Origin of the sequence: Paenibacillus sp. 1011MAR3C5, assembly GCF_003591485.1 — a bacterium.
Taxonomy (GTDB): domain Bacteria; phylum Bacillota; class Bacilli; order Paenibacillales; family Paenibacillaceae; genus Pristimantibacillus.
This window is the reverse complement of sequence record NZ_QZCF01000015.1, coordinates 1-57671: the sequence shown is the minus strand read 5'-3', so window position 1 is coordinate 57671 and position 57671 is coordinate 1. Positions and strand designations below refer to the sequence as shown.

54 protein-coding genes, 1 tRNA gene and 1 other RNA gene (1 of these 56 running past the window's edge) are annotated in these 57671 nt (G+C 49.5%); 50 read left to right on the top strand and 6 right to left on the bottom strand.

Annotation, left to right across the window (positions count from 1 at the left end; all coding sequences use genetic code 11):
- The 23 genes from D3P07_RS26330 to D3P07_RS26220 all read left to right on the top strand — a co-directional run.
- Window positions 1–181: the 3' end of a PucR family transcriptional regulator gene (locus D3P07_RS26330; RefSeq protein ID WP_119803956.1), read on the top strand. Its footprint begins 959 nt before the window's first position; only the last 181 of its 1140 coding nucleotides appear in the window; its start codon lies off the left edge, out of view; its stop codon occupies window positions 179–181.
- Window positions 182–270: 89 nt separating this feature from the next.
- A complete protein-coding gene (locus D3P07_RS26325) occupies window positions 271–1392 on the top strand; it encodes an ABC transporter ATP-binding protein (RefSeq protein ID WP_119803954.1) in 1122 nt (373 codons plus the stop codon).
- Window positions 1393–1531: 139 nt separating this feature from the next.
- Window positions 1532–2092, top strand: a complete 561-nt coding sequence (locus D3P07_RS26320; protein WP_119803952.1) for a sigma-70 family RNA polymerase sigma factor — start codon at window positions 1532–1534, stop codon at window positions 2090–2092.
- Complete coding sequence (locus D3P07_RS26315; RefSeq protein ID WP_119803950.1) at window positions 2055–3539, top strand: DUF4179 domain-containing protein; 1485 nt, start codon at window positions 2055–2057, stop codon at window positions 3537–3539. Before D3P07_RS26320 ends, D3P07_RS26315 begins: the two co-directional genes overlap by 38 nt.
- Before the next feature lie 126 nt (window positions 3540–3665).
- A complete protein-coding gene (hprK, locus tag D3P07_RS26310; protein WP_119803948.1) occupies window positions 3666–4604 on the top strand; it encodes an HPr(Ser) kinase/phosphatase in 939 nt (312 codons plus the stop codon).
- 59 nt (window positions 4605–4663) lie between these two features.
- Window positions 4664–5668 carry a prolipoprotein diacylglyceryl transferase gene (gene lgt, locus D3P07_RS26305; protein ID WP_119803946.1) on the top strand — a complete coding sequence of 335 codons (1005 nt, stop codon included), beginning with the start codon at window positions 4664–4666 and terminating at the stop codon, window positions 5666–5668.
- A 66-nt stretch (window positions 5669–5734) separates the two neighbouring features.
- Complete coding sequence (gene ppaX / locus D3P07_RS26300; protein WP_119803944.1) at window positions 5735–6403, top strand: pyrophosphatase PpaX; 669 nt, start codon at window positions 5735–5737, stop codon at window positions 6401–6403.
- On the top strand, window positions 6390–6878 hold the full coding sequence (locus D3P07_RS26295) for an acyltransferase (protein ID WP_182914520.1): 489 nt from the start codon (window positions 6390–6392) through the stop codon (window positions 6876–6878). The genes ppaX and D3P07_RS26295 overlap by 14 nt, the downstream gene beginning before the upstream one ends.
- 349 nt (window positions 6879–7227) lie before the next feature.
- The gene (locus D3P07_RS26290) at window positions 7228–8454 is read left to right on the top strand and encodes an ATP phosphoribosyltransferase regulatory subunit (protein WP_119803941.1); all 1227 of its coding nucleotides are present in this window, start codon (window positions 7228–7230) and stop codon (window positions 8452–8454) included.
- Complete coding sequence (gene hisG / locus D3P07_RS26285; RefSeq protein WP_119803939.1) at window positions 8451–9095, top strand: ATP phosphoribosyltransferase; 645 nt, start codon at window positions 8451–8453, stop codon at window positions 9093–9095. Before D3P07_RS26290 ends, hisG begins: the two co-directional genes overlap by 4 nt.
- A 49-nt stretch (window positions 9096–9144) precedes the next feature.
- Entirely contained in the window at window positions 9145–10437 is a 1293-nt protein-coding gene (gene hisD / locus D3P07_RS26280; protein ID WP_119803937.1) for a histidinol dehydrogenase, read from the top strand.
- 92 nt (window positions 10438–10529) lie between these two features.
- Window positions 10530–11129, top strand: coding sequence for an imidazoleglycerol-phosphate dehydratase HisB (hisB, locus tag D3P07_RS26275; protein WP_119803935.1), 600 nt, complete (start codon window positions 10530–10532; stop codon window positions 11127–11129).
- A 1-nt stretch (window position 11130) separates the two neighbouring features.
- Entirely contained in the window at window positions 11131–11763 is a 633-nt protein-coding gene (gene hisH, locus D3P07_RS26270; protein ID WP_119803933.1) for an imidazole glycerol phosphate synthase subunit HisH, read from the top strand.
- Window positions 11764–11784: 21 nt separating this feature from the next.
- Window positions 11785–12543, top strand: coding sequence for an imidazole glycerol phosphate synthase subunit HisF (gene hisF / locus D3P07_RS26265; protein WP_119803931.1), 759 nt, complete (start codon window positions 11785–11787; stop codon window positions 12541–12543).
- Window positions 12543–13220 carry a bifunctional phosphoribosyl-AMP cyclohydrolase/phosphoribosyl-ATP diphosphatase HisIE gene (gene hisIE / locus D3P07_RS26260; protein WP_119803929.1) on the top strand — a complete coding sequence of 226 codons (678 nt, stop codon included), beginning with the start codon at window positions 12543–12545 and terminating at the stop codon, window positions 13218–13220. The genes hisF and hisIE overlap by 1 nt, the downstream gene beginning before the upstream one ends.
- Before the next feature lie 133 nt (window positions 13221–13353).
- A complete protein-coding gene (locus tag D3P07_RS26255; protein WP_119803927.1) occupies window positions 13354–14304 on the top strand; it encodes a ribose-phosphate diphosphokinase in 951 nt (316 codons plus the stop codon).
- 1131 nt (window positions 14305–15435) lie between these two features.
- Complete coding sequence (locus D3P07_RS26250) at window positions 15436–17193, top strand: tetratricopeptide repeat protein (protein WP_119803925.1); 1758 nt, start codon at window positions 15436–15438, stop codon at window positions 17191–17193.
- Window positions 17194–17214: 21 nt separating this feature from the next.
- Window positions 17215–18162 carry a thioredoxin-disulfide reductase gene (gene trxB / locus D3P07_RS26245; RefSeq protein ID WP_119803923.1) on the top strand — a complete coding sequence of 316 codons (948 nt, stop codon included), beginning with the start codon at window positions 17215–17217 and terminating at the stop codon, window positions 18160–18162.
- A 334-nt stretch (window positions 18163–18496) separates the two neighbouring features.
- Window positions 18497–19447, top strand: coding sequence for an ROK family glucokinase (locus D3P07_RS26240; RefSeq protein WP_119803921.1), 951 nt, complete (start codon window positions 18497–18499; stop codon window positions 19445–19447).
- A gap of 12 nt (window positions 19448–19459) precedes the next feature.
- On the top strand, window positions 19460–20347 hold the full coding sequence (gene rapZ / locus D3P07_RS26235; protein WP_119803919.1) for an RNase adapter RapZ: 888 nt from the start codon (window positions 19460–19462) through the stop codon (window positions 20345–20347).
- Window positions 20348–20361: 14 nt separating this feature from the next.
- Window positions 20362–21348 (top strand): gluconeogenesis factor YvcK family protein, encoded by a 987-nt coding sequence (locus D3P07_RS26230; RefSeq protein WP_119803917.1) that lies wholly within the window; start codon window positions 20362–20364, stop codon window positions 21346–21348.
- A 6-nt stretch (window positions 21349–21354) separates the two neighbouring features.
- Complete coding sequence (gene whiA / locus D3P07_RS26225; RefSeq protein ID WP_119803915.1) at window positions 21355–22296, top strand: DNA-binding protein WhiA; 942 nt, start codon at window positions 21355–21357, stop codon at window positions 22294–22296.
- 103 nt (window positions 22297–22399) lie between these two features.
- Window positions 22400–22669, top strand: a complete 270-nt coding sequence (locus D3P07_RS26220) for an HPr family phosphocarrier protein (RefSeq protein WP_116047300.1) — start codon at window positions 22400–22402, stop codon at window positions 22667–22669.
- A gap of 249 nt (window positions 22670–22918) precedes the next feature.
- Here D3P07_RS26220 and D3P07_RS26215 read toward each other — a convergent pair whose 3' ends face one another.
- Window positions 22919–23833, bottom strand: a complete 915-nt coding sequence (locus D3P07_RS26215; protein ID WP_119803913.1) for an L-lactate dehydrogenase — start codon at window positions 23831–23833, stop codon at window positions 22919–22921.
- Window positions 23834–23848: 15 nt separating this feature from the next.
- Window positions 23849–24628, bottom strand: a complete 780-nt coding sequence (locus D3P07_RS26210) for a formate/nitrite transporter family protein (RefSeq protein ID WP_119803911.1) — start codon at window positions 24626–24628, stop codon at window positions 23849–23851.
- A gap of 486 nt (window positions 24629–25114) precedes the next feature.
- Between D3P07_RS26210 and D3P07_RS26205 the strand changes: the two genes are divergently transcribed.
- Complete coding sequence (locus tag D3P07_RS26205; protein WP_147384576.1) at window positions 25115–25420, top strand: hypothetical protein; 306 nt, start codon at window positions 25115–25117, stop codon at window positions 25418–25420.
- A 113-nt stretch (window positions 25421–25533) separates the two neighbouring features.
- On the opposite strand, the gene clpP is transcribed toward D3P07_RS26205, so the two are convergent.
- Window positions 25534–26115: an ATP-dependent Clp endopeptidase proteolytic subunit ClpP gene (gene clpP, locus D3P07_RS26200; protein ID WP_119803907.1), complete on the bottom strand. Its 582-nt coding sequence runs from the start codon at window positions 26113–26115 to the stop codon at window positions 25534–25536.
- 126 nt (window positions 26116–26241) lie between these two features.
- Window positions 26242–26439, bottom strand: a complete 198-nt coding sequence (locus D3P07_RS26195; protein ID WP_119803905.1) for a hypothetical protein — start codon at window positions 26437–26439, stop codon at window positions 26242–26244.
- Window positions 26440–26642: 203 nt separating this feature from the next.
- Here D3P07_RS26195 and D3P07_RS26190 point away from each other — a divergent pair, with 203 nt between their 5' ends.
- Both D3P07_RS26190 and D3P07_RS26185 read left to right on the top strand, forming a co-directional pair.
- Window positions 26643–27011: a hypothetical protein gene (locus tag D3P07_RS26190; protein WP_119803903.1), complete on the top strand. Its 369-nt coding sequence runs from the start codon at window positions 26643–26645 to the stop codon at window positions 27009–27011.
- Between the two features lie 105 nt (window positions 27012–27116).
- On the top strand, window positions 27117–27956 hold the full coding sequence (locus tag D3P07_RS26185; RefSeq protein WP_259391694.1) for a hypothetical protein: 840 nt from the start codon (window positions 27117–27119) through the stop codon (window positions 27954–27956).
- Between the two features lie 53 nt (window positions 27957–28009).
- Here D3P07_RS26185 and D3P07_RS26180 read toward each other — a convergent pair whose 3' ends face one another.
- The gene (locus tag D3P07_RS26180; RefSeq protein WP_147384575.1) at window positions 28010–28303 is read right to left on the bottom strand and encodes a hypothetical protein; all 294 of its coding nucleotides are present in this window, start codon (window positions 28301–28303) and stop codon (window positions 28010–28012) included.
- A 163-nt stretch (window positions 28304–28466) separates the two neighbouring features.
- Window positions 28467–28541, bottom strand: a tRNA-Arg gene (locus D3P07_RS26175).
- Between the two features lie 247 nt (window positions 28542–28788).
- Here D3P07_RS26175 and D3P07_RS26170 point away from each other — a divergent pair.
- The 24 genes from D3P07_RS26170 to D3P07_RS26050 all read left to right on the top strand — a co-directional run.
- On the top strand, window positions 28789–29841 hold the full coding sequence (locus D3P07_RS26170; protein WP_119803899.1) for a sugar-binding transcriptional regulator: 1053 nt from the start codon (window positions 28789–28791) through the stop codon (window positions 29839–29841).
- Between the two features lie 109 nt (window positions 29842–29950).
- Window positions 29951–30955 (top strand): type I glyceraldehyde-3-phosphate dehydrogenase, encoded by a 1005-nt coding sequence (gene gap, locus D3P07_RS26165; protein ID WP_119803897.1) that lies wholly within the window; start codon window positions 29951–29953, stop codon window positions 30953–30955.
- A gap of 182 nt (window positions 30956–31137) precedes the next feature.
- Window positions 31138–32322, top strand: coding sequence for a phosphoglycerate kinase (locus D3P07_RS26160; protein ID WP_119803895.1), 1185 nt, complete (start codon window positions 31138–31140; stop codon window positions 32320–32322).
- A gap of 33 nt (window positions 32323–32355) precedes the next feature.
- Window positions 32356–33111 carry a triose-phosphate isomerase gene (tpiA, locus tag D3P07_RS26155; protein WP_119803892.1) on the top strand — a complete coding sequence of 252 codons (756 nt, stop codon included), beginning with the start codon at window positions 32356–32358 and terminating at the stop codon, window positions 33109–33111.
- 1 nt (window position 33112) lies between these two features.
- Window positions 33113–34651: a 2,3-bisphosphoglycerate-independent phosphoglycerate mutase gene (gpmI, locus tag D3P07_RS26150; protein WP_119803890.1), complete on the top strand. Its 1539-nt coding sequence runs from the start codon at window positions 33113–33115 to the stop codon at window positions 34649–34651.
- A 64-nt stretch (window positions 34652–34715) separates the two neighbouring features.
- Window positions 34716–36008: a phosphopyruvate hydratase gene (eno, locus tag D3P07_RS26145; RefSeq protein ID WP_119803888.1), complete on the top strand. Its 1293-nt coding sequence runs from the start codon at window positions 34716–34718 to the stop codon at window positions 36006–36008.
- Window positions 36009–36375: 367 nt separating this feature from the next.
- On the top strand, window positions 36376–37068 hold the full coding sequence (locus tag D3P07_RS26140) for a copper homeostasis protein CutC (protein ID WP_119803886.1): 693 nt from the start codon (window positions 36376–36378) through the stop codon (window positions 37066–37068).
- Window positions 37069–37196: 128 nt separating this feature from the next.
- Entirely contained in the window at window positions 37197–37964 is a 768-nt protein-coding gene (locus D3P07_RS26135; RefSeq protein WP_182914519.1) for a sugar phosphate isomerase/epimerase family protein, read from the top strand.
- Window positions 37965–38060: 96 nt separating this feature from the next.
- Window positions 38061–38297: a preprotein translocase subunit SecG gene (secG, locus tag D3P07_RS26130; protein WP_119803882.1), complete on the top strand. Its 237-nt coding sequence runs from the start codon at window positions 38061–38063 to the stop codon at window positions 38295–38297.
- 110 nt (window positions 38298–38407) lie between these two features.
- Entirely contained in the window at window positions 38408–39145 is a 738-nt protein-coding gene (locus D3P07_RS26125) for an ABC transporter ATP-binding protein (protein WP_119803880.1), read from the top strand.
- A gap of 13 nt (window positions 39146–39158) precedes the next feature.
- The gene (locus D3P07_RS26120; protein WP_119803878.1) at window positions 39159–40421 is read left to right on the top strand and encodes an ABC transporter permease; all 1263 of its coding nucleotides are present in this window, start codon (window positions 39159–39161) and stop codon (window positions 40419–40421) included.
- Between the two features lie 139 nt (window positions 40422–40560).
- On the top strand, window positions 40561–43389 hold the full coding sequence (gene rnr, locus D3P07_RS26115) for a ribonuclease R (RefSeq protein ID WP_119803977.1): 2829 nt from the start codon (window positions 40561–40563) through the stop codon (window positions 43387–43389).
- 321 nt (window positions 43390–43710) lie between these two features.
- Entirely contained in the window at window positions 43711–43911 is a 201-nt protein-coding gene (locus D3P07_RS26110; protein ID WP_012772186.1) for a cold-shock protein, read from the top strand.
- Between the two features lie 219 nt (window positions 43912–44130).
- Window positions 44131–44613 (top strand): SsrA-binding protein SmpB, encoded by a 483-nt coding sequence (gene smpB / locus D3P07_RS26105; protein WP_119803876.1) that lies wholly within the window; start codon window positions 44131–44133, stop codon window positions 44611–44613.
- Window positions 44614–44851: 238 nt separating this feature from the next.
- Window positions 44852–45217, top strand: a transfer-messenger RNA (tmRNA) gene (gene ssrA / locus D3P07_RS26100).
- Between the two features lie 408 nt (window positions 45218–45625).
- Complete coding sequence (locus D3P07_RS26095; RefSeq protein WP_119803874.1) at window positions 45626–45829, top strand: hypothetical protein; 204 nt, start codon at window positions 45626–45628, stop codon at window positions 45827–45829.
- 670 nt (window positions 45830–46499) lie between these two features.
- Window positions 46500–47672, top strand: a complete 1173-nt coding sequence (locus D3P07_RS26085) for a DNA cytosine methyltransferase (protein WP_119803870.1) — start codon at window positions 46500–46502, stop codon at window positions 47670–47672.
- Window positions 47672–48406 (top strand): Eco29kI family restriction endonuclease, encoded by a 735-nt coding sequence (locus D3P07_RS26080; RefSeq protein ID WP_259391695.1) that lies wholly within the window; start codon window positions 47672–47674, stop codon window positions 48404–48406. Before D3P07_RS26085 ends, D3P07_RS26080 begins: the two co-directional genes overlap by 1 nt.
- Window positions 48407–48606: 200 nt before the next feature.
- Entirely contained in the window at window positions 48607–50304 is a 1698-nt protein-coding gene (locus D3P07_RS26075) for an ATP-binding protein (RefSeq protein ID WP_119803866.1), read from the top strand.
- Window positions 50305–50405: 101 nt separating this feature from the next.
- A complete protein-coding gene (locus tag D3P07_RS26070; protein ID WP_119803864.1) occupies window positions 50406–51473 on the top strand; it encodes a hypothetical protein in 1068 nt (355 codons plus the stop codon).
- Window positions 51474–52125: 652 nt separating this feature from the next.
- Window positions 52126–53181: an N-acetyltransferase gene (locus D3P07_RS26065; protein WP_119803862.1), complete on the top strand. Its 1056-nt coding sequence runs from the start codon at window positions 52126–52128 to the stop codon at window positions 53179–53181.
- On the top strand, window positions 53159–53533 hold the full coding sequence (locus tag D3P07_RS26060; RefSeq protein ID WP_119803860.1) for an ASCH domain-containing protein: 375 nt from the start codon (window positions 53159–53161) through the stop codon (window positions 53531–53533). Before D3P07_RS26065 ends, D3P07_RS26060 begins: the two co-directional genes overlap by 23 nt.
- 20 nt (window positions 53534–53553) lie before the next feature.
- Window positions 53554–54081 (top strand): ATP-binding protein, encoded by a 528-nt coding sequence (locus D3P07_RS26055; protein WP_119803858.1) that lies wholly within the window; start codon window positions 53554–53556, stop codon window positions 54079–54081.
- An 886-nt stretch (window positions 54082–54967) separates the two neighbouring features.
- Window positions 54968–57671: beta strand repeat-containing protein (locus tag D3P07_RS26050; protein ID WP_397334625.1), on the top strand; the 2704-nt coding region annotated here is incomplete at its 3' end.

Below are 57671 nucleotides of genomic sequence, written 5' to 3'. Positions count from 1 at the left end.
CTTCTTCTCCCTCGATTGCAATGTCAGCGAGACGGCCAAGAAGCTGTATATTCACCGCAATACGCTCCTCTACCGGCTGGACAAGCTGAAGCAGGAGACAGGACTGGACGTACGGCAGTTTCGGGATGCCGTTCTCGTGAAGATTATTTTGCTATTGTACAAAGTTACGAAAAGGAATTAAATTTTTTGTAAGGTATGTGCATAGTCATCTGTCTCCCTGTGGGATAAGATAGATGCATATCGAAATTCTTTTTTAGGGGGAAATTGATCATGGCAGGCGTACGCTTAGAAGGCATTTACAAAAAATATCCGGGTTCGGACAAAGCATCTGTAACCGATGTAAACCTAGACATCCAGGACAAAGAATTCCTCGTATTGGTCGGACCATCCGGTTGCGGTAAATCGACGACTCTTCGTATGATCGCAGGTCTTGAAGAAATCTCGGAAGGTAAATTGTTCATCGGCGACCGTCTTGTGAACGACGTAGCTCCTAAAGATCGCGACATCGCGATGGTATTCCAATCCTATGCCCTGTATCCGCACATGAACGTGTACCAAAACATGGCATTCGGTCTTAAACTTCGTAAATTCAAAAAAGCAGACATCGACAAACGCGTTCGTGAAGCTGCTAAAATTCTTGATATCGAGCATTTGCTTGACCGTAAGCCAAAAGCACTTTCCGGTGGTCAGCGTCAGCGCGTTGCCTTGGGCCGTGCGATCGTCCGCGAACCTCAAGTATTCTTGATGGACGAACCGCTTTCCAACCTTGATGCTAAACTTCGCGGCCAAATGCGCGCGGAAATCAGCAAACTGACTAAGCGTCTGGAAACAACAACAATCTACGTAACGCATGACCAGATCGAAGCCATGACAATGGGCGATCGTATCGTCGTTATGAAAGACGGCTTCATTCAACAAACAGATTCTCCGGAGCAACTGTACAACAATCCGAAGAACATCTTCGTAGCAGGTTTCATCGGCGCTCCATCGATGAACTTCATTGTAGGCACACTGTCCGAGCAAGGCGGCGCTGTACGCTTCAAAGCGGCTGGCGTTGACGTTTCTGTACCAGAAGGCAAAGCGGCTACGCTTCGTTCCAAAGGCTACATCGGCAAAGAAGTCATCATGGGCGTACGTCCTGAGGACATTCATGAAGAGCCTGTATTCCTGGAAGCATCCCCTAACTCGATCGTGAACGCGAACGTTGAGGTTGCTGAGAACCTTGGTCACGAAATGTACCTGTACCTGAACGGTATCGGTTCCGACACGGTTATCGCACGCGTTGACGGCCGTTCCGCAATCCGCGACGGCGCAAGCGTGAAGCTGGCTCTGGACATGAACAAGGTTCACCTGTTCGACAAAGAGACAGAACTGAACATTTTCGAGAACTAATAGCTGATTATAACAAGGAGTCTCCGGTTCATTCCGGAGGCTCTTTTTTATTTTATTTTTTCAATATAGGAAAACCGTTTGCGGAGTTGAACGGTCTAATACATACAAAGATGGCAGCAAGGCAGGGCGGGGGGAAGCAATGGGGCATGATGAACACAATGACGCGGATCTGCGCAAAGACGATGAAGCGTTGCTGGAGCGAATAGAGAGGGAGAAGGGCAAAATGTACGGAATTGCCTATGCCTATATGCGCAACGAAGCGGATGCGCTGGAAGCCGTGCAGGAGACGGTATGCCGCGTCTGGATGAAGCGGCGAAGCCTCCGGGAGCCGAGATATTTCGCAACATGGATGATACGAATCTTAATCCATGTCTGTATGGATGAGCGGAAGAAACGGAAGCGGGAGCAGCCGTCTCCCAATGAAAGATTAGAACGGGCGGCTGATTCGGACCGAACGATCGAGCGCATCGGGATGGCAGAACAGATTGCGAAGCTGCCGCCGCGATATCGTATGGTCGTCGTGCTGAAATATTATCGGGATATGACCGTAATGGAAATAGCCAAGTTGCTCGAAAAGCCGGACGGTACAATTCGTACTTGGCTGCACAAGGCACTGAAGCAATTGCGGCGCGAGATGGAGCAGGGAAAGGAGGGCGTCGATCATGAGCGAGTCGTGGAAGAAGGCTGGGGAAGAAGATAAGGTTAATCCACAAGACGGAGACAAGAAAGAGAGTGCAGGACAATTCGATGAATTGGAGGGGAAACCTGAGTTTGCTGAACTGCTGGACAATCTAAGAGGCGACCGCAAACGGGTAGATAGGCAGATTCAACTGGATCATGAGTCTGAATTGGAATATCGATTAGACCAGGCATTGCGCAATGGGCATGCTAATGGACGCAGGCGCAGCGTAACGAATCGAAGAAAAAGAATCAGCTTGCAAATGGGAGTTGCGGCTGTCTGTCTCATGCTCATGCTGACGGCCTTTGTCCGCATCTCGCCAGCCTTTGCCGCTATCGTTAAGGAGATTCCCGGTTTTGGACGATTTGTGGAATTGGTATCCTATGATCGCTCCTTAATGACCGCATTGGACCATGAATACTTCCAGCTTGTGAACCAATCCGATGAGAGGAACGGCTATACCTTTACCGTGAATGGCGTTCTCGCCGATTCGCAGCGGATCGTACTTCTGTATACAGCGGAGGGACCGGGCATTACGGAAGAGAATATGACTTTTCTGCCGTACAAACTGAAGGATGGGAGCGGGGAAGATCTTCAGGCGATGTCTGCAAGCTCCCATTTCTTCCGGGATGCGACGGAAAAAAAGGGTGTCGTACAAGACTATTTGGATATTCGAGTTACGTCTGGTGAGGCGATACCGAAAGTGCTGAGCGTCATGATGCAACTGGGGGATGAATGGCTCGAAGTGAACGTGCCGATCGACCATGAGAAATTTGCAGATCTGGAAGAGACATTTAAGGTGGATGAGACGTTTGAAGTAGCGGGGCAGCGGATTACGATTACGGAGGTAAGCATTACGCCGCTTCAGGTAACTGTAGACTTCAAGAGTCCTTCATCGAATAGCAAGCAGCTTATAGACCTGATTGATCTAAGGCTCGTGGATGAGCGTGGAAGAAGCTACACCTCGCAAACAGGTATAGGAGATTTGGACACGACATTAAGAAAACATTTTCAAGTTGGTTCTTTCAACAAGGCCAAATCGCTGACGATGGTCGCAAAAGGGGTATTGATGTCGGACCGCAATCTCAAAGTTGTGATCGACACCGAAAAAGAGTTGATGATCAGCGCACCCGACGAAAGATTATCGTTATCAGAAGTTGTAAAGTGGGATGATGCGATTGATTTCAATTTTGAAATGCTGCAGGATGAAATTCCTGGAGGCGGTATGAGAGCCTATAGCCTATTCAAATTTGACGGAACGTTCCGCGATGCCTCAGGTCAGGTTTATCCATTGAAATATGGGGATAGCCGGAATAACAACTTTACAGGAATACGAGCCAGCAACGATACGATAATAGGCATGTACTATTACCATATCCCGAATGAAGACTATGTCCAGCCGTTAACCTTTGACGTCTACCAATATCAAGGTTATGTTCTGCAAGACATATCAGTCCCAATCAAATAAAGCAGGGGCGCCGCGCGGCGGGAAACGTTGCGTTCGGCGTCTTTTTGCATTACGATGAAGACATTGGGAAAATTGATGTACATACGGACAGATCAAGCTTGCGCGCAGATGAAGGGGGTCCATACCGTGCCGAAAAAAGTGAAAGTATCAGAGCTCGTCCGGCAGTTCCAGCTGGAGATTGTAGCAGGCGAGGACGGACTTAAACGCAATATTACTGTAGATGACTTATACCGTCCGGGACTGGAGATGGCAGGCTACTTCCATTACTTCCCGAGCGAGCGGGTACAGCTGCTTGGACGTACCGAAATATCATTCCTCAACATGCTGGACAGCGAGGAGAGGAAGAACCGCATGGTTCGCCTGTGTAACGAGGACACGCCGTGTATTATTCTGACTCGCGGACTCGAAGCGCCTAAGGAGCTTATCGAGCAGTCGAATGCGATGCAGGTGCCTGTGCTGCGCAGCAATACGGCTACGACGATTCTCTCCAGCCGCATTACGGACTTCCTGGAGCATAAGCTGGCGCCGACCGCTACCATTCACGGCGTTCTGGTCGACGTATACGGCGTCGGGATGCTGATTACGGGAGGCAGCGGAATCGGCAAGAGCGAGACGGCTCTGGAACTGGTGAAGCGGAGCCACCGTCTGGTAGCGGACGATGCCGTCGAGATCCGCCAGACATCCGATGGGCAGCTGCACGGGACAGCGCCGGAGCTTATCCGTCACTTGCTGGAAATCCGCGGTTTGGGCATCATCAACGTTATGACGCTGTTCGGTGCGGGGGCTGTCCGCACGCAGAAGCGGATCGGTCTTGTCATCAAGCTGGAGAACTGGCAGCAGGATAAGCAATACGACCGTCTTGGTCTGGATGAAGAAGTGACGCGCATCATTGATACGGATATACCGCTCGTGACCATTCCGGTTCGTCCGGGGCGGAACTTGGCTGTTATTATCGAAGTGGCCGCCATGAACTTCCGATTGAAGCGGATGGGTTATAATGCTGCTCTGCAATTCACGAACAAACTCACCGAGACGATTGCTGACGATATGGATGATTACGATTGAGCATGCACACAACATCGCACACATAGCCAATATATGAAATGAGGGAGTAGATCAAACCAATGGATACGTTCGCGATTAATCCGGTGCTATTCGAAATCGGCGGTTTGTCGATTAGATGGTACGGACTTATTTTGGGATTAGGTGCGCTAGCGGGTCTTATGCTCGCTGTGCAGGAAGGCAAGCGATTCGGCATCAAGCCGGATTTTTTCATGGACTTGCTGTTGCTTGGAGCGCCATCAGCTATCATTGCTGCACGTATTTATTACGTGGCGTTCACGTGGGATCAATACAAAGATCGGCCGCTGGATATTTTCAAAATATGGGAAGGCGGCATCGCAATCTACGGCGCGATAATCGGCGCGTTTATCTGCGGCATTATCTATGCAAGATATAAAGGATATCGGTTCCTCAGAATTGCCGACATTACAGTGCCATCGATCTTGGTGGGACAAATGATTGGACGCTGGGGCAACTTCATGAACCAGGAAGCATACGGGGGACCTGTAAGTGAAGAGTTCCTTCGCAATACGCTGCATATCCCGTCCTTTATCGTCAATCATATGTTTATTGTAGATTCGGCTATTCCGGAAGGCGCCTTCCGTCATCCGGCGTTTCTGTATGAATCGCTCTGGAGCTTGGTGGGACTGGCTATTCTGTTCGTCCTTCGCCGACAGAAGTTCCTGCGCGTCGGCGAACTGACGGCCGCTTACTTCATCTGGTACTCCATCGGCAGGTTCTTTATTGAAGCGCTGCGTATCGACAGCCTGGCGTTTATGGGGCCGAACTGGTTGGTATCACTGATCAACGGTCTATGGTCGCCAATTAGCGGAGTGTTCGATCAAGGGTATCTGGACCCGGCCTACGGCAATATTCGCATCTCGCAATTGCTGGCTCTGCTGCTCATTATCGCAGCGGTCATCTTCATTATTGTACGGCGCATAACGGGTCAAGCGGATGTACGCTATGCCGATCCGATTGTGACCACGAAGCCGGAGCGCAACGGCTTAACGGCAGATGGGCAAGATATCGCCACGGCTTCCAAAGCGGGCGAAGACAAGAAGTAATCGTAGACTTGAATGTCATTATAGCGGGAAGTCAGTCAGCTTTGTGAATTTAGGAGGCCGTACAGCATGAATCAAATTCGCACGATGTTATTCGATCTGGATGGTACGATTCTGGATACGAATGAGCTTATTATCCGTTCTTTCCTGGAGTCGTTGAAGGGCTATGTGCCAGAGGACTTCTGCCGGGATCACATCATCCCGAGCATGGGACTGACGCTGGCTGACCAGATGAAGCTGTTCTCGGGACTGGAAGATGTGGAGCATCTCGTGAAGGCGTATCGCGAAGTCAACCTGAGGCTGCATGACGATTTGGTACGGACGTTCGAATACGTGAACGAAGTGCTGGAGAATCTTCATCGGGAGGGCGTACAGATCGGCGTAGTGACGACCAAGATGAGGCTTACGACGGAGAGAGGCCTCAAGTTCGTCGGCATATACGATTATATTGATGCCATTGTGACGATCGATGATGTGACGCATGCCAAGCCGCATCCGGAGCCGGTCTTGAAGGCGATGAAGTTGCTCGGAGCCGATCCAGCGACGACTATTATGGTAGGAGACAGCACGGTCGACATTCAGTCTGCGGTCGCCGCCGGAGCGATCGGCGTTGGTGTCGCATGGTCGCTTAAGGGAGGCCAGATTCTGCGGGATGCCGGCGCAACGTATGTCATTGACGATATGCGGGAGCTGTATGCTTTCGCGGGATCGGAGCTGGGGACGCTTGAGAGACGTTGAACGCTACCCCGTTGAAGGACCCAATGCCTTATGGCAGGTCTATTCGACAGTAAGCAGAATGAAGGCGGTACGGAACTTTATCTTTATTCAACTGGCGAGATATTGTCCTGTGCTGCCTTGGAAGAATTGGATCTACCGCCGTGTGCTGGGGATGCAGGTCGGGAAGCATACAGCATTCGCTCTGATGGTGATGGTGGACGTCTTCTTCCCGGAACGGATAACGGTAGGGAATAATTCGATTATCGGCTATAATACAACGATATTGACGCATGAATATTTGATCAAGGAATATCGTCTCGGCTACGTACATATCGGCGACCATGTCATGATTGGCGCGAACACGACTATTCTTCCCGGTGTTACGATCGGGGATCATGCCGTTGTCGCCGCCGGGTCGGTAGTTCATAAGGATGTGCCCGCACATGCTTTTGTCGGCGGCAATCCGATGAGGCTAATTGAGCGTCGATTGGATTGATGTGGCTTACGCAAGAGCGTTCTCCAATCAGGAGAGCAAGAACCGGGCTGTCCATAGGTAGAGATGATAGACTCACAGCAACGGGGATGTCCTTCATGCAGAGCGAATAGTGCGCAGGCGCTTATCGTGAATGCGGGAGGATGTCCTTTTTTATGAGGAAATAAGCTGATACTGCTATTCATAGGGAGGCGTTCTGCCGATACAAGGAGAAGCTGGGTTGTTAGGCTGGCAAGGGGCTGTGACAGCTTGACGGGAGAGCGTTAATCATGCTACGATAACCACTAATATCTTTATTTTGGTAGTATGGTAACACTTTAAATCACTAAAGTATTAATGAAGGAGAACGGTTATGTCTAAACCAAAGATGTTCGAGAAGCCGACCGGTGCCAAGGACTATCTGCCGGAAGCGGTTCGCAAGCTGCGTCATATCGAGCGCGAAGTGCTGGCCTGCATGCGCGGCTGGGGCTATGAACAAATCATTACGCCAACGATGGAATATTACGATACGGTGGGGGCGGCAAGCTCCACATCCGACCATAAATTATACAAGCTGCTCAATAACCGTGGTACGACGCTGGTCCTCCGCTCCGATATGACGTCCCCTATTGCGCGGGTCGTCTCTTCGCTGCTTAAGGAATCCGATTTCCCGCTGCGTTTGTCCTATCATTCTAATGTATTCCGTTCGATTGAAGAGGAAGCCGGACGGGAGGTTGAGTTTTTCCAGACGGGCGTTGAGCTGGTTGGTGATTCGTCTGCAGAAGCGGATGCTGAAGTTGTCGCGCTGGCGATTGCGTCGCTGAAGGCGGCAGGGGTAGAGCGCTTCAAGATTGCGATCGGCCATGTCGGCTTCCTGAACGGTCTGCTTGGCGAAGCGCTGCCGGGCCGCACAGAGGAGCAGGAGCTGCTGAAGTCATGCCTGCTGGGGCGTGATTATGTCGGTTATCGCGACCAACTGCGGAAGCTGTCGCTGGAAGAGCCGGTGCGCGCTGAGCTGGAAGGGATATTGCGGCTGCGCGGCGGCGGAGAAGTATGCGACCAGGCGCTGGAGCTATGCACGGACGAGACGGCGAGAGAGTCGATTAGCCATCTGTGCGAGATTTGGGATGCACTCAAGGCATACGGCGTCAGCGAGCATGTCTTGATTGATCTAACGATGATCGGCGACTTCTCGTATTACACGGGCATGACCTTTGAAGGATATGCTGCCGATCTGGGGTTTCCTGTCGTCAGCGGCGGCCGTTATGATAATCTGCTGGCACAATTCGGACGTCCAGCAGGTGCAACCGGCTTTGCTCTGAAGACGACGAGAGTGCTTGAGCTTCTGGGCGCGGAAAGCGATGAAGAAGAAGAACGTGCGTTAATCGTATACGATGCTGCCGGACGCGACGAAGCGCTGGCAGAGGCGCAGCAGCTGCGCGCAGAAGGCGGGCTGGTTGTGACGGAGAGAGCCGATACGCTACCGGATGAGCTGCATAAGGCCGCTCAGTCTGGAAGCTTCCAATATAAAGGGCTTCGCTATACGACTCTGAGAACGTATATGGCTGGCCCAGGAACGAAAGGAGGCAGCGCAACATGAGCAGCGAAAAAGACATATTGAAGGTTGCGATGCCGAAGGGCAGAATATACAAGCAAGCGCTGAAGCTGTTCCGTGAAGCGGGCATTCCGATTCCGGGCGACTTTGACGATACTCGCAAGCTGATTATTGAACAGCCTGAAGCGAAGATGGAATTTATTATGGCGAAGCCGGTTGATGTACCGACCTTTGTCGAATATGGCGTCGCGGACATTGGCATTGTAGGCAAGGACGTTCTAATGGAAGAAGACAAGGATGTCTACGAGCTTCTTGATCTGGGCATCGCGAAGTGCCGAATGTCGGTCATCGGTCTGCCAGACTGGAAACCGACGATCCAGCCGCGTGTAGCGACCAAGTATCCGAGTGTCGCATCTGCCTACTTCCGTGAGCAGGGTCAGCAGGTTGAAGTTATTAAGCTTAACGGCTCGATCGAGCTTGCGCCTCTGATCGGGCTGGCCGATCGTATCGTCGATATGGTCGAGACGGGCCAGACGCTGCGGGAGAACGGCCTTGTGGAGATGGAGACGATCTTCGGCATTACGAGCCGACTGATTGCCAATCGCGTGAGCTACCGGATGAAGAACGATAGCATCCAGAGCCTGTGCGACCGGCTGCAAGATACGATTGCAACGAAGTCATTCTAGATATAGCAAGATGCGCGGCAGCAGAGCGCAGGGAGAGGAGTGTTGAAACATGCGCATTATGCGTGCGGAGCAATTTGGATTGAAGCGCGAGGTGGAGTACGGCACGCCGGAGCAGAATGAAAGTGCTTTGCGGATTGTAGCAGACGTGAAGGCGGAAGGCGACGCTGCCTTGCTGCGCTATACGGAGCAGCATGACAGGGTGAAGCTGGATGCAGCTTCGCTTCGTGTGACACAGGAGGAGATTGATGCGGCTTATGATCGTGTCGATGCTGCTTTCCTGACGGCATTGCGCGAAGCGGCAGCCAATATCCGAAAGTTCCATGAGAAGCAATTGCGCAACTCATGGATGGATCTTCAGCCTGACGGTACAATGCTGGGACAAATCATGCGTCCCTTGAAGCGTGTTGGCGTATATGTGCCAGGCGGCAAAGCGGCGTACCCTTCATCCGTACTGATGAACGTGATTCCGGCTCAAGTAGCGGGCGTACCCGAAATCGTAATGGTAACGCCCCCAGCTACAGGTGGGAAGGAAGGAATTGATCCCTATATTCTGGTCGCCGCGGCTGAAGCGGGCGTGAAGGAGCTGTACCGCGTTGGAGGGGCGCAAGCGATTGCGGCGCTTGCTTACGGTACAGACACGATTGCTCCAGTAGATAAGATTTGCGGTCCCGGCAATATCTACGTGGCGCTGGCGAAGCGCGCCGTATTCGGCGCGGTCGATATTGACAGCATCGCGGGGCCGAGCGAGATCGTCGTATTGGCGGATGAGTCTGCCGACCCGGTCTATATCGCAGCTGACCTGCTGTCCCAGGCGGAGCATGATGAGATGGCTTCTTCGATCCTGGTTACATCTTCTGAGAAGCTGGCACAAGCCGTCTCCGGTGAAGTGGAGCGCCAGCTGTCGACGCTGCCGAGACAAGACATCGCCAGAAGCTCGATCGACCAGTATGGTGCGGTCTTGCTGGTCGATTCAATCGAAGCGGGCATCGATGTCGTGAACCAGCTCGCTCCCGAGCATCTGGAGGTGCTGACGGAGGAGCCGATGAGACTGCTAGGGATGATCGAGAATGCAGGAGCGATCTTCCTCGGTCCTTACAGCTCGGAGCCGGTAGGCGACTACTTCGCGGGACCGAATCACATCATTCCGACCAACGGAACGGCTCGTTTCTCCTCGCCTGTGAATGTGGATGACTTTATGAAGAAATCCAGCTTGATCTACTATAGCAAGGAAGCTCTGATGAAAAACGGTGAAAACATTATGACACTGGCCCGTCATGAAGGACTCGAAGGCCATGCCAGAGCGATCCAGGTTCGTCTGGATAAGGAGAATGGCTCGAAGTAGAGTGGACCCCGAGAAACGGGCAGCAGAGTGCGGCTAGTCTTTTTGTAAGAAGCTAATAAATGAAGGAAACATAGATGGAGGTAGGAGTTACGATGACAGAACAAGCGATGCGCGAAGCTTCGGTAGCGCGGAAGACGAATGAAACGGATATTACGCTCAAATTTGCGGTAGACGGCACAGGACAATCTCAGCTAGAGACGGATGTTCCGTTCCTGAACCATATGCTTGACCTGTTCGCCAAGCACGGACAATTCGACTTGACAGTCGATGCGAAGGGCGACATCGATATCGATGATCACCATACGGTAGAGGATATCGGTATATGCCTCGGCCAGACGCTTCGCGAGGCGCTGGGCGACAAGCGCGGCATCAAGCGTTATGCCAGCGTGTTCGTGCCGATGGATGAGGCACTTGCACAGGTTGTGATCGACGTGAGCAACCGGCCGCACTTTGAATACAGGGCGCAATATCCTTCTTCCCAAGTAGGCAGCTTCTCCACCGAGCTTGTTCATGAGTTCCTGTGGAAGCTGGCTCTGGAAGCGCGCATTACGCTGCATGTTATTGTGCACTACGGCCAAAATACGCATCATATGATCGAAGCCGTATTCAAGGCTCTGGGACGAGCGCTTGACGAGGCGACCAGCATTGATCCTCGCGTACAAGGAGTGCCTTCGACGAAGGGAGTACTGTAGGATGATCGCGATTATCGATTACGGGATGGGCAATCTCCACAGCGTCAGCAAAGCCGTGGAACGTCTCGGTTATGAAGCGGTTATAACGGCCGATCCGCAGCAAATTGTGGAGGCGGACGGCGCGATTTTGCCGGGCGTTGGCGCTTTTGGCGACGCGATGCAGAACTTGCGCAACACCGGACTGGACGAAGTCGTGAAGTTTTACGCGACATCGGGCAAGCCGATCCTTGGCATTTGTCTCGGCATGCAATTGCTGTTCAGTGAGAGCGAGGAGTACGGCCAGAATGAAGGGCTAGGCTTGCTGCCAGGCCAAGTTATCCGGTTCAACGGCAGCTTCAAAATTCCGCATATGGGCTGGAACAAGCTGAGCTTCCGGCAAGGGGACTCTCCTTTATTCCGTGGGCTTGAGGAAGGGCATGTCTATTTCGTCCATTCCTTCCATGCGAAGCCGGGCCTCGCGTCCGACCTGCTGGCCACGACGGATTATTATGGTCCGGTCACTGCTATCGTAGGGCGCGGCAGCGTATACGGCATGCAGTTCCACCCGGAGAAAAGCGGGGATCTGGGCATGGCGCTGCTAGGCAACTTCCTGGCTTTGACGGGAAGCGGCAAGCCGCAGACGATATCGGTCTAATAGGGAGAGGGGAGAGAGAGCATGCTGGCAAAACGAATTATTCCTTGTCTGGATGTGAAGGACGGCCGCGTTGTTAAAGGCGTGAACTTCGTGAATCTGCGCGATGCGGGCGATCCTGTAGAGCTTGCGGCAACCTATGACCGCGAAGGGGCGGATGAGCTTGTTTTTTTGGACATCTCAGCTTCCGTTGAAGGTAGAGCAACGATGATTGAGGTTGTCAAGCGGACGGCAGGGGAAATTACGATTCCGTTCACGGTTGGCGGCGGCATCTCGCATGTCGACGACATGACCAGATTGCTTCGCGCGGGTGCGGACAAGATCGGCATTAATACGGCAGCTATTAAAAATAAACCGCTTGTATCCGATGGCGCGCGCCGCTTCGGGTCGCAGTGCATCGTAGTCGCGATCGACGCCAAGTTCAACCCGGAGTGGGGCGAATGGGAAGTCTATACACATGGCGGGCGCCAAGCGACAGGCATTCGCGCGCTGGAGTGGGCGCGCGAGGCGGAGAAGCTGGGCGCAGGCGAGCTGCTGCTGACGAGCATGGACGCAGACGGCACGAAGGATGGCTTTGACGTGAAGCTGACGGCGGCTGTATCGGATTCCGTGGGGATTCCGGTTATCGCATCCGGCGGAGCGGGACAGATTCAGCACTTCCATGAAGTGTTCGAGGAAGCGCGCGCAGACGCGGCTTTAGCGGCAACAATATTCCATTACAAGGAAATGACGATACAAGAAGTGAAGAATGATTTGCGCAGGAAGGGAGTCGAGGTGAGATAATGGGAACAGTAGAGCTACAGGAGCAGATCAAATGGGATGCGGACGGTCTCGTGCCGGCCGTCGTGCAGGATGCGCAGAGCAAGGAAGTGCTTATGCTTGCTTACATGAACATGGAGTCGCTCAAGCTTTCCATTGAATCAGGCACAACGTGGTTCTGGAGCCGCTCGCGCAGCGAGCTGTGGAACAAAGGGGCGACAAGCGGGCATACGCAGCAGATTGTCTCCATGGCTTATGACTGTGACGGGGATACCTTGCTCGTCCGCGTGAATCAGCAGGGGCCGGCTTGCCATACGGGCAGCTACAGCTGCTTTTACAATTCGATTGCGGTTGAGGGTGAAGGAGCCAAAGAAGACGTGGAGCCCGTTGCCGACCGATTCGGTATTCTGGGCCGTCTGGAGGGGGTCATTGCTCAGCGTTATGCGGAGCGTCCGTCCGGCACGTACACAACGTACCTCTTCGACAAAGGCGTCGACAAAATCCTGAAAAAAGTCGGTGAAGAGTCCGCCGAAGTGATCATCGCAGCGAAGAATAAGGACAACGACGAGCTGCGCAGCGAAGCGGGCGACTTGCTCTTCCATCTCATGGTTCTGCTCCGTGAAAGGGGACTTCCGCTTGACGATATCATGTCCGAGCTGGAGAACCGCCACGGCAAACCGACGACGAATAAGATGAGGTAAAAGCCGGAAGTCATGACTTTGTCGAAAAATAGTAGCAATACCTTTTTGAATTATCGGTAAATCAATGTATAATAGGACAAGTAAGAATGATCGAAGTTTTAAATTATTTGGTTGAAACGCTCAGGAGGGTATCATGTTAAGCGACAAGGTGCGTATTTTTTCGGGTTCGTCAAATCCGGTATTGGCTCAGAAAATCAGCAGCGAACTAGGGCTGAACCTAGGTGCAATCAAGCTGTCCCGTTTCAAGAGCGGCGAGATCTATGTCCACTACGAAGAAACGATACGGAATTGCGACGTATTTTTGGTTCAGTCGTTCTCGCATCCCATTAACGAGCATTTCGTCGAATTGCTTGTCATGATCGATGCGGCGAAGCGTGCTTCCGCAAGAACGATTAACATCATTATGCCGTACTACGGATACGCACGCCAGGAACGCAAGGCTGCTCCGAGGGAGCCGATCTCGGCGAAAATGCTGGCAGATGTGCTGACGACAGTAGGCGCTACGCGTGTCATTACGATCGATCTGCATGCTCCGGCTATTCAAGGCTTCTTCAATATTCCGGTAGACCACATGACGGCGCTTGATCTGATCAGCGACTATCTGAAGTCGAAGAACATTAAGAACCCGGTTGTCGTATCGCCGGACGCAGGCCGCGCATCCACGGCGGAGAAGCTGGCCAACTATCTGGACACTTCGTTTGCGATTATGATCAAGAAACGTCCAGCTCACAACGAGTCGTCCATTACGCATGTCATCGGCGATGTTGCAGGCCAGACACCTATCATTATCGAAGATTTGATTGATACGGGCAATACGATTGTGAATGTTGTCGAAGGCTTGAAAGAAAGAGGCGCGGAGGATGTATACGTCTGCGCGACGCACCCGCTCTTCTCCGGAACCGCAATTGAGCGTTTGGATCATCCCAATATTAAAGAAGTCATCGTAACCGATTCCATCATGTTGCCGGAGACGACGCCGGAACGCTTCAAAATATTGTCGGTTGCGCCTCTGCTGGCGGAAGCGACACGCATTATTTTGGACGGCGGCTCGATCAGCACCCTGTTCAAAAACAAAGGTGTATAGCGCTTTTAGGCTTCAGTAATCGCATATCGACAAAGAGAGAATCGCGGGCGGCTTATGCTGTCCGCGATCTTTTCGACTTTTGGGATATCCAATAATCTTACGTGTTGAGTTCTGCGGGGCTATGGTATAATCGTAAAAAACGGGAACGGGACAGAAAAGGGCGATGAGAGCCGCCGCTGTTTACGGACGCACGATGCAGTGTGTTTTTTGTTGTTGAAGCCGAAGGTACGCGTTATGGTGCGCAAAGGTTTGCGCTATGCGGTGGTTTTTATGTTTCGATCCATAATTTTGCTGCGTTCAGCGTATTCGTATGCTGCAGAGGATATCGGATGCTGAGGGACGTACAGGGGCCGGCTCGTTGCAGCTAACTTTTGAAGTCGTCCGATTGCATGCCATGAGCCGAGGAGAGCATATACATTTCGAGTGATGCGGCTGACTGAAAGGTGATGTGGAGTGCAGTTGAATGGTATGGGAAGGGCGTACGGTGGTTGATTGGAGAAGACAGGTTTGAAGTTGCGTTTTGCATGCATGAAACGTGGTTAGCGCTCGCTGATCGTTGGTAGGCCGCATTGCTGGGAATGGCTGCGCAACGGCAGTTTTGCTCATGCAAAACGTAATTTACGTTTTATTGCTAAAGGGATAAGAGCGGGGAGCGAGCTCGGCGATTTGCTGTAAGCCGAGAAACTCGGCTTGCAAGGTGGAAATGAGCTCCGCGGAGTGCTGTAAGCCGAGAAACTCGGCTTGCAAGGCGGAGGTGAGCTCAGCAGAGTGTGTAAGCCGAGAAACTCGGCTTGCAAGCTGAGAATGAGCTCCGTGGAGTGCTGTAAGCCGAGAAACTCGGCTTGCAAGCTGAGAATGAGCTCCGTGGAGTGCTGTAAGCCAAGAAACTCGGCTTGCAAGCTGAGAATGAGCTCCGTGGAGTGCTGTAAGCCAAGAAACTCGGCTTGCAAGGCGGAGTGAGCGATCCGAATGATGAACGAGCATATCTAATGATGAGATATAGCATGCAAAGTTGTTTTGTTAACGCAAAACTGCTAAAAATGTACGAAGGCTGTTTTGCTGATGCGAACCGTGCTGTGATGTGTGAATGGCAGGCTGCTAGAGCAAAACATACAGGGAGGTGCCTTGCGAATGAAGGGAAAGAAACGTATGGCTGTCAATGAAGGAGCAGGAACCAAAATCATACCTATACAATGGGACGCTACGTTCTTTTTCGAGCGCGCGGTCCGTTCGCTGGACCGGTATCATTATGACAAGGCACTGAAGTATTTCCGCAGAGCCGTTGAATATGAGCCGGAGAATCCCGTGAACCATTGCAATATGGCGGGCATTCTGTCGGAGTTGGGCAACTATAAGGAGTCTAATGAGATTCTGAAATGGATCATCGAAGAGCTTGACCCCGAGATGACGGAATGCCACTTCTATATGGCGAATAACTTTGCCAATATGGAGATGTACGAATCGGCTGAGCAGTCGCTTGTGCAATATCTGCAAGAGGATGCGGAAGGTCATTATTTGGATGAAGCCGAGGAAATGATGGAGCTGCTCCATTATGAACTGGAGAGACCAGCGCCGCTCAAAAATATTAAGTCCCGCCAAGGCATGGTGGAACACGATCAGGCAAGGGCGTTGCTGGAGGAAGGGAAATTCACCGAGGCCGTTCGCATTCTGGAAGAGATTGCGGAGCAGCAGCCCGACTTTCTCGCGGCGCGCAACAATCTGGCTTTGGCGTACTATTATATGGGATTGTTCGATAAGGCCAAAGCTTGCATCCAAGGCGTGCTGGAGCATGAGCCGGGGAATCTTCATGCTCTGTGCAACCTGGCCATCTTCTATCAGCATGAAGAAGATACGGAAAGCCTGAAAGGACTGGTCGAGCTGCTGGCGAAAACAGTGCCGTTCCATCTGGAGCATGCATTCAAGCTGGCGACGACAATGGGAATACTGGGCGAGCATGGCGTAGCGCGCCGTCACTTCATGAGACTGATCAAGGATGGAGAGGCACAGCAGGACCCTTGTCTCCACCATTATGCAGCGGTTGCTGCCTTTAACTCCGGACAGCTGAACGACGCAGAGCGTCTGTGGAAGGGGACGATGAAGCTTGATCCCGCATCGGGGGTAGCTTCTTATTATCTGGATCAGCTGCAGCTGATTCGCGGCGGCGAGACGGCTTCGCCGATCAGCTACCATTACCACCTGCCGTTCGAGGAGCAATTCAAGCTGTGGGAAAAGTCATCGGACGGGATGCCGGATCATCTGAAGCGCGACCCGCTTGTCCGCTCGTCCTTCTTCTGGGCGCTGCGGCACGGTGATCAGCATACGAAGCTGCAAGTCATCCAGGCTTTCGGCATGATTGCCGATAATGAAGTGAAGGATGTGCTTCGTGCCTTCCTGCTGGAGCCGGAGGAAGATGACTATTTGAAAAAAATCGCCGTATTCGTGCTTCGTACAATGGGTGTTCAAGAACCGCTTCAGGTGATGCTGGAGGGCAAGGAGTCGGTTATCGAGCCGAACCGCGTACCTTCGAGACTGCCGGAATGGGATGATAAGTGGGAAGCGGTGGCGCAGGCGGCGATCAGCCGCATGAGCAAGCATTATGATCTTGTGCAGCAGCATGATATGATGACATTATGGGTTGAATTTCTAACCAGGGTCTATCCCAACGTTCCGAAGCTTGCGAAACCGGAGGGCTGGGCGGCGGCACTGGAATATTTGACAGCCAAGATGCATCGCCGCGCGATATCGTATCACGAGGTTTCGCTCCGATACGGCACATCCATTGCAACGGTGAGCAAACACGTGAAGCTAATCGATGAGGCTTGCGGCATTAAGGAGAAGATGAAGTCAATCAACTCCGTATTTTTTGCGCAGCAGCCAACAGAAGACTAATTTGATCATGAGGTGAAGCAGATGTACAAATCCATTATTATCGGTACGGGTCCTGCCGGACTGACGGCTGCTATCTATCTGGCGCGCGCCAACATGAATCCGCTCATTATTGAAGGGCCTGAGCCGGGCGGTCAGTTGACGACCACGACGGATGTGGAAAATTTCCCAGGCTTCCCTGAAGGCATTATGGGACCTGAGCTAATGGACAATATGCGCAAGCAAGCAGAGCGCTTCGGTGCGAAGTTTATGACGGGCTGGGTGAACAGCGTCGATATGTCGCAGCGTCCGTTCAAGCTACAAGTTGAGGGGCAAGGCGAGATCGTCGGCGAAAGCTTGATCATCTCCACAGGCGCCTCTGCCAAGTATCTTGGCATTCCTGGCGAGAAGGACAATGTGGGCAAAGGCGTCAGCACATGTGCAACATGCGATGGATTCTTCTTCCGCGGCAAGAAGATCATCGTGGTGGGCGGCGGCGACTCTGCGATGGAGGAGGCGAGCTTCCTCACTCGCTTCGCAACGAATGTTGAGCTGGTGAACCGCCGCAATGAGCTGCGGGCATCGAAGATCATGCAGGATCGCGCGCGTGAGAACGAGAAGATCAGCTGGAGCCTCAACCGCACGCCGGTGGAAGTTGTGGCGAACGGCATGGGCGTTACAGGCCTGAAGGTCAAGAACAATGAGACGGGCGAGGAAGAAGTCATCGAGACGAACGGGATCTTCATCGCGATCGGCCATACGCCGAACACGAAGTTCCTTGGTGGCCAGATTGATACGGATGAGCATGGCTACATTAAAGTGAAGCCGGGTACATCCGAGACGAACGTACCGGGCGTATTCGCATGCGGCGACGTTCAGGACAACAAATATCGCCAAGCGATTACGGCTGCGGGCAGCGGCTGTATGGCGGCGCTGGACTGCGAGAGGTTCCTGGAGGGACATATCACGCAGGATTGGAGCCAATCGCTTTAAGCCATTGGAGCAAGCGGAAAGGACTGCGGGGTTGATTCCAATCATCCTGCAGTCCTTTTCCTATCCGGCGATACAAGTGAGGAAGGAATCATAATGCCAGCAGGCTGGTATCCTCGTCTGCAGCTATTGAAGCAAGAGGGCTGAAGGGTGTCATCGGAATCCCTTCCATGGATGCACTTGCGAGATACTTGCATAGGGAAAAATGTCAGCTGTGATGCGGTAATTCAGCCCTTTTGGCGAGTGTTCGGGGTGGTGGATTGCGCTTGACCGAAGCGGTTACAACGCTTATAGTTGGAACAGAGAACGTTAACTTTATGGATGAGGTGGCTTTGTCATGTCTGAGAAGATTTACATTGGAGTCGATGTCGGTGGTACTACGATCAAGGTAGGCATCTGCGATGCGGAGGGACAGTTGCTCCACACGTTTGAAGGGCCGACGGGTACAGGTAAAGGAACGGACGTCATCCTTCATAATATTGCGAGTTATGCACGGGAGATTGTAAAAGATTCGCCTTTCGAATGGGAACAGGTTGAGGGTGTGGGCGTAGGCATCGCCGGCTTCCTTGATATACCAAGAGGCTTTGTAAAGTTTTCTGCGAATCTTTATATTGAAAATACCGATCTGAAAGGCTTCCTGGAGCAAGAATTGCAGAAGCCGATCAAGGTCAACAATGACGCGAATGTGGCAGCGCTTGGCGAAGCATGGGCTGGCGCGGGCAAAGGCATCGACAACTGCGTCTGCTACACACTCGGTACGGGTGTAGGCGGCGGCATCATTATCGGCGGCAGAATCGTGGAAGGGTTCGCAAGTATGGCGGGCGAGCTCGGGCATGCTTCGATCGTCCCTGATCTGGAAGCCATCCAGTGCGGCTGCGGCAAGATGGGATGCCTGGAGACGGTATCCTCCGCTACGGGCATTATCCGTATGGCGAAGGATGCAGTGGAGCGCGGAGACCGTACAACTTTGTCGGGTCTTGAGGATATTACGGCAAAGGATGTCGTTGATGCGGCGAAAGCCGGCGACGAAGTGGCGGCACGTATTGTGAGCCGCGCAGCATTCTACCTGGGTAAATCCATGTCCACGCTGGCTATTTTGCTGAACCCGCAATATTTCATTATCGGCGGCGGCGTCTCCAAAGCAGGCGACTTCCTGTTCGATCAGATTCGCGAAGTATTCGAGAAGTATACGCTAGACCAGGCGAAGGAAGGCGTGAAGATCGTTCCGGCTACGCTGGGCAACAACGCGGGCATCGTCGGAGCGGCAGGACTTATTCTAAGAGGATAGTAGGTGTCTCTCATGGAAACGACAGCGACATTGGCGAAGCTTGTCATAATTACCGGTATGTCGGGTGCGGGCAAAACAATTGCTGTCCAGAGCCTTGAGGATCTCGGATTTTTTTGCGTCGATAATCTGCCTCCGGTACTTATTCCCAAGTTCGCAGAATTAATCGAGCAGTCCAATGGTAAGATAGGAAAAGTAGCACTTGTCATCGATCTCCGCGGCAGGGAGTTTTTCACTGCGCTTGCGGAGTCGTTAGCTTATATTAAAGAGCATCATACGATCAGCTGCGAGATTCTGTTTCTGGATGCGACCGACGAGGTGCTGGTGCAGCGCTATAAGGAAAGCCGCCGCCGCCACCCGCTCGCTCCGCAGGGATTGCCTCTAGACGGTATTCATAGCGAGCGCCGCATGCTGGAGGACCTGAAGGGCTCCGCATCCCAGGTTATTGATACAAGCAACTTGAAGCCGCTTAAATTGAAAGAGCGGATTATTAATCATTTTACTCATCTGGAGCAGAACAGCTTGTCGATCAATGTGACGTCGTTCGGCTTCAAGTACGGGATTCCGATTGACGCCGATCTGATCTATGATGTCCGCTTCCTGCCGAATCCGCACTATGTGGAGCATCTGCGCCCTAATACGGGGCAAAATCCGGATGTCTATGAATACGTGATGAAATGGCCGGAAACGCAGCAGTTTCTGACGAAGCTCCTTGATATGCTGCAATTTCTCATACCGCTCTACCGCAAGGAAGGCAAGAGCCAAGTGGTCATCGGGATTGGCTGTACGGGCGGAAAGCACCGCTCTGTCGCGATCGCGGAATATTTGGGCCGCATGCTTGGCAGCAGCGATACGGAGCGGGTGCGTGTCAGCCACCGCGATTCCGAGCGAGATAAGCACTGACACGAGGTGAGAGCATGCAGACCATACAGAAAATAGTCAGACGTCCCAAAATCGTCGTCATAGGCGGCGGTACGGGACTGTCTGTCATGCTGCGGGGGTTGAAGGAGAAGCCGCTCGATATTACCGCTATCGTCACGGTAGCGGATGACGGCGGCAGCTCCGGCATATTGCGCAACGAGCTGCAAATACCGCCCCCCGGAGACATTCGGAACGTCCTGACGGCGCTGGCCGATACCGAGCCGCTTCTGACGGAGGTGCTCAAGTATCGTTTTCCAAACGGCACGGGACTTGCCGGACATAGCCTAGGCAATCTAATGCTGGCGGCCATGACGGATATCTCCGGCGACTTCGTATCGGGAATACGGCAGCTCAGCAAGGTGCTGGCGGTCAAGGGGCGGGTGCTGCCCGCCGCCGACCGGGCCATCGTGCTGAAGGCGGAGATGGCGGATGGCACGATTATTACAGGTGAATCGATGATTCCGAAGGCAGGGCAGGCGATTAAACGGGTGTTCCTGGAGCCGGCCGATGTCGAGCCGCTGGCTGAAGCGGTGGAGGCGATTGAGACCGCGGATGCGATTCTGATCGGGCCGGGCAGCTTATACACGAGCATTATGCCGAACCTGATCGTACCGAAGCTGGCGCAAGCCATTGTAGAATCAGAAGCAGTAAAGCTGTTCGTCTGCAACGTTATGACACAGCCAGGCGAGACGGATAATTATTCGGTTAGCAATCATTTGGATGCAATTCATGCGCATATTGGCCATCACTTATTCGATTATGTGATTGTGAATGACGGGGAAATTCCTCCGCAGGTGGAGAGTCAATACGCCGAGCTGGGCGCTAAGGCGGTTCATCTGGATATGGCAGAGGTCGAAAGCAGAGGTTATAAGGTCATTGCCGACCGGCTCGTCTTATTTCGAAAGTTTTTGCGTCATGACGCGGAACGATTAAGCCATCATATATATAAGCTAGTGGAGAATTGGATGTTAAGAAAGAGGTGAGGAAGAATGTCTTTTGCGGCGCAAACGAAGAAGGAACTGACATTAATCGAATCGGACAGCTGCTGTGAGCGTGCCGAGCTATCGGCCCTTATCCGGATGAACGGTTCGGTCAGCCTATCCAGCCGCAAGGTCGTTCTGGACATCTCGACGGAGAACGCGGCCATTGCCAGAAGAATATATTCGCTGATCAAAAAACATTTTGAGGTCCATGTGGAGCTGCTCGTTCGCAAGAAGATGCGGCTGAAGAAAAACAACGTCTATATCGTGCGTATGCCGACTCAAGTGCAAGAGGTGTTAAGCGAGCTGTGCATCGTATCGGAAGGCTTCATGTTCAACGACGGCATCGACAAAGAGATTGTACGGAAGCCTTGCTGCAAGCGTTCATATCTGAGGGGTGCATTCCTCGCAGGAGGCTCGGTCAATAATCCGGAGGGTTCCTCATATCATCTGGAAATTTCGTCGATGTATGAGCAGCATTGCGGCGCGCTGGTGGACCTTGCGAACAAGTTCGACCTGAACGCGCGGTGCATCGAGCGCAAGAAGGGCTTTATCTTCTACATCAAAGAAGGCGAAAAAATTATCGAATTGCTCAACATCATCGGAGCGCATCAAGCGCTGTTCAAATTCGAGGATGTACGGATCATGCGCGATATGCGCAATTCCGTCAACCGGATCGTCAACTGCGAGACGGCTAATCTGAACAAAACAATTGGTGCGGCTGTGAGACAAATCGACAATATCAAGCTGCTGCAGAAGGAAGTCGGACTGGATAGCCTGCCTGAGAAGCTGCGCGAGGTGGCGGAAATCAGGCTGCAGCATCCCGATCTGAACCTGACAGAGGTAGGCGAAATGCTTCGCGGAAAGGTCAGCAAATCCGGCGTCAATCATCGTCTTCGCAAAATCGACGAATTAGCCGAAAAAATCCGGGGCGGTTCAACTTTTGCCTAGTGCAACGGCTTGTATGATGATATAATAAGGTGTAATTGGCTTATATTATTCAACATTTCCCACATGATAAAGCTTTTAGTAAAATATAGGGGGTAAGATTTCCATGACTAAGCTTCCGGTTGTCGTTCGTCTGAAGACGGGGCTTCATGCGAGACCAGCAGCGTTATTCGTACAAGAAGCGAACAAATTCTCCTCCGAGGTATTTGTAGAGAAGGACGATAAGAAGGTTAATGCCAAATCCATTATGGGGATTATGAGTCTGGCAATCAGCTCTGGCACAGAAATTTCGATCAGCGCGGACGGGTCGGACGCGGAACAGGCTGTAAACGCTTTAGTCGCCCTGGTCAGCAAAGAGGAATTGGATAACCAATAAGAGGAAAGAAGTGGCTTTGCCGCATGACTTGTTCGCGCGCCAAAGCGGCTTCTTTTTTATTTGTGCGACTGTCTTTCTCGATATGCCAAAAGCCTTCCTTCACTCTGAAGATCGGTATTCGGCTGCAAGCCTAAAGCTTGCAGCGGACGCCGTTTAGGAGTAGAAGGAAGGCTTTTTTGTTATGCATGGGATGGAGAGAAGGCAAATAGACTGCCTGCTTAATCTAATGTTTTTCAAGATGGATGATCATTAGCTCTCAAGTGTAGCAAGGATGTTCTTCAATTTGTCAGCCGATTGGGTGAAGAGATCTTGCTCGTGATCGGTAAGGGTCAGCTCCAGTGTCGAGCGAACGCCGCTGCGGTCGATGATGCAAGGGATGCCCAGGTAAGCATCCGATACGCCCCGGTAGTCCTCCAGCAGAGTCGAGACGTTCAAGACAGCACCTTCGTCGTCGAGGATTGCTGTACAGATGCGGTCAAGCGCCAGTGCGATGGCGTAATAAGTAGCGCCTTTGGCTTGAATGATCTGATACGCGGCGTCACGGGTATTCAGGAAAATCTCGTCCTTATCCACCGCGCTCAGCTGCAGCTCGGTTCCAGCCACATTCGCGAGGCTCCAGACTGGAAGCTCCGAATCGCCATGCTCCCCGATGATATGCGCATGAACGCTGCGAGGATCGATATGCAGCTTCTGTCCGATCAGATAGCGGAAGCGCGCGCTGTCAAGCAGCGTGCCCGAACCGATCACGCGATGCGCTGGCAAACCTGATTTTTTCCACGATCTGTAGCTCATGATGTCGACCGGATTGGATGCGATAAGCAATATCGCATCGCGTGTATGAAGCAGCACCTGATCAATGATGCTGTCGAAGATCGCGATATTTCTTTTCAGAAGATCGATGCGCGATTCTCCCGGTTTCTGCGCTGCGCCTGCCGTAATGATGATAATATCGGCTGTTTTGCAGTCTTCATAAGTGCCTGCCCAGACCTTCGCGCCGCCGAGGTAAGGCATGCCGTGGTTCATATCCAGCGCATCTCCTGCGGCTTTGTCGGCATTGGCGTCAATGAGCACCAACTCATCCATGCGATTGCGAAGCAGCAACGTATAAGCGGTCGTCGAGCCGACGGCACCCGTACCGATGATAACGATTCTTGATTTTTTCATAAATGATAGTCTCCTTTATTCCTCGATAAATGGTTTGTTTACGTAGTGGTACATCGCTGCCATCAGCACGCTTCCCCCGATCAGATTGCCGATCGTGACGGGAATCAGGTTGTGCAGGATGCCGTCCAGCGATATTGTCCCCGGCTGCTGCAGGACTAGCGCAATCGCGAAGGTACACATATTCGCAATGCTATGCTCGTAGCCCGAGATAAAGAAGCAGAATACGAAGAGCATCATGGCGAACATTTTGGCGCCGTCTCCTTTGAGCCCCATAGGTACGAAGAAGGCCAGGCAGACGAGCCAGTTACACAGTATCGCCCGGAAGAATAGCTCCACCATCGGCGTATGCATCTTTTTGTCCACGACCTCAAGCAGAAACCCGTTCACGTTCGGATCGGCGAATAGTCCGGTCAGCCAGATCAGGAGGGCGAACACCGCAGCGCCGAGTATGTTGCCGCCATAGCTTAGAACCCATAGCTTAGTGGTATCGCTCCAGCGCATTTTTTTGCGCAGGGCGGCGTAGCTGTAGTAGAAGGTGTTGCCGGTGAACAGGTCGCCACCGCCATAGCTGATCAGAATGATTGCGGTGCCGAACGTGAGGGCGGCCATGGGATAGGTGAGCGGAGAATGCTCGACATAAAAGAAGCTGCCTGTCTTGAAGGCGACGATAACGCCGAACCCGATAAACATGCTTGCCAGCATGGAACGTGACAGGTAACGCCACAGGCTTTGCCGGAATATACGCAGCTTCTTCAAGGCAAGCTGCTCCACCTTGAGCAACGCTTCGATCTCCATAGGTACTCCTCCTGTCTATCTCTCTGTTGCATCTGTCTGTTGTCGTTGTGATGCCAATATAGCACGCGCCGGAATTGGAATGATGTGATAAAGGTCACTATGGAGCAGGAAAAAATGGGAGGAGCGGGCGGAGGTGCTGCTGGAATGGGGAAATAATGTTGTGGGGCAACGTTAATTGTGGGAAAGTAGCTGGAACAGGGAATTAGCATTGTGAGGCAACGTTAATCGTGGAAAATTAGCTGGAATGGGGAAATAATGTTGTGGGGCAACGTTAATCGTGGAAAATTGACTGGAATGGGGAAATAGTGTTGTGAGAAACAGTTATAACGTTTGCAACATAGCGGCGATGAAGGGTGTCTTTGTAGTAAGAAAGGGTAGCGTGAATGAACCGTTCATACTTATAAATGAAAAGGGTTGGATCAGTTGAAGAAGGTAATGGTTTTAATCGTTTGTTTATGGATGATAACCGGATGCGCAGCCGAACCAATGGAAGTTATGAAAGTTGCGGATTTGAATGCGAATCCCACGTCTTTTAGTCAGATTAAGCAGCAGAAAACAATCAAGAGAATCGACGACATTCTGCGTCTGCTGCAATGGCAGGACAGAGAACTGCCGACCAACGGTGATCCAGACTATTCGTTTTGGCTAGAGCACAAAGGTGTCAGCTTGAGAGTAACGAATTATGAGCTGTGGCTGGATGAACCTAATTCCGTCATTATTGATCATGTTAAGTTGAGGTATGCCTATATCAGCGGGGAGCCGTTGCGTGAGCTGGTTGATGATTTGAAGTGAGGGTTTCGGTAGTATGTAAGAGACAGACTCTGGGGTATAAACGTAACGCCCGGCAAATTAAAGAACCTCCCTCCACAAAAGTGGAAGGGAGGTTTCTTATGCGTTATGAATAATTAGACCTTCTCGATGACTTTGTCCACGAGGCCGTATGCGTGAGCTTCGGCTGCGCTCATGAAGTAGTCGCGGTCGGTGTCCTGCTCGATGCGGCTGAGCGGCTGGCCGGAACGTTCTGCCAGGATGTGGTTCAGCTTGTCGCGCATCTTCAGGATGCGGCGAGCGCGGATCTCGATGTCGCTGGCTTGGCCTTCAGCGCCGCCAAGCGGCTGATGGATCATAACTTCGCTGTTAGGCAGCGCGTAACGCTTGCCCTTCGCGCCTGCTGTCAGCAGGAACGCGCCCATGGACGCGGCCATACCTACGCAGATCGTCGATACATCCGGCTTAATGTACTGCATCGTATCATAAATGGCCATACCGGCTGTAATGGAACCGCCAGGGCTGTTGATGTATAGGGAAATATCCTTATCCGGGTCTTCCGCCGCCAGGAACAGCATTTGCGCGATGATGGAGTTGGCTACCACGTCATTCACGCCAGAGCCTAGAAATATGATGCGATCCTTCAACAGGCGGGAATAGATGTCGTATGAACGTTCCCCCCGATTGCTTTGCTCAATAACCATAGGCACAAAATTCATTTCGAACCAGTCCTCCTTCGTCTACGTAAAAGCATGAATCAAAAATTCGTATTCCTATCATAACGGATTAAAATCAAAAAGTCAAAGATGGTCAAAGAAATTGATTTTTCAGGCCAAAGCCCATAATTACTCTTCTGTCCGCTCCGTAAAGTAGACCTCGTTCTGCAAATCATTGACGAAGCGCTGCAGCCATTCGTAACAGCTGACAGCATGCTTCAGCTTGTGCAGATCCTCCAGACATTGTTTCCGCTCTTCTTCGGATGTATTGAGTTCAAGAATCATTTCGCTGAGCTGAGGAATCACCGCTTGGATCGCCCCTAGCATGACATCGATTTCCCGCTGCAGCTTAAAGGTAAAGAAGGATTGGAACGCCTTATCATGCGCATGATATTGAAGGGCATCGATTCATATTCCTGGGCACGGAACGGAATCTCAAGATTCATTGCTCCTTATCGGAAGAGCAGCTTCGCTGGCTGAAGAACAAGCTGGAAGAGGAAGCTGGATCGGAACGACCGATCTTTATCTTCTTGCATCAGCCGCTCAAAAACACAGTAGCGGGCTCCTATGAAGAGCAGCAGTGGCACGGCGTCGAAGAGGATGTCGGGCTGCGGGCAGTGCTTGCGGGCTACCCGCAGGCGATTCTTTTTTCTGGTCATACTCATTGGGAGCTGGAAGCAGGGCATACGTATTATGACGGAGTAGGCAAGCTTCCTGCGATGGTGAACGCCGTCTCTACGGCTTATCTATGGACGGATGAGGACCAGCATAAGGACGGCAGTCAAGGGTTGTTTGTCAATGTATATGAGGATCGTGTCGTGGTGAGAGGAAGAGATTTTGAGCGGTCGGATTGGGTGGAATCGGCTCATGATGAAATCAGATTGTCTCGACGTTCATAGCGGCTTCATACGGGAGAGGGCATGTGCGAAGGTGCATGCTCTTTTTTTGCCTATACGTCCGATAAAGCGGGCAAGTTAGGCGCAACCTATGACGGAGGTGATAGGGTGCGGAGTCGAATGGGAAGGGTCGCGGCGCTCTTCGTTGCTATGCTGGCATGCGCAGGGATCTATTCTTTCTTAACCGGAATAGTGGAAGCGAGCGGGCGTGCTGATCGAATCGGCGATGTCGCGAGACAAGCAATAAGGAAGGACGAACCAGATATAGGGACAACCGGCTTGGTGAAGGGATCAACAACGAGAGTCATTCCGAGCACGGATGCACATAGCTGCTGCACTAAGATCGATGAATTGGAGAGAAGGTTGGATAATCTTGAGCCCAGGGAGCCGATCACGATCCTCGAGTCGGAGGAGGAGAAGAATGCCGCAAAGCATTATCCGAACGTTACGGTTCCGATAGCTAAAGTTCGCGATCAAGGAGTCAGAATTCCTTTTGCTACGATCAAAAAAGATCCAGACTATATGAGACCCATCTATCACGAACATTGGCACAGCACATACTGGGGCGGCAGATGGAGCAATATTTCTTCGCATGTGGACACTGCGCATCATCGGTTGTTCGCAACGTATGATATTGGCCTATCGGGGGAGATGACGTTTAAGGAGCAAGTGGGCGTTGACTTCCCGATGTTTCACAATCCAACTGATCTTGATCTGTATTTCGTTGTTTTCCAGACAACTGTGGTCGATGTCTATACGAAAGGAAATCAGATCGTCGTACTTGGCAAGCCCCAGAGAAAAGGCGTGCAGGTCATTACGATCAAGTCGGGCGACCTGCGCCCCGCAGAATCGGACAAGTTGCTGCTAATCCAATTGGCGACGCCTGAGGGTGACGAACTCGACTTTACGCTGATTGGTTATGAACCGCCCGATTTTTGGCAGAAATAAGAGAAGCGAGCAAGGGCGGGATCAGGAGGAATGGCGGAAGAAATGTGAAGAGGTTATCTGCTCGTATCATGAGGATCATATTGGACGAGGACGGGCATGGCGTTTGGGTACATCATCAAATGAAGGCGTTCGGAGCGGTTTTTGAACGATACGATATATTGGCCGAAATGAGATTCATATTCCACCCCGGCGAATGAGTAATTTTGACCGCCGTAATGAGTTTTTACATATATAGCTGCGGCAATAGATGCTAAGGTTTTTGGCATGAGCTTAGATTGAATACCCGCTATTGTGAGAACGAAAACAAAAGCTGCCAGCAGCAAAAGCTTGTTTTTCCGCTTCATCATTTCCCTCCAAATGTCGACAGAGTTAGGAAATTTCATAGTTGTTGATACAAACGTTATTGTACTTAGGTTTGTTGCAGGGCGGAGGAAGTTATGATGCACAGGTTAGTTGCTGCGTGCAAAAAAGCCGCTCAGCATAGGCTAAGCGGCTTGTTCATTCGTATAGTGGCGCGCCCGCTAGGAATCGAACCTAGATCTCAGGCTCCGGAGGCCTACGTCATATCCATTGGACCACGGGCGCACGTCTTCAAAAAACAGTAGCAGAGATGATTATATGATATTCATACCGTTAAAGCAAGCAGGCTGGGAAAATTAAATTTGTGAAAAAGGTGTCGGAAATCGTTTTCAAATGCGATTCGACTCTTGCAGGCTGCTCTTATTTTCGTTAAAATAAAGGTGGGACTTAAAATGAACATGCGGGACGAAATTGGTCCCAACGATTCATTGAACCCCATTATGCTAATGACCGATGGAGTGAAGGATAAGAGATGCGACAGCTCATTGAACTGCAGCAGCAGCTTGTGCCGGATCTTCTGGAAGTCATGCGGAAGAGGTACATGATCCTGCATCAGGTTATGCTTTCGGACACGATCGGCCGCCGTACGCTGGCGAACGCGCTGGACATGACGGAGAGAGTGCTTCGGGCAGAGACCGATTTCCTAAAGGAGCAAGGCTTGCTGGAGATACATACGGCGGGCATGCGGATCAGCGAGCAAGGTCGCAGCGCCTTGGAGCAGCTGGAGCCTCTGTATAAGTCGATGTTTGGCTTGTCCGAACTGGAGGAGAAACTGCGCAGGGCATACGGGCTAACCCAGGTTGTCATCGTGCAAGGCGATTCTGAGACGTCGATTCAAACGAAGCGCGAGCTCGGAAGGGCGGCATGCCAGGTGCTTCGCACCGCGCTAAAGCCGAGGGATGTCGTAGCGGTAACCGGGGGCACAACGATTGCCCAGGTAGCCAATCAGCTTACGACAACGACAGCTATGAAGGATATCTGGTTTGTGCCGGCAAGAGGCGGACTTGGCGAAAGCTTGGATTATCAAGCGAATACGCTGGCCTCGACCATGGCGAAGCGGACGGGTGGACATTACCGGCTGCTGCATGTGCCGGATCATCTGGGTGAAGAGGCATTCGCTTCACTCATGCAAGAGCCTAACATCCGGGAGATTGTGGACGTCATTCGCAGTGCGCGCATTGTCGTACATGGGATCGGGGATGCCATGATCATGGCGAGAAGGCGGAAGCTGGACAAAGAGGTTGTGGCAGAGATTGAGGCGGAAGGCGCGCTGGCTGAGGCATTCGGATTTTATTTCGACCGAAGCGGGGCCGTCGTTCACCAAATGCAGACCGTAGGGTTACGGCTCGAGGATATCGTAAACACTGAATTAGTGATTGGCGTTGCCGGAGGCAAGAACAAAGGCGAGGCGATCGCGGCAGCCATGCGATTCGGCCATAACGACGTACTGGTCACCGATGAAGCTGCGGCGCTGGAGATGGTCAGTCTTCTGGAAGAGAGCCAGCCGCGGGACAAGGACTTGTGAAATAGGTAAGAAAGGCATCATGACGAGGAACGGCCTGCAATAGCAGCCGCCGGGACACGTCTTGAAATATATTTTATAGCAATCCAAAAACGCTTAGGAGGAACAAACAATGGTTAAAGTTGGTATCAATGGTTTTGGACGTATCGGCCGTAACGTATTCCGTGCAGCGCTGAACAATTCTGAGGTGGAAATCGTAGCAGTCAACGACCTGACAGACGTTAACACGCTGGCTCACCTGTTGAAATACGATACAACTCATGGCGTTCTTGACGCTACTGTTGAAGCAAAAGAAGGCGCTTTGGTTGTAAACGGCAAAGAAATCAAAGTATTCGCTGAGCGCAACCCTGCTGATCTGCCTTGGGGTTCCGTAGGCGCTGAGATCGTAGTTGAGTCCACTGGTATCTTCACAGCGAAAGAAAAAGCTGAGCTTCACCTGCAAGGCGGCGCTAAAAAAGTTATCATCTCCGCTCCTGCAACGAACGAAGACATCACTGTGGTTATCGGCGTTAACGAAGATCAATACGATGCAGCTGCTCACACTATCATTTCCAACGCTTCTTGCACAACCAACTGTCTTGCTCCATTCGCTAAAGTGTTGAACGATAAATTCGGTATCGTTAAAGGTATGATGACAACGATTCACTCGTACACAAACGACCAATCCGTACTTGACGTACCGCACAAAGACCTGCGCCGTGCTCGCGCTGCTGCAGAGAACATCATTCCTTCCTCCACAGGCGCTGCGAAAGCTGTTTCGCTGGTACTGCCTGAGCTGAAAGGCAAGTTGAACGGTATGGCTATGCGCGTTCCTACGCCTAACGTATCCGTAACGGACCTGGTTGCTGAGCTGAAAGTTAACGTAACCGTTGAAGAAGTTAACGCAGCATTCAAAGAAGCTTCCGAAGGTGCTTTGAAAGGCATCTTGAACTACAACGAATTGCCGCTGGTATCCAGCGACTACAACGGCGACCCAGCTTCCTCCACAATCGACGCTTTGTCGACTATGGTAGTGGAAGGCAATATGGTTAAAGTTATTTCCTGGTATGACAACGAGTGGGGCTACTCCAACCGCGTAGTTGATCTTGCTGCTTATATCGCAAGCAAAGGTCTGTAAGGAAAGAAAGCTGATGGGCCGCGGCTCCTTACGTGTAAGAGCTTCGGCCCTTGGTTTGCGCCCTCGCAGGGCCAGACCTATGGGCGTTCCTTCCTTTAAGGGTGAAGGGACGCCTTTTGCTTTATAGAGATAGATATGAGCCGATAAGCCGGCAGAAACTACTATTGGGGAGGATTTCAACCATGAACAAGAAGAGTGTACGTGACGTAGCAGAATTGGCAGGCAAGCGCGTATTCGTCCGCGTTGACTTCAACGTGCCGCTCGAAGACGGCAAGATTACGGATGACAAGCGTATTCGCGAGACGCTTCCAACGATTAACTTTTTGATCGAAAAAGGCGCAAAAGTGATTCTGGCGAGCCACTTGGGCCGTCCGAACGGACAAGTCGTAGAAGAGCTTCGCCACACAGCTTCGGCAGTGCGCCTGTCGGAACTGCTGGGCAAGCCGGTAACGAAAGCGAACGAAGCCATCGGCGAAGCCGTAGAAGCTCAAGTCGCTGCAATGGAGAACGGCGACGTTCTGCTGCTCGAAAACGTACGTTTCTACCCGGGCGAAGAGAAAAACGATCCGGAGCTAGCGAAGTCTTTTGCCAAGCTGGCTGACCTGTTCGTTAACGACGCTTTCGGCGCCGCTCACCGCGCTCACGCTTCCACTGAAGGCATCGCTCACATTCTTCCGGCTGTATCCGGCTTGCTGATGGAGAGAGAGCTTGAAGTGCTAGGCAAAGCGCTGAACAATCCTGAGCGCCCGTTCACGGCGATCGTTGGCGGTTCCAAGGTTAAGGACAAAATCGCAGTTATCGACAAAATGCTGGAGATCGCTGACAACATCATCATCGGCGGCGGCTTGTCTTATACATTCTTCAAAGCGCAAGGCCATGAAATCGGCAAATCCCTGGTGGACAACAGCAAGCTTGATCTGGCGCTTGAGTTCATCGAGAAGGCTAAGAAATTGGGCAAAAACTTCTACATTCCGGTTGATATCGTCGTAACGGACGACTTCAGCGCAGACGCGAACACGCAAATCGTGGACGTTAACGGCATTCCGGCTGAATGGGAAGGCATCGACATCGGTCCTAAGACACGTGAGCTTTATGCAGACGTGATCAAAAACTCCAAGCTGGTTGTATGGAACGGACCAATGGGCGTATTCGAAATCGAGCCATTCTCCCACGGCACGCGCGCAGTAGCGCAAGCGACTGCTGAGACTTCGGCTTACACGGTCATCGGCGGCGGCGACTCTGCTGCGGCTGCAGAGAAGTTTGGTCTTGCTGACCAAATGAACTTCATCTCTACTGGCGGCGGTGCATCCCTAGAGTTCATGGAAGGCAAAGTCCTTCCAGGTGTAGTAGCACTGAACGACAAGTAAAAATTAGTTACGATAGAAACGGGAGGTCATCCTATGAGCAGAACACCGATTATCGCAGGTAACTGGAAAATGTTCAAAACGGTATCCGAAGCAACGGCATTTTTCGCTGAAGTAAAGGGCAAAGCGGAAGTTGCAGGCGTAGAGAGCGTTATCTGCGCACCTTTCACAGCGCTTCCTGCACTGGTAGAAGCGGCTAAAGGCACCACAATCGCTATTGGCGCGCAAAACGTTCACTTCGAGGACAACGGCGCTTACACAGGAGAGATCAGCGGCCTTATGCTGAAGGATCTTGGCGTGAAATATGTCATTATCGGTCACTCGGAGCGCCGCGCTTACTTCGCGGAGAGCGACGAAATCGTGAACAAGAAGACGGTTGCGGCATTCAAGCACGGCTTGACGCCAATCGTATGCGTAGGCGAGAAGCTGGAAGAGCGTGAATCCGGCGCAACAAAAGAAGTATGCAAAGTGCAGACTGAGGCTGCATTCCAGGGCCTGTCGGCTGTGCAAGCGGCTGAAGTGGTTGTCGCTTACGAGCCAATCTGGGCAATCGGCACGGGCAAATCCTCTACTTCCGAGGATGCGCAAGACGTGATCGGCTACATCCGCGGCGTGATCGCAGGTCTATACGATGAGGCTGTTGCAGCGAAGGTTCGCATTCAATACGGCGGCAGCGTGAAGCCGAACAACGTATCGGAGTACCTGGGCCAAGCAGATATCGACGGCGCGCTGGTAGGCGGAGCGAGCCTTGAGCCTGCTTCCTACATCGCTCTGATCGAGGGGGCCAAGTAATATGGCCTCCCGCAAACCGGTAGCACTTATTATTTTGGACGGATTCGGCCTTCGCGATGACGTGACGGGCAATGCGGTTGCGCAGGCGAACAAGCCGAACTACGACCGTTACATGGCGCAATACCCGAATACGACATTGACGGCATCCGGCGAAGCCGTTGGCTTGCCGGAGGGCCAGATGGGCAACTCCGAAGTCGGCCATCTGAACATCGGCGCTGGCCGCATCGTGTATCAGGATCTGACTCGCATCAGCAAGTCGATCCGCGACGGTGAATTCTTCGACAACGAGACACTACTGGCTGCCATTCATCATGTGAAGTCGAGAGGCAAGAAGCTTCACCTGTACGGGCTATTGTCCGACGGCGGCGTTCATAGCCATATCGCTCACTTGTTCGCGCTGCTGGAGCTGGCGAAGAAGGAAGGCTTGACGGACGTCTACATCCACGCTTTCCTGGACGGCCGCGACGTATCGCCGGATAGCGCGAGGGGTTATGTCGAGCAGCTTCAAGCGAAGATCGAAGAACTTGGCGTAGGCCGCATCGCAACGGTTCAAGGCCGTTACTATGCAATGGACCGCGACAAGCGCTGGGAGCGTACGGAGAAGTCCTACCGTGCGATGGTGTACGGCGATGGACCTCAATACGTAGACCCTGTGCAAGCGGTAGTTGAATCGTATGAGAAATCCGTATATGATGAGTTCGTTATGCCGACGGTAATCGTAGGCGGAGACGGCAAGCCGGTAGGACTGGTGGAGTCCGAGGACGCAGTTGTGTTCTTCAACTTCCGTCCGGACCGTGCCATCCAGCTGTCGCAAGTATTCACGAATGACGACTTCCGCGGCTTCGACCGCGGCGCGAATCATCCGGTAGGCTTGCACTTCGTCTGCCTGACATTGTTCAGCGAGACGGTGGGCGGCTATGTCGCTTACTCGCCGAAGAATCTCGACAATACGCTGGGTGAAGTGCTTGCCCAGAACGGCAAGACGCAGCTTCGTACAGCGGAGACAGAGAAGTACCCGCATGTGACGTTCTTCTTCAGCGGCGGCCGTGATAAGGAGCTTCCGGGCGAGACGCGCGTTCTGATCAACTCGCCGAAGGTTGCCACTTACGATCTTCAGCCGGAGATGAGCGCTTACGAGCTGGCGGAGTCCACGGTACGCGAGATTGAAGCGGATAAGCATGATGCGATCATTCTGAACTTCGCCAACCCGGATATGGTTGGTCACTCCGGCATGCTGGAGCCGACAATCAAGGCGGTAGAAGCAACGGATGAGTGTCTGGGCAAAGTCGTAGAAGCGGTGCTCGCCAAAGGCGGCGTCTGCATCATTACGGCGGACCATGGCAATGCGGATATGGTATTCGACGAGAATGGCCGTCCACATACGGCGCATACGACCAATCCGGTGCCTTTGATCGTAACGAGAGAAGGCGCAGCGCTGCGCGATGGCGGCATCCTGGCAGATATCGCGCCGACGATGCTGGATCTGCTTGGTCTGGCAAAGCCGGCTGAGATGACAGGCTCGACATTGCTTGGCCAATAATAGTAGACTAGTGGAATGAAGCAATATTGATTAAGCGAACTATAGAAAAGGAGTGTTCATTCAAATGTCCATTATCGTTGATGTATATGCACGCGAAGTGCTGGATTCCCGCGGGAATCCAACTGTAGAAGTAGAAGTAGCTCTTGAGTCCGGCGGCAAAGGCCGCGCTATCGTTCCATCCGGTGCGTCCACTGGCGCATACGAGGCGGTAGAGCTTCGCGACGGCGACAAATCCCGTTACCTGGGCAAAGGCGTTGTTAAAGCGGTAGAAAACGTAAACACGATTATCGCTCCTGAGATCATCGGTCTTGACGCGCTTGATCAAGTAGCCATCGACCGCAAAATGATCCAGCTTGACGGCACGCCTAACAAAGCGAAGCTGGGCGCTAACGCAATCCTGGCTGTATCCATGGCTGTTGCCCGCGCAGCGGCTGACGCTCTGGATGTTCCTTTGTACACGTACCTGGGCGGCTTCAACGCGAAGACGCTGCCAGTTCCAATGATGAACATCATCAACGGCGGCGAGCATGCAGACAACAACATCGACGTACAAGAGTTCATGGTACTGCCAGTAGGCGCTTCCGACTTCAAAGAAGCTCTTCGCATCGGCGCAGAGATCTTCCACAACCTGAAAGCGGTATTGCATGACAAAGGCCTAAACACAGCTGTTGGCGACGAAGGCGGATTCGCTCCGAACCTTGGCTCCAACGAAGAAGCAATCACGACAATCATCTCCGCAATCGAGCGCGCAGGCTACAAGCCAGGCGTTGACGTATTCCTGGGTATGGACGTTGCTTCCACTGAGTTCTTTAAAGACGGCAAATACGTACTGGCTGGCGAAGGCAAATCCTTTACGCCTGCTGAGTTCGTTGACCTGCTTGCTTCGTGGGTTGAGAAGTATCCGATCGTATCGATCGAAGACGGTTGCTCCGAAGACGATTGGGATGGCTGGAAGCTTCTCACTGAGAAGCTGGGCAGCAAAGTCCAATTGGTTGGCGACGACCTGTTCGTAACGAACACAGAGCGTCTGTCCGATGGCATCGAGAAAGGCGTAGGCAACTCCATTCTGGTTAAAGTTAACCAAATCGGTACGCTTACTGAAACATTCGACGCAATCGAGATGGCGAAACGCGCTGGTTACACAGCGGTTATCTCCCACCGTTCCGGCGAAAGCGAAGACAGCACAATCGCTGACATCGCAGTTGCGACGAACGCTGGCCAAATCAAAACAGGCGCACCTTCCCGTACGGACCGCGTAGCGAAGTACAACCAATTGCTCCGCATCGAGGACCAACTGGGCTCCACTGCTCAATACGGCGGCAAAGCAGCATTCTACAACCTGAAAAACTTCAAATAAGAACAGGCAGGTCCGCTGCTTGTGAAATAATAAGAGAGCATGTCCCTCAGGGATATGCTCTCTTTTTGCTTGGTGAAAATCGCGTATGGCGCTATTCATTTGTTGAGACGTGTTCGGTATCCATTGTTTGTTTCAACGAATCGATATTGTGCTATACGCCGGTTAGGGGCTTGATCTTCGCCCAATGGATATCTCCTCCTGAACATCATTTGAAGTTGTGTTGATTATGCGGCAGACTTGCGGGACTTCCTTTTTGCTTGTTCATGAGGTAGGCTCGAATAGATTGAATGATGAGTCATGATGTGAGGCGTGCACATTGTCTTTTCGCTAGAATAAACGGATAAGGATGTTAGAGGAGGAATGGAACATGCTGATTGAAGTGATTGCCATTCGTACGGAGGATGTCGAAGCTGCAGCCGAGGGAGGAGCGGACCGGATCGAATTGGTAACCGGGATCGTGGAAGGCGGATTAACACCCAGCCTTGGTTTGGTGGAAGCGGCAGTAAATGCTTCTACGCTTCCTGTTCAAGTGATGGTTAGGCCTCATAGCCAGTCTTACTGTTACAGTGAATCAGACATGAACATTATGCTGCGAGATATCGAAGCGATTAAGGAAACTGGAGCAACGGGCATCGTCATCGGGATGCTGACTCCTTCCGGAGAGCTGGACAGAGCATTGCTTGAACGTGCTCTGCGAGCTGCGGAAGGTCTCGATGTAACGTTCCATCGTGCATTCGACGAGATTGAGGATCAACTAACGGCATTGCGGCAGCTCGCCGACTATCCGTCCATTAGCCGTGTACTGACGGCGGGCGGATTGAAGCCTGCTCCGCAGTCCGCAGAGCGAATTCGGGCTCTCCGGGAGGCAGGCGACCGGCTGGGCATATCCATTTTGGGCGGCTACGGACTTCATGCGGGCAATGTAGGTGAGTTCGTCGGCAAGACGAGAGTCCATGAGATTCACATCGGATCAGGAGTAAGGCGAAACGGCAGCTTTATGGAGGAGCTGCTTCCTTCTAGCATAACGGAAATTCGCCGCTTGTTGCACGATCATCCTTAATTCATTGGATGCTCAGTATCAGGCTGGGATAAGCTTAGAGCAGTAATCAAGTATTCCTGCTGTCATCCATGTGCATAATGAACGAGAGAATAACACGGAGTTATGTACGTCAGGGACTAGGAGGAAGTATGAGCAAGCCAATTGCGGGAATACAGATGTATTCATTAAGAGATGAGGCAGAGCGCGATATTCTGGAGACGCTCGAGAAGGTGGCCGAGATGGGCTATAAAGCCATTGAGTCGATCGGTTACTTCAATGCGCCTCCCAACCAATTGAAGAGAAGAGCGGATGAACTGGACTTGGCCATCCCCTCCATGCTGGTATCGCTTAACTTCAAGACGCTGGCGAAGCTGGGCCGGGATTTCGCCAGGGACATCGAGATTGCCGCCGGGATCGGCGTATCTTATATCATCGTGCCATGGGTGCCAATGCATGAGCAGCCCACAATGGAAGACATGCATTTTTTGGCGGATGTGCTCATACGCTGCGGGGAACAGACGAAGGCAGCGGGTATGAAGCTGGCTCTGCATAATCATGATTATGAAATGAAGCTGGTGGACGGCAGGCCTGCATTCGACCGCTTATTGGAGCTGGTGCCCGAGGAATTGATGGTTGCCGAGCTGGATCTCGGCTGGATCTACATGGCGGGGCATGACCCGGTGGACTATTTAAAGAAACATAAGGCCCGGACGCCTTTAGTGCATATTCGTGATTTCAAAACCGGACGCAAGGACACCGAGCTGGGAAAAGGCGTTGTTGGAGTAGAGCGGCTGCTGCAAGAGATTGAGAAGGCCGATGTGGAGTATATGTTCGTGGAGCAGGAGGACTTCCTGACTACCTCGCTGGATAGCGCGATGGCGAATATACTCTATTTGAAAAAACTGGGCTACGCATAACGCCTCTCTTAAGGGCATGTACTATTGTCAATCCTGTGCAGCTATGGTACAATAACCTTATGTGTTTTATGAGCGGCTACGCTGGAGGTGGATGGAATGGAAATTACATTGAAGATCCTGCTTGTATTATTCTCTATCGGATTGATTGCAGTCGTATTGTTGCAGAAAGGCAAGAGCGCTGGTTTGTCCGGTGCGATTAGCGGCGGCGCAGAGCATTTGTTCGGTAAGCAGAAGGCCCGTGGCTTGGACCTGTTCCTGCAGCGTCTGACGGTAGCGTTGGCAATTGGATTCTTCTTATTGTCGCTGATTGTATCTTATTTCGTGCAAAAATAATGATGAACTAACGAGAGACGAGGAACCTTATCCTCGTCTTTTTTTGATTTCTTTTTGTGATACCATAATCAGGGAGTTTCGTAGAATAGAGAAGAATGGAGGGTGATGAAATGGGGCAGGAGCGGGAAGTTAGAGAGAAAGAGACAGCGTATGTGCTGCGGGCGGCTATTCAGAAAGCGGGATATGAAGAGAATAAGGCAATCATTCGGGATATTAACCTTCAGGTTGGCCCCGGCGAGCTGATGGGCTTAATCGGTCCTAACGGCGCAGGGAAAAGTACGACGGTCAAAACGATTATGGGACTGATGCCGAATGTAACGGGGAAAGTGGAAATCGGTGGCCAACATAAGCGATATGCCTATGTGCCGGAGCAGCCGGTTTATTATGAATACTTTACGCTATGGGAGCATCTGAGATTGGCAGCGTCGGTCTTCGGCATTACAGAGAGCCAATTCGAGAGCAAGGCGGATCAATTGCTTCAGCAGTTCAGGCTGACGGAGCAGAAGCACCATTATCCGATGCAATTCTCCAAGGGCATGCAACAAAAGCTGATGCTTATCATCGCGTTCCTGCTGGAGCCGGATATTTATATTGTGGACGAGCCGTTCGTGGGACTGGACCCGCGGGCGACCAGCGACTTTCTGAGCTTGCTGCAGGGTGAGCTTGAAAGGGGCGCAGGCGTCCTGATGTCCACTCATGTTTTGGACACTGCCGAGAAGATTTGCCGGAGCTTCGTCCTTATTAATCAAGGTTCGGTTGTTGCGCAGGGGACGCTGGAGCAGGTCAGATTGAATGCGGGATGCGCGGAGAATGCGGCGTTGTCCGATTGCTTCATGGCGTTGACATAAGGAGGAATAAGCGATGATGACACCATCACAGCTGTTCTTCTACCGGCTGAAGCGTAATGTGAAGGAGCAGGCTCGCGCGTGGAACAGCGTTTTCGATTGGAGCGTTTGGGTTTATATATTAGTACCCGGTCTTGTCCTATTCGGAGGAATGTATCGGGAAATATGGCTGGATATGCCGGAATGGGCTAATCAGGTCCCATGGTTGCTGCTTTTTTCGATCATGCTATTTCTTATTATCGCGTTCGGAGGACGCATTCGAATCTTTGTCGATGAAGCGGACCGGTTATTCCTGCTTCAGCAGCCCCGCTGGCTTACGTTGCTGAAGCGTTACGGCATGATCTATTCATTCCTGATGCAAGCGCTGGTGCTAATATTGCCATTCGCAGTATTACTGCCATTTCTCTTGCGTGTGGAGCAGATCTCGTTACAAGAGATCGGAGCAGCTTACCTTTACTCCTTGCTGTTCGCGATGTTGATGTCAATGACGCTTCATTTGCTGAATGGGAGGTTCCGTAGGTGGCGCCAGGTAGGCGTGGAGACAATTGTTCTGCTCGTGGGGGCAGGGGCATATTTATATCCGATGCTATCGCTGGCTAATCCTACGATCGTAGTCGGACTGACATTGGCAGGAGCTGCTCTCCTGGTTCTGATCGTCCTGTATGTTTGCCTTCGCAGGCCGTTTCATTTTGAGACGGAAGTGAAAAATGAACGATCGGCGCGCATGTCTTCGACAGAGCTCCTCATGAGCCAAGTGATCGAACGCAAGCCGGCGATGAAGCTGAAGCAGCCGCTGTTCATGCGCCAGTCCCGGCGCTTATTCAAGAAGTCCGATACCGGTACGATCCTCGCTGAGCTGCGCATCATCACCTTTGTGAGATCGATGTCCACATTGCGGATAGGGATTGGCTTTTTGTCTGTAACTACGGGAGCTATCGTATTGGTGCCGCCATCCGCGACTTATGCTCTAATCGGAGGATTTCTGTTCCTAATCGTACCATGGCTTCGCATGCAATGGGAGCAGTGGAGAACAGAGGAGTTTATTGCGCAATTTCCATGGGATTCAGCGGATCTCGGCAAAGGTGTGCGGATATCACGATTTTGGCTGCTGCTTCCGCATATGACGGTCTGGTCGGCTGTCGCTGGGTTCCGCCTGGCCGGATTGTGGGGGGTCGTGCCTTCGATCTTCGTGTGCGTAGCGATATGGTGGGCATTTCATGCAAGAGATTGGAGAAGACCGAGTCACAAGGCTGCGGGCACAGAGGTTAATGACATCTGACGGAAGCGGCGGGTTTTCGTTTTTTTCGCAAATGGGGATGTGCCGAAGCCATTTCGTGTATACTACATGGTATATGATAATCTATCAACCGCAAGAGGTATAGCCCTTAGCGCGGTTCTGAGGAGAAGGGCCATTCATGATGGAACGCGAGCAAGAATTGCTAGATTTTATGCGAGAAACGGCATATAAGCCGATGACGTACCAAGAGCTGGAGGGACACTTCGGCATCGAGGGAGCAGCGGAATTCAAGGAATTTCTTCAACTGCTCAATAAACTGGAAGAAGAGGGCAAGATCTTACGCACGCGCAACGAGCGCTACGGTATACCGGAGCGGATGAACTTGCTGCGCGGGAAGTTGCAGGCGCATGCGAAAGGCTTTGCCTTCCTGCTCCCGGATGAGAAGGATCATCCCGATGTGTATATTCACGCGAATGATCTGAAAAGCGCCATGAACGGCGATATTGTCCTGGTGAGGATTACGTCCAAAAGCGAAGGCGGCGGACGTATGGAAGGCGAGGTTGTCCGTATCGTCCAGCGTGCAGTGACACAGATCGTCGGCACGTTCGAGAATCACGAGGTATACGGCTTCGTCATTCCCGATGATAAGCGGATTAACCGGGATATCTTCATTCCGAAGGGCGGATTCCAAGGCGCGGTGACTGGACAGAAAGTCGTTGTGCGCATTGTGTCTTATCCGGAGGGCCGCAGCGCGGCTGAAGGCGAGATTCTGGAAATTTTGGGCCACAAAAATGATCCGGGTGTCGACATCCTGTCCATCATCCGCAAGCATCAGCTGCCGGAAAGCTTCCCCGATGAGGTCATGGCCGAAGCGGAGTCTGCGCCGGATACGATCACCGAAGAAGAAATCAAGGAGCAAGGGCGGCGCGATCTAAGAGAGGAGATCATCGTCACGATTGACGGCGAAGATGCGAAGGATCTCGACGATGCGGTGCATGTGAAGCTGCTGGAGAATGGCAACTTCCTGCTTGGCGTTCATATCGCGGACGTAGGCTATTATGTAACGGAGAAGTCTGCGCTGGACCAAGAAGCCTTCCGTAGAGGCTGCAGCGTTTACTTGACCGATCGCGTCATTCCTATGCTGCCGCACCGATTGTCGAACGGTATCTGCTCGCTTAACCCGCAGGTTGACCGGCTGACGCTGTCTTGCGAGATGGAGTTCGATGCCAAGACGCTGAAGCGTGTAAAGCATGATGTCTTCACGAGTGTGATTCGTACGAAGGAGAGAATGACCTACACGAATGTAAAACGCATTCTGACTGCTACCGAAGAGGAGCCGGAGACGGAGCTGAAGGAGCGATATACAGATCTGCTGCCGATGTTCGATCTGATGGAGAAGCTGGCCATGCGCCTGCGCTCCAAGCGTATGAAGCGTGGCGCGATCGACTTCGACTTCCAGGAGTCGAAGATTATCGTCGATGAGAACGGCAAGGCTGTCGATATTGTCAAACGCGAGCGTTCCGTTGCGGAGCAGATCATTGAAGAGTTTATGCTGGTAGCTAACGAGACGGTAGCGGAGCACTTCCACTGGCTGCGCGTGCCATTCCTGTACCGGATTCACGAAGATCCGGATCAGGAGAAGCTGCTGACATTCATGCAGTTCGCAGCGAACTTCGGTTATGTCGTGAAGGGCGGGAAAGGGAATAACACCGTTCATCCGCGTGCGCTGCAGACGCTCTTGGAAGAGATTCAAGGGACGAAGGAGTCGACGGTCATCTCGACGATGATGCTGCGATCAATGAAGCAGGCGAAATACGATGCGGAGAGTCTTGGCCACTTCGGCTTGGCAGCCGAGTTCTACTCGCACTTCACGTCGCCGATCCGCCGTTACCCAGACTTGGTTATTCATCGCGTCATACGCGAAGTGATCGAGGGCGGCGGAGCGCTGACCGAGGCGCGGCATGAGGCATTAACCGCTCGTATGCCGGATATTGCCCAGCATTCCTCCGAGCGGGAGCGGGCAGCTGTCGATGCGGAACGCGATACGGATAAGCTGAAGAAATGCGAATACATGCTGGATAAAGTCGGTGAGGAATTCGACGGTATCATCAGCAGTGTAACTAGCTTCGGCATGTTCATCGAGCTGGAGAATACGGTCGAGGGCTTGATCCGTTTAAGCGATCTGACGGATGACTATTACCACTTCCATGAGCTCCATATGGTGCTCATTGGCGAGCGTACGTCGAAGGTGTACCGAATCGGCGACGAAGTGAAAATTCGAGTCGCACGCGTCGATATGAACGAATATAATATTGACTTCGAGATGGTCGACATGAAGCCGCGCGGCAACTACAAAGGCGTCGCGGATGCCGGCTTCGGAGCAGGCCGCAAGCGCGGCGGATATGGTAAGCGTGAGGGTGGTCGACCAGGCAGTCGTGAGGCTTCCGGCGGTGGGCGCGGTTCATTCGCCGGCGGCAAGGGCGGCCGGGGCAAAGGCGGTGCCGGGCGAGGCGATGCCAGCAAGCCGGCCGCCAATGAGAAAGAGAAGCCGAGTGCGACTGACCCAGCGGCGAAAAGCCGGTTCAAACGCGGAGGCAAGGACGCAGCTGCTCCGAATGAAAATGGCGGCAATCCGTGGGGTAAGGACAGCGGGGCAGACAATGGTGACTGGATCGATGTTAGGGCCGCGGAGCTTGAGGCGGACGGCAAAAGTTCTCGCACCGATATGTGGGGGCTTCCGATTCGCACTGGCGGAGGTGATGCCCGCAAGGAAAGCCGCGGCAAGGATGGCCGTCCGGTTAAGGGCGACGGCAGTTCGGGCGACACAGGCAAGAAGAAAGGCAAGGGCGGCAACGGACGCCGGAAAAAAGCGACGTCTAACGGAGTGTTCAACGCCGGGGAAGCGGGAGCAGCATCCTCGCAGACGGGCGAAGCGAAGAAAAAGAAGCCTAAGAAAAAAGGTGATCTGAACAACTCCACAGCGGCTTTTGTACGCAAGAAACGGAAGTAAGCCAGGAGGAGAAGAAAACCGTTAGGCGGCTAGTTAGAAGAAGCTGCTCAATCTCATAAGCCAGATGGCGGCATTGTTTTCCTTCCTTTACTGGGAATGAAAGTGCCGCCAACTGGACATAATGGGAAAATATATTTAGGCTTGTCGCTTGCTTTTCAGCGGCTGGGATAGTATACTCAAAGCAATCGGATGAGATGAACCTGAATTCACATATTGAAAAGGGTGTCATTAGAGTCGTCATGAAACCCTTTTCAATGTGTGAATATTTTTTTAAAGAACAAATAGGCGCATATTAATTTAATCTTTTGGAGGTAATTCCACATGCAACAAGGTACAGTTAAATGGTTCAACGCTGAGAAAGGTTTCGGCTTCATCGAAGTTGAAGGCGGAAACGACGTATTCGTACATTTCTCCGCAATCGTTGGCGAAGGCTTCAAAACTCTTGAAGAAGGCCAACGCGTTGAGTTCAACGTTGTTCAAGGCAACCGCGGACCACAAGCTGAAAACGTAGTTAAGCTGTAATAGCTTAATCTCGGAGAGACCGCTTCGACCTCGAGTCGAGCGGTCTTTTGCTTCACATAGATTGTATTAGTGGGTGCCAGTCCTCGGTTTAATGGTTCATGAGGTGAAGATCGGTTTAAAGGAAAGAGTACCTTTCCCGATTGTTGATTTTGACAACCAAAGTTGCTACAATGAACCAACAGAGACGCTGGTCTTGAAGAAGAAACGAGGTGAATTAGCATGGGCGCCAAGAAGAACGACGGCAAGCAGCTCGCCCAGAACAAGAAGGCCTCCCATGACTATTTCATTGAGGAGACCTTCGAGGCGGGCATGGTCTTGATGGGAACGGAGATTAAGTCGCTGCGCAACGGCAGGGCGAATATCAGCGATGCATTCGCGACGATTCGCAATGGCGAGATCTTCATTCACAACATGCACATCAGCCCTTTCGAGCAGGGCAACATCCATAACCCGACTGATCCGACGCGTGCAAGGAAGCTGCTGATGCATAAGGCACAGATTCACAAGCTACTGGGATTATCGAAGCAAGAAGGCTATGCCATCGTGCCGCTGAAGATCTACGTGCGCAACGGCTACGCCAAGCTGCTGATCGGGCTGGGCAAAGGCAAGAAGCAATACGACAAGCGCGACACCGCCGCTAAGCGGGATGCGCAGCGCGATATCCAGCGCGCGCTTCGGGAGAAGCAGAAGGTGGCTAGATAACGTTCATCCCATGGATGAATCGGCCAACGCTGCCAGCAACATTCCCGGACAAATGCAGGATGTTCGTGGTATACTAAGTAAACGGCAACGGTGGGTTGCCAATCGGCAGGAGCCTGTAAGGACTCAGCCGAATTCAGATGTACATGACTTGTGCGATTTAGTCACACCTCAATCCAGAGGTCCCGTCTAGCTAGACGCTGATGCTCAGCAAGAGCATAAGCAGCGTTTATGCCCATTCGGGGGCGTTTATGGATTCGACGGGGATTGGACGAGCGCGAGCCAGCGGGTAGCAGGGAGTCGTCTGCTTCATCAACGCTAAAGCCAATTAAATGGCAAACAACAAACAAACTACGCTGTAGCAGCTTAATAACCTGCTCACGTGCTCTCGCTCTGTATCGCCCATGTACCGGGATGAGGGCCCAACTTTAGTGGGATACGCTGTCACATCTCCGCCTGGGGTGTGCTGAAGAAGATAATCAGGCTGACCTATGAGGAACCGCGTTGCAGGGGGTCTTCACAGGTGACATCAAAACTGCAGCTACACCCGTAGAAAGCCGTGTGGCGTGATCTTCGGACAGGGGTTCAAATCCCCTCGCCTCCATTTTACCTGTGAGAGAGCACCGTAATAGGTGCTCTCTTTTTGTATGTTTAGGTATCCTCAGCAAGGGTTCGAGGAGGTTGTAAACGCTGATTGTACAAGGGATTTTAGGCGTTGCTGTCCAATGCAACCCTGGGTCATCACCGAACCAGTGGTATTAGAAAATAAGCTATACATCAGTTCTTGGGGTGGCGAACATCCAGATTTTAAAGGAACCACTGCCTATTTTGATCTAATCGCTATTTATGCAACGACTGGTGCAGAGGAATGACGCTATCAGGTTGATGCAAATATCATGTATGCTCCAGCTTTTGCAGATCGCAAGTTGAATGTCATCAATATGGAGGGCAGCATTACGGCATATATTGAAGGAACGACCGATATAAAAGGTGACGTCGTCTGGAGCAAAGCCCAGTGCTGAGGGGAATAGCGACAAGTACGCCGTCTGTAACTGAGGGAGAAGAATCTTCAGCAGAAGAAGAATACGAACTGAAGGATTTCGAAGGGCGTTGGACATCCGACAAACACGACTTTCATATTTTTTTCACAGACAGCAGTTATGGCGTAATTACGTTTTATGAAAAAGGCGATGAGGTTCTTGAACTATTTCGAATTTAAGAAGACTGAATATGATAGAGTCATGATGCTTGTCGGAGTTCGCTAGTGGCCTACAAGTATACGGTTAGACGATATAAATTCGCTCGGGTATGTGGATGAACTAGGTCGAGATTATTTAGTAATAGAGACCTCAGAGCCAAGCCCAGGCGATACCGCTATGGACCTTATAAGCGGGTTTGAAGGTAAATGGTGCGACTCAAGTCAAACGTATTGTTTTGAACTTAAGATAACTGATGTAGGTGAAGGTATGCTAGACTACCAAGAGCAAGAGCCATATCAGGAATCGTTCCGAATTACCTACATGGATGTATATGACATCACAATTAGTATTGAAGGCTCGGGGGCAAGTATTCCTTAGTTTGAATGATGAGAAGAAGATGATGACATACGAGACCGATTCATTAACTGAAACGATAATAAAGCAGAAATAGCGCCTTCGTGGCGCGTTCCTTATGCTTAAAGCAGGGTATTGATGATTCTATGTCGAATAATAAAGGACGGCAGGAATTGACGGTCTTCTTGTTTTAGTGGAGGAGGCTTAATGACATTGTTAAATAATATGAAATATATTAGAGCGTATGGTTTATACTAAACTCAGGATTGTGATGTAGATAATCGATAGATTATAATATATAGTTAGAACGTACGTTTGCATTATAGGAGGGCTAGCATGAAATCGCTAGAAATTTTTGCAGGCGCTGGAGGCCTAGCACTTGGAACAGAACAAGCGGGGTTTGAACATGTAGCAGTTATAGAATGGAACTTAGATGCGTGTGCAACTTTACGGCGAAATCGACCAGGGTGGGATGTAGTTCAAGCGGATGTGAGAACTATACAGTATAGTCAATGGGGAACTAATCTAGATCTCATTGCAGGAGGCCCGCCTTGTCAACCGTTTTCAATCGGCGGTAGGCACAAAGCCTGGGATGATAATAGGGACATGTTTCCTGAAGCTATTCGGGCAGTTCGTGAAATTAGGCCTAAAGCGTTTGTCTTTGAAAATGTAAGGGGCTTGGCGAGAGAAAAATTCACCACATATCGTGAGTATATCCAACTTCAGTTAACTTATCCATCATTGGTTCGTAAATCAAATGAAGAATGGGATGCTCATCTAATAAGACTCGAAAAACACCATACTGGTACTGGTGGTAGAAATCCTGAATATAAGGTTATACCTCCGCGTGTGCTTAATGCAGCCGATTACGGGGTTCCTCAGAAACGGGAGCGTATATTCTTCGTTGGATTCAGGGCGGATATTAATGCAAACTTCTCTTTTCCAACACAGACACATTCCAGTGAAGAACTTACGTACCAAAAATGGGTTGCTAAAACCTATTGGGAAGCTAGAGGTATTCAGCCCACGCAAGTTAGACCTAGTGAAAAGATGCTTGAACGCATCGTTAGAAATCGGGAGCAATGTACTCACTTAAAACCATGGGTTACCTTGAGAGACTGTATCTCTGATTTGCCTGATCCAAGGTTTCAGACAACAGTTGAGATCGAAAATCATATATTCCAATCAGGTGCGCGTCCGTATCCAGGACATTCAGGTAGTGTGCTCGACGAACCTAGCAAAACGTTAAAAGCTGGTGCTCATGGGGTGCCTGGGGGGGAGAACATGATTGCTTACCCTGATGGAACGTATCGCTATCTTACAGTTAGAGAATCAGCAAAAGTCCAAACCTTCCCTGATGAGATAGTATTTGAGGGGTCTTGGAGTGAAGCAATGAGACAACTCGGGAATGCTGTTCCAGTGATACTGGCCCAACATGTTACAAGTCAAGTTGCCACTGCCTTATATAATGCCAATGTGATACCGTTGGAGAATAGTAGGTGTTTGTAATGAATGTACAAGGATTTGATGAATTTGAGTTAGATCTTGAGTTGGCTTTTAAGAGAGACCTACCACCGTTTATTGATGGGCTAGAAGCAGCTCCATTAACTTTTATTAATGTATCTTCTATTCCCGCAAAGAAGAATGGTGTTTATCTTCTATTACAGGATGATAAAGTTATGTATGTTGGAAAGACCGATTCACGAGGCGGCTTTCAGAATCGACTCTTAAGACATTCAGAACACGTCAAACATCGGCATAATCTTGATCCTAATTTAATGCATTTTAAAGCAGTAGCTATTCCTGTGTTTAAGAATGCCGATTTGGAGACAATCTTGATTGATCATTATGGTGCACCTTGGAATAATTCTGGATTCGGGGGCAATGACCCAGGGAAAGAACGAGATACTCAGAGACCAGCTGTGTTTGACTTAAATCATCCTATAGATATTGATAGAGATCTTGATTTTATTCAATTAGGTTTAATAAGTGCTCAAGAACTGCTGAGACTGCTTTCTGCTAGACTTCCATACACATTTAGGTACGAGAAAAGAAAGTACCAGGACGAACTAAATTTCAATGTTGAAATAACAGCTGCCACTTCTTCAATGAGGGAGTTGCTAATGTTAATTCTTAATGGTTTACCAAGCAGCGTATGGCAGACGACCATTCTTTATGGACGGATTATCCTTTATCGTGAAAATCGTGAATACCCGTTTTTTCAAGAGGTAATACGATCATAAATCCTGTATTTGTGTTGGAATAGAAGATTAAGCTGAATGATATAGGAAATTAGTTGCAATTCTTAGGACTAAGCGCTCAGAAGAGCGCTTTTTATTTTGTTTTTAAGCAGGTAATTGATCGCATGAAATCGAATTGTGTATGTATTTGGGAGCTAAATTCGTTCAGGAATTAATCAAAATAAATCCTCTTGGAGGTCTATATGAATCGGAACTTCATTCCAAAAGTAAATCCTAGTCGAGAGTTTCTTGAGATAGCTTCGGATTTTTCAAATCCGCTTGATTTGGTGCGTGAAGCAATAAGTAATGCGTTTGATGCTAAAGCCAGTCGTATAGATCTATCGTTCACTACATTTCAAGAGCATGGTCGCCCAAAACTGAAAATATTGATTCGTGATAACGGTAATGGTATGAATTACGAAGAGTTGAATTCATTCTTTGATTTAGGTAATTCCAAGCGAATTCATCAAAAAGACGATGATCCATTATTAATTGGTGAAAAGGGCCATGGAACCAAAATCTATTTCAACTCTGAACAGATAGGTGTGGTCACTGGTAAAGAAGGTAAAAAGTACGAGTGCCATATGAGGCAGCCTATTGGATGTCTTTATGATGGATATGTTCCGGAGGTTGAAGTTATTGAATCAGATGAGTTTTTTGAAGGAACTCTCATAGAGATTATAGGTTACAACGGTAATGAGAGATATATGTTTAAGCAAGAGCAACTTCAAGATTACATTTTATGGTTCACAAAGTTCGGTTCATTTGAACAACAATTTGATGAATATAAGGACCTTCCACACCAAAAGATGGAACTGTTCTTGCAAGGTATAGATGTTAGAGAAGCCAAGAAGGTTTCTTTCGGGCATGTCTTTGCTTCGGAAACAATGAGTCTAGATAGTCTTTTAGATGATCATTTAGCAGATGCACCAGATAGATTTGTAAAGGCTTTTCGGCATACAGGTCGTTTACCGAATTCCCCTGAAATTGAATATCAAGCTGTTTTCTATATTGAGGGCAATAAAGCGAAAAGAGAGTACAATTCAATGATCAAACGGAGTGGCTACCGCGCACCTGATGGAGCCTATACTGTTCAAGAAAGGTATGGACTTTGGCTATCTAAAGATTTTATCCCTGTACAAAAGAAGAATGATTGGATTGGCTCAAAGGGTACTGAGTTTACAAGATTACATGCTTTCTTTAATTGTCAAGCTTTAAAATTGACCGCAAACCGTGGATCTATAGATAATACACCAGCAGATATTCTGAGTCAGATTCAGAAAGAAGTAGAGAAGATATATCGACAAATTACTGAAAGCGATGATTGGGCTAATATTGATTATCTGACTAGAGAATCTGATGCCTATCAAAGTGAAAGAAGAGAGAAAAATGACCTGGATAAACGTATAAAGCATGCACGTAATGCAAAAACGGCAGAGTATAAGGGAATAGTTTTACGCGAACCACGACAAGAACAGGGTGTGTTTTCAATATATCGAGCTATGGATGTTCTTGAACCGACGTTATTTCCTTTTGATATTATTGATTATGATACGCATGCTGGTATTGATGTACTAGCACAATTAAAAAATTCACGTGTACATTTGGATCAATCAATGCTGAGATATGTGGAATTTAAATATCTTCTAAATAAAAACTTCAATCATTCCTATAATCGTCTCTACGGTATTGTATGTTGGCAATTAAAGATATTGCATGACGAGGTTGTTAACGATGCCTTTGGAAATCCGCGAAAGCTGAGAATAGTGCCAAGATCAGGTCAAGGCTCATTTACTCAGTACTTCCTTGACGACGAACGAGATCCACATCGTATTGAAATTATTGTCCTCGAAGAGTATTTGTTCGAAAAACTTGGAATTCAATTTCGGCGAACAAGATAATGGGGTATCAGTTTAATCTGACTCAAATGATGAGTCATTCATTTCTAACGGCATACAGATTTTTATTACAGGACAAATAACTAGTAAGGGAGAATAAGCTAATGTTTAAATATAATATCCAGGTCCCACTGGAGTATTTTCGCTTTTCTCTTTTAGGCAATCATAATATGAGTGGTGAATTGAAAATTCTACTAGAAGACAGTGTGCTTGACACTCTAGATTTAATAATTAAGAAAGGGGATTTTGAAAGTCAAGAAAAATTTCTCGTTACAATTTCTCAAGAAGAGCATGTATTATCTATAAGTAGCTTCTATGCAGATAATGAAACATATGCATTAGATATGGCGAATAATATGGTAAATAAGTATGTACAGATTCTTTCGTATGTAATTCAGTCCCAAAATTCTAATTCTCTTCAGTTTCAGATTAAATTCACGTATAACCAACAAAATATTAAAGTAACCGAGAGCAAGTATAGTAAATACGAACAGTTTGTTTTTAACGACTCCAAAAGAGAAGAGGATCATAATGTCTACATGGAGGTTTACGATAGTTTAAGAATAAAAGATTCTGTTCATATGATTGCAGCGAGTACTTTCAGGGTCAACGATGTTAGTCAGATATTGGGCAAGATAGGTATGGATGTTGATTTATGGTTTCTGATGGATTGTTATTACCATTCATTAGGGTTGATTGATTCAAAAAGTAAGTACTTTAACCTCTTTGTTATTATAGAATATATAGAAAAAAATATTTTTCATGAATCTGTGGACTCAAAAATTTATAAGGATAATCAGATTATTGATCTTATGGACAGTATTTCAGAAGCAGTTAGTCGAAATACAACTACAAAAGATCATAGAGATCGAATCCAAAGTAGGATAAAGCAAATTTTTGAGTCAGCAACCGATAAGGGAAGGATAGATAAGTTGTATAGCATACTCACCGAATCATTAGCAATTACTGATATTAACTATGGTTTGGATAAGATTGAACTATCGAAAGAATTAGTGGCCAAATTTATTAAAACAAGGAATGGATTATTTCATGCTAAAATTCTAACAGAAGAAGAAAAGCAGGGGCTCGGAACTTTATCTTACAAATTGTTGTTGCTAAGTGAAAGTGTGCTTAAAGAGTTGATTAAACGTAAGGAGGAAAATGTAATTTAAGTATTTCGGTGATGTTCTAATCAACGTTCAGCATTTAAAGTCATTGTTGGGAGGGCAAAGGGATGAGGGCCCAACCTTAGTGGGATACGCTGTCACATCTCCGCCTGGGGAGTGCTGAAGAAGACAGTCAGGCTGACCTAGAGAGGACCTTGTTACAGGGGCCTCCCTAGGTGACATCAAAAATGCAGCTACACCCGTAGAAAGCCGTGTGGTGTGATCTTGGGACAGGGGTTCAACCCCCTAGCCTACACTATGATTTGGGAAAAGCGACCGTGTTAGGTCGCTTTTTACGTTTTCCTAAGGAAGCTACAAACGAATCCGAGATGTTTTGGTGTGGCAATTTTAATCTTTGAATACGAAATATTCCTGGTGACCTAGTAAAGTCGGCTCATTGGTTTTATTCAGTACAACGGATAGATAAATTGCATCACACAAAGCTGGTAGGACTATAGGACAGTGAGGATTAATCGCTGTACGGCTCTAATAATAGGTGAAAAATTAACTGTTATATTCTAAATATATCATGTACAATAGGAACGTGTGTTCCTTTATAAGTTAGAACATTTGCAGCAATGACTAAATATGACAACATTCGACACCTATCGTCTGGTAATATTGTGGTAATCATTAACTAGACATGGGGGCGTTTTAAGTGGACGGAATTATTGAACTGAAAAAATTTAGTGAAATAAATCTAGGAGATCCTTTTTTTGATACTTTAAAAGAGGATTACCCTAGGTTTGAAAGATGGTTTATGAAAAAAAGTGAAGAGAATGCACAGGTTTTATATAATCAACAAGGAGCTTTAGAAGCATTTCTTTATATGAAAGAAGAAATGGGTCCCATTACTGATGTTCAACCGACACTTAGAGAAGTAAGATGGTTAAAGGTTGGAACCATGAAAGTGAATCCCCATGGAACTCGATTGGGCGAACGATTTATTAAAAGAATATTGGACTACGCAATTGTTCTTGACATTAAACACGTTTATGTGACGGTTTTCCCAAAACATGAAAAGCTTGTTGAAGTTTTTAAAAAGTATGGATTTGTAGACAATTCAATTAAAATTTCGAGTGCAGGTCAAGAATTGGTGCTAGTGAAAGAATTAGAGAAAGTTAAGGGAATCACCTTGCTTGATTATCCTCTAGTCCGTTCAAAAGGCACAAATAAACATTTGTTAGCTATTAAACCGGAATATCACACAAAACTTTTTCCTGATTCAATTCTTCGAAATGAAAGAATTGATATTATTAAGGATGTCTCTCATACGAACAGTATTCATAAAGTGTATATCGCTTTTATACCTGGGCTGGCGGTGATTCAACCAGGGGATTTATTACTCATCTACCGGATGAGAACAGAGAATACAAAAGCTTGGTATACTTCTGTTGCTACTTCAATTTGTGTAGTGGAAGAAGTAAGGCATCGACGTGAGTTCGCTTCATTTAATGAATACATGAAATATTGCAGTGCTTATTCTGTTTTTACGAAAGATGAACTAATAAAACTATGGAATAGGTCAGGACAAATGTATGTGATTAAAATGACCTATAACATAGCTCTTCGCAGGAAATTAAACCAACAACGCCTGGTTGAAGAAGTAGGATTAGAGAAAAGTAACTATTGGGGATTTTTCTCCTTAAGTGAGCAAGAGTTTAAAAATATAGTGATTAAAGGTGATGTATATGAAAGTCTTATTATCGATTAAACCAGAATTTGTTGAGAAGATTTTTAGTGGTGAGAAAAAGTATGAATATAGGAAAGTTATTTTCAAGAAAGATGATGTCGACACGATAGTCGTCTATTCTACTATGCCTGAGGGGAAAATTGTTGGGGAGTTTAAAATTGAAAAAATAATTATTGATTGTCCGGAAGCGATCTGGGAAGCAACAGCAGACGGCTCAGGAATAAGCTCGGTATTTTTTAAACAATATTTTGGAGATCGACTTGAAGGCTATGCAATAAAGATCTCTAACCCTATATTGTACGATACTCCTATCGACCCTAAGAAAGAATATGAATCGTTCTTTGCTCCCCAATCTTTTTGTTATATGTCGTAAAATAATGAGGGGTTTAAAAAATGACTAAGATTATATTTGTTTGTGGAGGGCACGGAGTAGGAAAAACTTATTTTTGCAAAATGATTGTAGAGCAGTATCAGTTTACTCACCATTCATCAAGCCAACTAATTACGAGTAAAAAACAAATACAATTTCCAAGCAATAAACGAGTTGAGAAGATAAATGAAAACCAAGACTATTTAATAGACGCAATAAATGAACTACACATCGATAATGTGCTGCTTTTAGATGGTCATTTCTGTTTGTTAAATGAAAAAGGGGAAATTGTGAAACTGCCCAAACAAACATTCAGGACCCTCGCTCCAGTAGGAATTATTTTACTCAAAGATACGTCTGAAGAAATATTGGCTCGATTGACCAAGCGGGATTCGATGGTGGCTTTTGACAAAAAATTAGTTGAAGCACTACAGCGAGAAGAAATTAAGTATGCCAATGAAATTTCTTCTTCTCTTGGTAATCCATTGTTGATTCATAATGTAAATGATCCCTATGATAAAGTACACGAGTTCATAAAAAGTATATATTAAAATCATTAAGGTTACACTTTATTAATAAGAGAACTCGAAAAAGAATTAAAGTGCTCTACAGGCAGTTGTGGTAGTGTTAAACTAAATAGTCGTGAAGATAGCAATTAAATGTAATTAGCACGGTTTAGTTTGATCAAAAAAAGTCTGTATATAATGGGATATGAGACCCCTCGTATCCACCAAATTATGGAAAAAGCGACCGTGTTAGGTCGCTTTTTTTTGCTTTTTCGTATGCATTTGAGGTTAGTGAAACCGCGGAAATTTTTGATGGCGTAGGGTGTGTAGTACGTAAGCTGTTTTGACAATGCTCGAGAGACATGAGGCTTCTATTGCATTTTAAATAATTTAGAGCCTGTGGAGAAGAGCTCCCAGGTGTTTATTTAGCGAGAGACGCGAAGAAAATGTTTTTGACGGAGCAGTTTAGTATTGATGATATTAAGGTCTATGAGAGATCATTTGTCGCTGTATGGTGGCTGGTTCTTGGTAAAGCAGAAATTTGTCTAATAATGTGGGAATTTATAGAATATGAGTATTTAGGTGGGGGGGGGTAAGGCCCCTCTCTATTCTAAATATAACAAGTCCGAGGTGCATTGCGGGTCGTGAAGCATGCTCATACCCCAGTCAGATAGACACGAATAGAGAGAAATCTTTATGCTACAGCCGTTTTCGGAAAACGAGACATATTCATGAATGACCTGCTCCAAGTTAGAAAAGGTTTTCGTATGGATTAAATAAATTAGCGATGTACATCTTTAGTAGGACTACAACTTCTTAGGATTTGGCTTATGATGTTCTGAAGAGAATGGGGGAGGCTCTGCCTTTTACAGTTTCGGGCAGCATTGCCTTTTGGTATGGGCGATACCTTACGATGAAATGGGGAGAAACAATGAAAGAAAGAATTCTAATTCTATTAATGACTATTGTTATGGTATTCACGCTGATTACACCCGGGTTGGTACCAAGAGCTGAAGCAGCAGGAGGCACAGTTACAAGGACTTATACAGCAACTGCGGATACAATGCAATTAAATGGTCAACCGGAATATAACGGTATCTATGATCATGACGGCGATGGTTATCTCTATGTCGGCATGAGCAATAATGATGGCTTCGTCAACGTGCGCAATAGAATGGCTGCTTCTTACAATCTAGGTGCTCCAGAAGGGACCATTGTATCAGCAGAGCTGGTCTTGACGGTTGCTACTGTATTAAGAGTCCCAAATCACACTTTGTACATGGAGGCAAGGGGCTCTGCCGCGAATAGTTTGGACCATAATTTTACGGGTATCTTCCCCTCTGTAGATACGGACAGCCCTTATTCAGATGAATTTACGGCGAAAAGCACTGCCGAAGTGCCGATGGGCACTTATCTTCAAAATCAAACGATTACACTCAACGTTAAGAGCGCTGTCGATGCCTTTACGGATGGTTCTGATCGCATAGTAACTTTTACACTTAACGGAAATGAGGCAGATGCAGACAGCGGGAGATTCATATTGTATTCCTTAGAAGCTTCGAATGCTGCATTCCGTCCGAAGCTAGTCGTTACTTATGAGACTGGACCAGTTAATACCCCCCCTACGGGCTCTTTCACAATTGTGGAGGGAACAGCAACGAACACCAGCACAGTCAATCTATCCGTATCAGGTTCAGATCCTGATGCAGGTGATAGTGTTACCCATATGAGATTTGCGAATAGCGTTGCTAATTTATCGGCGGCATCTTGGCTGCCTTTCAGCAATTCTGCAACATTCAGTCTGACTGGAGGAGATGGGTCGAAGACCATCTATATGCAGTTGAGGGATTCCAATAATGCGTTCTCCGCCAATTCTTCTCAGACCATTCTATTAGATCAGACAGCACCAACAGGTACACTGATCATTAATGATGGTGCCTCATGGACGAAATCAGCGACGGTCACTTTGAAAGGAACCTATTCGGATGGAAGCGGCTCAGGAGTTGAGCAGGTGCGTCTCTCCAATATTAACGGCAGTTGGCAGACCAGTTGGTTCAGTATCGCTGACCTGAACGGGAGGTCATGGGTCCTTTCCGCTGGCGAGGGAGCTAAGACCGTATATGTACAATATAGAGATAAAGTCGGAAATTCGAGCAGTTCTGTTATTAGCAGTACGATTACAGTAGATACGACCGCTCCTGTTATTACGAATGTAGTGGATGGCAAAGTATATAACAGCACAGTTACGCCTCTATTTAGTGAAGGCAGCGGATTGCTCAATGGAAACCCTTATTCCAGTGGTACAACGATTACACAGGATGGAGCGTATACGCTGTCCGTTACCGATCTGGCAGGCAATGATGCGACGGTGAGCTTCAGGGTTGATACGACGTTACCTATCGTGTTGGGAGTTGCAAAAGGTGGAATATACAACACAAACAAAACGATTACCTTTAACGAAGGAACAGCGACTTTAAACGGGGCTGTTTTTGTCAGTGGTGCACAGGTTGCTCTAGATGGCATGTATACCCTGATTGTAACGGATGAGGCAGGTAACGTAACAACGATAACCTTTGAGATCGACAAGACAGCGCCTAGAGTTACAGGAGTAACGAACGGTGGGAGTTATAAAGAAGAAGTGACCGTCAGTTTTAATGAAGGAACAGCGACATTGAATGGTGCTGCTTTTACTACAGGTACAAAGATTGATCAAGATGGCGTGTACACGCTGGTTGTAACGGATGCAGCAGGGAATGTGACGACCATTAGCTTCACGATCGACACAGTAGCACCTACTGTTACGGGAGTAACGGAGGGTGGAATTTATAAGTCGGTAACTCCCGGATTCAACGAAGGAACAGCGACGTTGAATGGTGTTGCTTTTAATACAGGTACAAAGATTGATCAAGATGGCGTGTACACGCTGGTTGTAACGGATGCAGCAGGCAATGTGACAACGGTTAAATTTGAGATCGATAATGTCGGACCAACGGTTACGGGAGTAACAGAGGGTGGGGTCTATAAGTCAGTAACTCCCGTATTCACCGAAGGAACAGCGAAGTTGAATACGGTAGCATTTACTAGCGGTACTGTAATTGGAACTGAAGGTGCATACACACTGGTCGTAACGGATGCAGTAGGGAATGAAACGACGGTAAACTTCACGATCGACACGACTCCGCCTACCGTGTCAGGGGTAACCGAAGGTGAGGTATATCAGAAAGCAACTCCTGTATTCACCGAAGGAACAGCGAAGTTGAATACGGTAGCATTTACTAGCGGCACTGAAATAGTTACTGAAGGTGCATACACGCTGGTCGTAACGGATGCAGCAGGGAATGAAGCGACGATAAGATTCACGATCGATACGACCCCACCTACCGTTACTGGAGTATCTGAGGGCGGAGTGTACAAGAGTGCAACTCCTGTATTCATCGAAGGAACAGCGAAGTTGAATACTATAGCATTTACTAGCGGCACTGAAATAGTTACTGAAGGTGCATACACGCTGGTCGTAACGGATGCAGTAGGGAATGAAACGACGGTAAACTTCACGATCGACACGACTCCGCCTACCGTGTCAGGGGTAACCGAAGGTGAGGTATATCAGAAAGCAACTCCTGTATTCACCGAAG

Bases quoted from the DNA above. Each gene is read 5' to 3' on its own strand.
- rnr (WP_119803977.1), top strand. From the start codon at position 40,561: ATGGAACGCGAGCAAGAATTGCTAGATTTTATGCGAGAAACGGCATAT.
- D3P07_RS26135 (WP_182914519.1), top strand. From the start codon at position 37,197: ATGAGCAAGCCAATTGCGGGAATACAGATGTATTCATTAAGAGATGAG.
- clpP (WP_119803907.1), bottom strand. From the start codon at position 26,115: ATGAATTTTGTGCCTATGGTTATTGAGCAAAGCAATCGGGGGGAACGT.
- D3P07_RS26140 (WP_119803886.1), top strand. From the start codon at position 36,376: ATGCTGATTGAAGTGATTGCCATTCGTACGGAGGATGTCGAAGCTGCA.
- D3P07_RS26230 (WP_119803917.1), top strand. From the start codon at position 20,362: ATGCAGACCATACAGAAAATAGTCAGACGTCCCAAAATCGTCGTCATA.
- D3P07_RS26205 (WP_147384576.1), top strand. From the start codon at position 25,115: ATGGAAGTTATGAAAGTTGCGGATTTGAATGCGAATCCCACGTCTTTT.
- D3P07_RS26325 (WP_119803954.1), top strand. From the start codon at position 271: ATGGCAGGCGTACGCTTAGAAGGCATTTACAAAAAATATCCGGGTTCG.
- ppaX (WP_119803944.1), top strand. From the start codon at position 5,735: ATGAATCAAATTCGCACGATGTTATTCGATCTGGATGGTACGATTCTG.
- D3P07_RS26210 (WP_119803911.1), bottom strand. From the start codon at position 24,628: ATGGAGATCGAAGCGTTGCTCAAGGTGGAGCAGCTTGCCTTGAAGAAG.
- D3P07_RS26170 (WP_119803899.1), top strand. From the start codon at position 28,789: ATGCGACAGCTCATTGAACTGCAGCAGCAGCTTGTGCCGGATCTTCTG.
- tpiA (WP_119803892.1), top strand. From the start codon at position 32,356: ATGAGCAGAACACCGATTATCGCAGGTAACTGGAAAATGTTCAAAACG.
- D3P07_RS26240 (WP_119803921.1), top strand. From the start codon at position 18,497: ATGTCTGAGAAGATTTACATTGGAGTCGATGTCGGTGGTACTACGATC.
- D3P07_RS26080 (WP_259391695.1), top strand. From the start codon at position 47,672: ATGAATGTACAAGGATTTGATGAATTTGAGTTAGATCTTGAGTTGGCT.
- D3P07_RS26255 (WP_119803927.1), top strand. From the start codon at position 13,354: ATGTTAAGCGACAAGGTGCGTATTTTTTCGGGTTCGTCAAATCCGGTA.
- gap (WP_119803897.1), top strand. From the start codon at position 29,951: ATGGTTAAAGTTGGTATCAATGGTTTTGGACGTATCGGCCGTAACGTA.
- rapZ (WP_119803919.1), top strand. From the start codon at position 19,460: ATGGAAACGACAGCGACATTGGCGAAGCTTGTCATAATTACCGGTATG.
- hisF (WP_119803931.1), top strand. From the start codon at position 11,785: ATGCTGGCAAAACGAATTATTCCTTGTCTGGATGTGAAGGACGGCCGC.
- D3P07_RS26085 (WP_119803870.1), top strand. From the start codon at position 46,500: ATGAAATCGCTAGAAATTTTTGCAGGCGCTGGAGGCCTAGCACTTGGA.
- D3P07_RS26195 (WP_119803905.1), bottom strand. From the start codon at position 26,439: ATGCTAGGGGCGATCCAAGCGGTGATTCCTCAGCTCAGCGAAATGATT.
- D3P07_RS26250 (WP_119803925.1), top strand. From the start codon at position 15,436: ATGAAGGGAAAGAAACGTATGGCTGTCAATGAAGGAGCAGGAACCAAA.
- hisB (WP_119803935.1), top strand. From the start codon at position 10,530: ATGACAGAACAAGCGATGCGCGAAGCTTCGGTAGCGCGGAAGACGAAT.
- D3P07_RS26180 (WP_147384575.1), bottom strand. From the start codon at position 28,303: ATGATGAAGCGGAAAAACAAGCTTTTGCTGCTGGCAGCTTTTGTTTTC.
- D3P07_RS26120 (WP_119803878.1), top strand. From the start codon at position 39,159: ATGATGACACCATCACAGCTGTTCTTCTACCGGCTGAAGCGTAATGTG.
- D3P07_RS26320 (WP_119803952.1), top strand. From the start codon at position 1,532: ATGGGGCATGATGAACACAATGACGCGGATCTGCGCAAAGACGATGAA.
- secG (WP_119803882.1), top strand. From the start codon at position 38,061: ATGGAAATTACATTGAAGATCCTGCTTGTATTATTCTCTATCGGATTG.
- lgt (WP_119803946.1), top strand. From the start codon at position 4,664: ATGGATACGTTCGCGATTAATCCGGTGCTATTCGAAATCGGCGGTTTG.
- eno (WP_119803888.1), top strand. From the start codon at position 34,716: ATGTCCATTATCGTTGATGTATATGCACGCGAAGTGCTGGATTCCCGC.
- D3P07_RS26075 (WP_119803866.1), top strand. From the start codon at position 48,607: ATGAATCGGAACTTCATTCCAAAAGTAAATCCTAGTCGAGAGTTTCTT.
- hisG (WP_119803939.1), top strand. From the start codon at position 8,451: ATGAGCAGCGAAAAAGACATATTGAAGGTTGCGATGCCGAAGGGCAGA.
- D3P07_RS26290 (WP_119803941.1), top strand. From the start codon at position 7,228: ATGTCTAAACCAAAGATGTTCGAGAAGCCGACCGGTGCCAAGGACTAT.
- D3P07_RS26110 (WP_012772186.1), top strand. From the start codon at position 43,711: ATGCAACAAGGTACAGTTAAATGGTTCAACGCTGAGAAAGGTTTCGGC.
- D3P07_RS26220 (WP_116047300.1), top strand. From the start codon at position 22,400: ATGACTAAGCTTCCGGTTGTCGTTCGTCTGAAGACGGGGCTTCATGCG.
- hisIE (WP_119803929.1), top strand. From the start codon at position 12,543: ATGGGAACAGTAGAGCTACAGGAGCAGATCAAATGGGATGCGGACGGT.
- D3P07_RS26315 (WP_119803950.1), top strand. From the start codon at position 2,055: ATGAGCGAGTCGTGGAAGAAGGCTGGGGAAGAAGATAAGGTTAATCCA.
- D3P07_RS26215 (WP_119803913.1), bottom strand. From the start codon at position 23,833: ATGAAAAAATCAAGAATCGTTATCATCGGTACGGGTGCCGTCGGCTCG.
- trxB (WP_119803923.1), top strand. From the start codon at position 17,215: ATGTACAAATCCATTATTATCGGTACGGGTCCTGCCGGACTGACGGCT.
- whiA (WP_119803915.1), top strand. From the start codon at position 21,355: ATGTCTTTTGCGGCGCAAACGAAGAAGGAACTGACATTAATCGAATCG.
- gpmI (WP_119803890.1), top strand. From the start codon at position 33,113: ATGGCCTCCCGCAAACCGGTAGCACTTATTATTTTGGACGGATTCGGC.
- hisD (WP_119803937.1), top strand. From the start codon at position 9,145: ATGCGCATTATGCGTGCGGAGCAATTTGGATTGAAGCGCGAGGTGGAG.
- D3P07_RS26060 (WP_119803860.1), top strand. From the start codon at position 53,159: ATGAAAGTCTTATTATCGATTAAACCAGAATTTGTTGAGAAGATTTTT.
- smpB (WP_119803876.1), top strand. From the start codon at position 44,131: ATGGGCGCCAAGAAGAACGACGGCAAGCAGCTCGCCCAGAACAAGAAG.
- D3P07_RS26160 (WP_119803895.1), top strand. From the start codon at position 31,138: ATGAACAAGAAGAGTGTACGTGACGTAGCAGAATTGGCAGGCAAGCGC.
- D3P07_RS26070 (WP_119803864.1), top strand. From the start codon at position 50,406: ATGTTTAAATATAATATCCAGGTCCCACTGGAGTATTTTCGCTTTTCT.
- hisH (WP_119803933.1), top strand. From the start codon at position 11,131: ATGATCGCGATTATCGATTACGGGATGGGCAATCTCCACAGCGTCAGC.
- D3P07_RS26125 (WP_119803880.1), top strand. From the start codon at position 38,408: ATGGGGCAGGAGCGGGAAGTTAGAGAGAAAGAGACAGCGTATGTGCTG.
- D3P07_RS26055 (WP_119803858.1), top strand. From the start codon at position 53,554: ATGACTAAGATTATATTTGTTTGTGGAGGGCACGGAGTAGGAAAAACT.